We start from the raw sequence: 54,727 nt of genomic DNA on the forward strand, positions 1-54,727 counted from the left end.
AAGCTGCGCCACGGGCTGGATATTACCGCCGTCCCCTATCGCGGCACGCCGCCGGCACAGCTCGACGTGGTGTCGGGGCGGGTGCCGATCATGGTGGACTCGGTGGGCGCCGGCATCGGCCACATCACCGCCGGCCGGATGCGCCCCCTGGCGGTGACCGGCCGCAACCGCTCCGCCATGCTGCCGGACGTGCCGACGGTGATCGAGCTGGGGCTGGAGGACCGCGACTACGTCGCCTGGTACGCCTTCGCCGCGCCGAAGGCGACGCCGCCCGCGGTGGTGCGGCGGCTGAACGAGGCGATCAACGCCATCATGGCCGACCCCGACGTGGACGCCCGCTTCCGCGGCCTGGGCGCGGAGCCGCGCCGCCTGTCGCCGGAGGAGCAGCACGCCTTCATGGTGGCGGAACGGGCGAAGTGGCGGCAGATCGCCCGCGCGGCGAAGGTGGAGGCGGATTACTGATCCGGTCCCGGCGATCGCAAGCCGCGCGCCGCAACGGAAGGGCTGGCGGCCTGAAGAGGCCGCGGACGCGGCCGGGGAAGACGGCCGGGGGACGCGGTCGGGCGACCTCAGGGGGAAACACCCTGCCCGGCATCTCCGCCTCGGGTTTCTCCCGATCGCGCCAGCCGCCTCGACGCTGCGCCCCTCGACGCTGCGCTCATGGGAAGCGCCTTCCACCCCCTTGAGGACGGGCTCGTCCGGCCGCCCGATGGGCAACACGCCACGAGGCCGGGCGCGACCTGTCCATCCCCAGCGGGGCCTGCCGCGGCGGCGGCGCCTCCATTCCGCCCGGGGCTACGGAGCCCCGGGGCCGACGATGCATGCCGCCGCCCGATCGCCATCCATCCTGTCGGGGACGGATCGCGCGGCGGCATTTCCGGCGTGCGGGCCTGTCGGGCGGAGGCGGGGTCGCGTCCCCGCCCTCCCCCCTCGATCAGCCATGCAGCTTCGCGGTGATCTCCGCGACGTGCTTCCCCTGGAAGCGGGCCATGCTCAGCTCGTTCTCGCTGGGCTGGCGGGAGCCGTCGCCGGCCGCGATGGTGGTGGCGCCGTAGGGGGAGCCGCCGCTGACCTGGTCGAGCACCGTCAGCCCCGGATGCGCGTAGGGCAGGCCGACCAGCACCATGCCGTGGTGGAACAGCATGGTGTGGATGCCCATCAGCGTCGTCTCCTGCCCGCCATGCTGGCTGGCGGTGGAGGTGAAGGCGCTGCCGACCTTGCCCACCAGCGCGCCCTTCGCCCAGAGACCACCGGTCTGGTCCCAGAACTGCGCCATCTGCGCGGGCAGGCGGCCGTAGCGGGTCGGGGCGCCGACGATGATCGCGTCGTACTGCGCCAGTTCCTGCGGGTCGGCGAGCGGGGCGGCCTGGTCGAGCTTCGCGTGGGCGCGCTCGAGCACCTCGCGCGGGGCGAGCTCGGCCACGCGCTTGACCGTGACCTCGGCGCCCGCCTCGCGGGCACCGGCGGCGACGGCCTCGGCCATCGTCTCGATGTGGCCGTACATGGAGTAGTAGAGGACGAGGATCTTCGGCATCGGGACCTCCTGCGTTCTTCGGTGGGGACGCCGTTCACGCCCCCGGGTTGCCGGGGAAGCTAGGCCCGGACGACCCGCCGCGCTCATTTCGAGCCGTGATGACCACCATGGGCGCGCGCGGCCAGGCGTGCGACCGGGGGCGCGGCGGGTGAAGCGGGCTCGCGGCCGGGCGCGACCGCCGCATTCCGTTTCGAATTCGCATCTCATGGCGGGGACGTCACCGTGCTGCCCTGTCCGTCGTACGGACGGATGTGCTTGGGTGGCGCGGCCAACCTCCCGGAAGCCCGCCCGGCGCGGCGTGGCAGCGCCCCGGAAGCCGGAATGAGCCTGGGATGAACCTGGACAGTCGCGTCGCCGTCATCCGCTTCGGCTATGGTCCCCGGCTCGACCAGCCCCTGCCGGCCGACCCGCTGGCCTGGCTGGACGCGCAGCTCGGCCCGGCGCCGGCGCTGCCGGGTCCGGGCCTGGACGAGTGCTTCACCGCCTGGCGCGAGGACCGCGAGGAGCGCCGCCGCCTCGCCTCGGGCGCCGATGCCATGGCCCGCTCGGCCGGGGCGGCGCCGGAAGGCGGCGGGAGCCCCGGCGGGGGTGGCGGGATGGCCGGCGGCATGGCCAACGCCACGCCCGGCGCCCCTGCGGGCGCCCCCTCCGGCACGCCCACCGGTACGTCCACCGGTACGTCCCCTGGCGCCCCGCCCCCGGCCGGGCCGCCGACCCGCGTGGCGCAATTGTTCAACGCCGAGGCGCGGGGCTGGCTGGCGCGCCGCATCGCCGGCGAGGCGCCGTTCCGCGACCGGCTGGTGGATTTCTGGGCCAACCACCTCACGGTCAGCCGGCGCAACGGCGAGGTGGCGCCGGTGCTCGGCCACTACCTGCGCGAGGCGGTGGCGCCGCATGTCACCGGCCGCTTCGCCGACCTGCTGCTGGCCGTGGCGCACCACCCGGCCATGCTGCTCTACCTCGACAACCACGTCTCGGTCGGGCCCGACAGCCTGGCCGGCCTGCGGCAGCGCCGGGGGCTGAACGAGAACTACGCCCGCGAGCTGCTGGAACTGCACACCGTGACCCCGGCCGCCGGCTACACCCAGGCCGACGTGACCCAGCTCGCCGCCGTGCTCACCGGCTGGTCGGTGCAGCGCGACCGCGCGCCCACCGGCTTCGTGTTCCGCGACGAGGCGCACCAGGCCGGCGAGAAGCGGGTGCTCGGCCGGCGCTTCGAGACCGGCTGGCGCGGCGGCGAGGCGGAGGGCGAGGCGGCGCTGCGCTTCCTGGCCACCCATCCGGCGACCTACCGGGCCCTGGCCACGGCGCTGGTGCGCCATTTCGTGGCCGATGGTCCGCCGCCGGCCGCCGTGGCACGGATCGAGGCGGTGCTGCGCGACACGGGCGGCGACCTCGGCGCCGCGTCGCGGGCGCTGGTGCGGCTGCCCGAGGCCTGGGCGCCGCCCCTCTCCAAGCTGCGCGGGCCGCAGGACTACGTGGTGTCGGCGCTGCGCGCCTGCGGGGCGGACGCGTCGATGGCGGGCATGGCGCAGGGCGCCGCGGGCGCGCTGGGGCAGCCGATGTGGACGGCGCCGGGGCCGAACGGCTGGCCGGACAGCGCCGCGGACTGGGCGGCGCCGGAAGCGGTGCTGCGCCGGGCCGAGTGGGCGAACGGGCTGGCGGGACGGGTGGCCGCCCGGCTGGACCCGCTCGCCGTGGCCGAGCAGTCGCTGGGGACGCTGGCGAGCGCCGCCACGGTATCGGCGGTGGCGCGGGCGGGCTCGCGGCGCGAGGCGCTGGTGCTGCTGCTGGCGAGCCCCGAGTTCAACCGGCGATGAGGCCGGCGACGGGGGATGACGGCATGGCGGGGCGCGGAACGCCGGCACGGGGCATGGCCGGCCACGATGGCGGGGCGGGGCACGGGCCAGCGGGCCGCTGCCCGGAACGTGGCGGCAGGCCGGTGGGCGGACCAGCGGACGGGCCAGTGGGCGGACCAGCGGGCGGGCCAGTGGGCGGACCAGCGGGCGGGCCAGCGGGCGGACCGGGGCGGCGCGGCGTGCTGCTCGGCCTCGGCGCCGGGCTGGCGCTGGGGCGTTCGCGTCTGGCGCTGGCGGCGGGGCCGGCAGGCGAGGCGCGGCTGGTGGTGGTGATCCTGCGCGGCGCGCTGGACGGGCTGGCGGCGGTGCCGGCCTATGGCGACCCCGCCTTCGCCGGGCTGCGCGGCGACCTGGCCCAGCCGGAGCCGGGGCGCGAGGAGGGCGTGCTCGACCTGGGCGGCCATTTCGGCCTGCACCCGCGCCTCGCCGCGCTGCACGGCATGTACCGCCGGGGCGAGGCGCTGGTGCTGCACGCGGTCGCCGGCCCCACCCGCTCGCGCAGCCACTTCGAGGCGCAGGACTGCCTGGAGAGCGGCGCCGACCAGCGCCTGGCCAGCGGCTGGCTGAACCGGGCGCTGGCGGCGCTGCCGGCCCGGCCCGGGGCGGCGCGCAACGGCCTCGCCGTGGGCGTGGAGGAGCCGCTGCTGCTGCGCGGGCCGGCGCCGATCGGCGCGTGGGCGCCGCAGGGCGCCGGCGGCCCGGGGGCGGCGCTGCTGGCGCAGGTCGCGGCGCTGAACGCCGCCGACCCGGTGCTGGGGCCGGCCTTCGCCGAGGGCATGCGGGCGCGCGGCTTCGCGGGGCTCGCCGGCGAGATCGCGGCGCGCGACCGCAACGCCTTCCCGGCGCTGGCGGGCGGGGCCGGCCGGCTGCTGGCGGCGCCGGACGGGCCACGCGTGGCGGCGCTGGAGCTGGGCGGCTGGGACACGCATGCGGGGCAGCGCGGGCGGCTGAACGGGCCGCTCGGGCAGCTCGATGCCGGGCTGGCGGCGCTGCGCGAGGGGCTCGGCCCGGCCTGGCGGCAGACGGCGGTGCTGGTGGCGACGGAGTTCGGCCGCACGGTGCGGGTGAACGGCACCGGCGGCACCGATCACGGCACGGCCGGCGCGGCCTTCCTGCTGGGCGGCGCCGTTGCCGGCGGGCGGGTGGTGGCGGACTGGCCGGGCCTGGGCGAGGGGCGGCTGCACGAGAATCGCGATCTTGCGCCGACCATGGACCTGCGTGCCGTCACCAAGGCGCTGCTCGCCGGGCATCTCGGCCTGCCGCCGGCGGCGGTGGCGCGGGCCTTCCCGGGCAGCGAAGGCGTGGCGCCGCTGGGCGGGCTGCTGCGGGCGTAGACGGGCCGACGACGAGCCGCATTCCGGTGTCCCGGGCGCGGGGTTCGTCCGATCGCGGGGATGATCGCGCGGGAGCGGCGATGGGTGGCCCGCGGTCGCGATCGGGCCCGCCATCCACGATCCCGACGGCAGGCCGGTCGTGGATCGGCCGGAGTGCAGCCCGCCCAACGGCGCCCTGCCGAACGTGACCCAAGAGCATTTTCAAGCTGGGTGTACTCACCCAGCGACCCGGAAAATGCGAAAGACCGAAAGGCTGGAGCCGTTTCAGCCTGATACAGCCTGGCCGGAACGGCTCTAGAACATTTTCAAGCTGAGCGTCCTCGCTCAGCGGCTCGGAAAATGCGAAAAATCAAAAGGCTAGAGCCGTTCCAGCCTGATACAGTCAGGCTGGATCGGCTCTAACGGGTGCGCACCGCGCCGTGCGGCAGGCCGGATGCGGGAACGGCCGGCCGGCACCGCCGTCATCGGCATCATGGCGTCGGTTTCATCCTCGCTCGCGTCCCGCTTCCATCCCGCCGGCGCATCATTCCACCTGCCGGCGCCCCGGATCGATCCCCGATCCGCCGCCCGACGCCAGAAGGTCCGGTGTCATGCGCAAGATGCTTCTCCCCGCCCTCGCTGCCGCCCTGATGCTGGGCGCCGCCGCCGCGCCCGCCATGGCGCAGGGCTACTACGTCGGCCCCGCCGCCCCCTACGCCGCCTGGAACGACCACGCCTGGGCCGGCTACGACCGCGCCAACGCCCGCTTCGCCAACCAGCAGGCGCGCGCCGACTTCCAGGCCGGGCGCATGAACGCGGCGGTGGGCAACTACGGCGCCGCGGCGGCCGACTTCCAGGCCGGCCGCGCCGCCAACTGGCAGGCGGCCAACGAGCGGGCCGACGCCCGCTGGAACGATGCCCGCGCCGCCTGGGCGAACCGCCCGGTGATGCGCTGGGGCTGGTAGGGGGCGGTTCGGCCAGCGGTGCCCTGCCGGTGGCCCCCTGGCGGCCCCCTGCCAGCGGCTCCCTGCCAGCGGCTCCCTGATGGAGGAGTGCGACGCCATGGGATTGCGAAGCACGGTCGGCACGGCCTGCCGGAAGGCGCTGCGGGGCTTCGGGCGGAGCCTGCTCGACAGCTACGGCGGGTATGGACGGTGCAACTGGCCGTTCCTCTGATCCGGCGCCGCCCAGGGCTCGACCCTCGATCCGGCGCATCCTCCGAGGCGCCGGGCGGGCACGCCCAGCCCGGGAATGCCCTGTCCGACGAGTGGCGGCACCGGCGGGCGAGGCGGTGAGCCGAGGGGTTTGGGGCAACCCGATGCTTCGCGATCCCTGACGGATGGTCTCGGCCTGCCGTTCGGGTGCGCGGATCGTCAGTCCGGCGTGATGTTGTTCCGGCGAACGACCTCGCCCCACTTCGCGACCTCGCTGCCGATGAAGGCGCCGAACTCCTCCGGGGGATTGCCGCCGGGGATGGCGCCCTGCTCGTGCAGTAGCCGCCGCACCTCGGCGTCCGCCAACGCGGCGAGGGCGGCGCGGCGGATGGCGTCCAGCGGGCCCGGCTCCATCCGCGCCGGGGCGACCAGCCCGTGCCAGTTGCTCGCGTCCACCGTGGGCAGGCCGGATTCGCGGAAGGTCGGCACGTCGGGGATCCAGCTCAGTCGGTCCGGCGTGCCGACGGCGAGCGCACGCATCGTCCCGGCCTGGATGTTGGGCAGCAGCACCGGCAGGTCGGCGAAGCCGAGCTGCACCTCGTTGCGCAGGATGGCCGTCGCGAGCTGGCCGCCGGAGTTGTAGGCGATCTGGACGATCTCGATGCCCGCCGCCGCGCGGAACTGCTCCGCCGCGAGGTGCGGCATGGAGCCGTTGCCGGTGGTGCCGAAGTTGAGGGAGCCGGGCCGGGCCTTCGCCCCGGCGATCAGGTCCTGGAGCGTCCGGAAGGGCGAGGCGGCGGGCACCACGAGCGGTTCCGGCACGAGGGCGCCCATGGTGATCGGGGCGAGGTCGCGGACGGGATTGTAGGGCGTGCCGCGGCCGAGACCCGGCGAGATGGCGAGCGCGCCGGCGCTGCCGATGCCGAAGGTGTAGCCGTCGGGCGGCGCCTTCGCGATGAGGTCCACGCCGGTCATGCCGCCCGCGCCGGCGCGGTTGTCGATGATGACGGGCTGCCCGAGGGTCGCCGACATGCGCGGGGCGATGATGCGGGCGATGATGTCGCTCGGCCCGCCGGCCGCGAAGGGCACGATGAAGCGGATGGGCCGCGTGGGATAGGCAGGCTGGGCGCGCGCCGGCAGGGCGGCGAGCGCGCCCGCCGCGAGGACGGCGCGTCGGTTCACGATCATGGGCGTTTCCTCTCTTGTCACGCTTCCCGGAGGTCGAAGCCTGGCAGGCCGTAGAAGCGGGCGGCGGAGCGCCAGAACAGGTCGGCCTTCTCCGCCGCACTGGCGCCGGAGGCGACGCGCTTCATGGCGTTCCAGCCGACCGCGTAGCTGTAGCTTCCCTTGTCCACGGGGAAGTTGCTCTCGAACATGCAGCGCGAGGCGCCGAAGGCCTCGATGCAGCCTTCCATCCAGGGGCGCCACGCCTCGGCGAGGTCCTGCGACGACGGCGCCCGCTCCCGCGCCTCGAAGCCGAAGCCGGGCAGGCGCATGCCGAGACCTCCCACCTTGACCATCACGTTCGGGCAGGCGGCAAGGTCGCGCATGCTGGCGGACCACTGCGCGAACACCTCGTCCCGCCGGCCGGCGTAGCGGCCGATGCCGAGGATGCCGCCGCAGTGGTTCAGCACGATCGGCGTGCCCGGGAAGGCGCGGGCCAGGGCGGCGAGGCGCGGGATCTGGTGGAAGTAGAGCCAGGCGTCGTAGCGGAGGCCGAGCGGCGCGAGCTGGGCGAAGCCCGCGCGGAAGGCGGGGCTGTCCAGCATGTCCTCGGCGGGCCGGTAGGACGGGTTCAGCATCGCGGGGTCCGGGTCCCAGGTCGCGATGTGGCGGATGCCGCGGAAGCGGTCTCCCCCGGCCCTGGCATGCGCCTCCAGCACCGGGCGCACGGCGTCGCCGAGGCGCAGGTCGGCCGCCCCGACGATGCCGGCGCAGGCGCGCACCGGGCCGTACCGGCCGCTGCCGCACATGGCGGCGACGCCGTTGGCGAACTCCGTCTCGCCCACCGCCCGCATCGCCTCCGGCCCCTCGGCGCGGAGCATGGAGCGCGAGGACTGGACGTAGACGGTGGCGCGCACGTCGTGCCCGGTGTCGAGGTCGGCAAGCAGCTCGTCCAGGAGGTAGCGCCAGCCCGGCTGGTCCCAGAGGTGATGGTGCGGGTCCACGATCACCTGACCGGGGTCGAGCGCCTCCTCCTGCCGAGTCGCGAGCCAGTCCTCGCGCACGGGGATCTGGTGCTGCTGCGTCGCGGCGCTCATGCGCCGGCCTCCGCGGACGGGAAGTCGGGGTCCTCCAGCTCCGGCGCGAGGCTGCCGGGCAGCCCGAGCTCGAAGGCGTTCAGGGTGAGCGCGACGAGGCAGTAGTAGCCGAGGATGCCGACCAGCTCGACGAGGCCGCGCTCGCCCAGCGCCGCGACGGCGCGGGCGTAGAGCGGCGCCGGGAGGCGGGCGGTCGAGAGGAGGGTGGCGGACACGTCGTGGACCGCCTGCGCGCGCTCGTCCTCCAGCCTCGGCGCGCGGCGGGCGGCGATGTCCGCGACCACCGCCGGGTCGATGCCGGCCTTCAGCCCCTCGCGCTTGTGCGCCGTCCACTCGTGGTGCGAGGTCCAGTGCCGGCCGCAGACGAGGATGGCGAGCTCGGAGAGATGCGGCTCCAGCGTCGTCTGGTAGCGGAGCAGCTCGCCCAGCTTCTGCCCGCGACGGGCGAGCTCGGGATTCCGCAGCCACGCGATCATCGGCGCGGGCACGCGGCCGCGAATGCCGGCGACCGCCTCGTCGCGGGCGGCCCGCTGCTCCGGGGTCATCGTCTCCTCGGGCGGCAGGTCCAGGCGGGGCATGGGGCGGGGCATGGGGCGGGGCATGGGTGTTTCCTCCGGGTCAGGCGAGTGCCGCGACCGGCGCGGGATCGCCGCCGAGCGCGCGGGTCAGGGCCAGCGCCTCGCGCAGCACGATCGGGACGCAGAGCGCCTCGGCCTCGGCGTCGAAGCGGTAGATCGGCATGGTGATCCCGACCGAGCCGGCGACGCGCCCGCGCGCGTCCAGCACGGGCGCGGCGATGGCGGCGACCTCCGGCAGGCGCTCGCCGCGGCTGACGACCGGCAGGCGGGGGCGCGGGGCGGCCTCCAGCGCGACCAGCGCCCGGCCATGCGCCCCGATGCCGAGCGGCGCCACCTCCCCCACGCGGGCGACGGTGCGCACGGCCTGCGGGCCGTCCAGGCGGAACAGGCAGCGGCGGGCATCGCCCTCCCGCGCGAAGAAGGCGGCGCTCTCCCGACTCTCCGCGCGCATCCGGTCGAGGGCGGGCATCACCGCGTCCTCCAGCCGCAGGCCGCGCCGGAAGCGCTCGCCGAGGACCAGGAGCTGCGGTCCGAGGGCGTAGCCGCCCGCGGGGAGGCGACGGACGAAGTCGTGGCCCTCCAGCGTGCCGAGCAGCCGGAGGGCGGTCGTCAGGTGCAGGCCGGTGCGTCGTGCCACCTCCACCAGGGGCAGCGGGCCGTCCTCGTCCTCGAAGGCGGCGAGGATGGCGAGTGCCCGGTCCACGGCGCGCACGCCGCCCTCGGAATCCCCCGTCTCGCGGGCCGTCGGTGCCGGCGGGGGATTGATGGTCCGCGTCTTCGTCACGGCAGGCCTCCTAGAGCGGATCGCCGTCGGGCGGACACGCCTGGCGGCGTGAATCCGCGCCGAGAACAACGAGCTACGGCGAACCGCAGGCCCAACCGGACTGCGGTCCGCCGTAGCATCGGCTTTCACAGAATGGAAGTTACTTGCATCGGATGGAATAGGTGATTTAAGCAGGGCGCACCGTACCGGGGAGGAACGCCGTGGACCGATGGACGCGCCGCCACATGCTGGCCGCCGCGGCCGGGCTCGGCCTCGCGGCATCCGCGCTGGCCCAGCCCGTGCCGGCCCAGCCCGTGCTGCCCCAGCCCGCCTGGCCCGCCCGGCCGGTGACGCTCCTCGTCCCCTTCGCGCCCGGCGGCGCCTCCGACATCGCGGCCCGGGCCTTCGCCGCCCGGCTGGCCGAGCGGCGGGGGCAGCCGGTGGTCGTGGACAACCGCCCCGGCGCGAACGGGCAGCTCGCGGCGCGGATGCTCGCGCGGGCGGCGCCGGACGGGCACACGCTGCTGGTCGGCTCCATCGGCGTCTTCGCGCTGAACGCCGTGCTGTACCGGAACCCCGGCTACGATCCGCTGACGGACCTCGCGCCCGTGACCCTCGCGGTGACGACGCCGAACGTCCTCGTCGTGAACCCGCGCGTCGCGCCGGTGGCGACGCTGCCGGAGCTTGTCGCCTGGATGAAGGCGCGTCCGGGCGGGGTGAACCACGCGACCTCCGGCATCGGCTCCTCGCCGCACCTGACGATGGAACTCTTCACGCAGCTCACCGGGACGCAGGCGACGCATGTTCCGTCGCGGGGCGGCGCGACGGCGGTGATGGACCTGCTCGCCGGGACGGTGGAGATCTCCTTCCAGGGCCTCGGCTCCATCATCGGACCGGTGCGCGAGGGGCGGCTGCGCGCCCTGCTCGTCACGTCCGACCGCCGCGCGCCGCTCCTGCCCGATGTCCCCACCGCGGCGGAGGCCGGGCTGCCCGGCTTCGAGGTCGGCTCCTGGCAGGCGGTGATGGCCCCGGCCGGGACGCCGCCCGCGCTATGCGAGCGGATCGCCGCCGACATCACCGACATCCTGCGCGAGCCCGCGGTGGCGGAGCCGCTGGCGGCCGCCGGCTACGCCGTGGTGGGCGGCACGCCCGCCGAATACGGCGCCTTCCAGCGCGCCGAGATCGCGCGCTGGCGCCGCGTGGCCCAGGCCGCGCACATCGTCCTGGATTGAGGGGAACCGCCATGCGCCGCCGCAGCCTGCTGTCCGCCGCCGGCGCCGCCCGGCGTTCCCGCCGCGCCGACGCCGGCCAGTCCGGGCTTCCGGACGACGAGGCGGCGATCCGGTGGGGCGGCCCTGCCCGGCGCGGCATCCCCGCCGCGGTGCGCGAGCGGCCGAACGCCGCCGTGCGGGCCGCCGTGACGGAGGCGCGCCTCGCCCCGGCGCTCGCGGCGGAAGGGGCCGTTCCCGGCGTCTTCCCACCGGCCCAGGCAGACCGATACGTCCCCGCCGACCTCGCGCGCCGGCGCGAGGCGGCGGCGGCGGCCAACACCCGGGTGGAGTGAGCCAGATGTCGAGGCGTTTCGAGAACAAGGTCGCGATCGTCACCGGCGCCGGCTGCGTCGGGCCGGGCTGGGGCAACGGGCGGGCCATCGCCCATGGCCTGGCGACGGAAGGGGCCGTCGTGATCGGGGTGGACCGGAACCCGGACGCCATGACCGAGACGGCCGAGCGCATCGCCTCGGAAGGCGGGCGCTTCGAGGCGGCGACGCTCGACGTGCGGGACGGGGCGGCGATCGAACGGCTCGTCGCGGAGGTGGTGGCCCGGCACGGCCGCGTGGACGTGCTGGTGAACAATGTCGGCGGCTCCGCGGCCGGCGGGCCGGTGGAGATGGCGGAGGAGGTCTGGGACCTCCAGATCGACGTGAACCTCAAGAGCGTGTTCCTGACCCTCAAGCACGTCCTGCCGGTGATGGAGCGGCAGGGGGGCGGGGCGGTGGTGAACCTGGCCTCGACCTCCGGCATCCGCTGGACCGGGGCGGCGCAGGTCGCCTACGCGGCGTCCAAGGCGGGGGTGATCCAGCTCTCGCGCGTCGTCGCGGTGCAGTACGCGCCCAGGGGCATCCGGGTGAACACGGTGGTGCCGGGGCAGATGCACACGCCGATGGTCGAGGCGAGGCTCGCGGGGCAGCGCGCGGGCGGGGACGTGGAGGCGATCGTGAGGCAGCGCCTCGCCCGCATCCCGCTCGGCTTCGCAGGCGACGGGCGGGACACGGCGAGCGCCGTCCTCTACCTCGCCTCGGACGAGGCCCGCTTCGTCACCGGCACCGAGATCATCGTGGACGGCGGCATGTCCGTCCGCTGCGGCTGACGGCGGCGCGCGATCGAGGCCGTCGCGTCCACGCCGTCCCCGTTCGTCACGCGGGAGATGTCGTCAGGGCGAGGGCTTGCCCCGGACCGGTGCCCGGGGAAGCCCGATCCGACACCTCCGTGTCCGGCGCGACCGCCATCGGCGCATCCGCGGCGAAGCGTCCGTGGCCTTCCTCCGGCACCAGCACCGGCTTGATCTTCACCGCCGCCGTCGCTTCCCGCCGGGGCGGCGTTCGGCGCCGGCGCGCATCAGGCCGGCTGGCATGCGGCCGCCAGATCCTCCTCCTCCCGCAGCATGCGCAGATCCTGCGCCACGACCCGGAGGCCATCGCGCCGCGCCGCGGCGGCCAGCATGGCCTCACGCTCTCCCGGCATCACGATCCGCGGCACGCCGTCCGCCGGTTCGGAGGCCCTGGCCCGTTCGATCAGGGCCGCGAAGCGTGCGCGGTAGTCGCCGATGGACAGGGCGCCGTCCGGCCGGAAGGCGATGAAGGCGTGGCCGACGTTCTGCGGCGCCGTGAAGTCGGAATTCTGGTTGCGCACCTGGCCGCCGAAGGCCGCGCCCGACATGACGCCGGCGACGATCTCCATCATCAGGCCGAGGCCCGATCCCTTGGGGCCGGCCATCGGCAGGACCACGCCGCGGATCGCCGCCGCCGGATCGGTGGTCGGGCGGCCATGCTCGTCGAGCGCCCAGTCGGCCGGGATCGGCTGGCCCAGCCGGGCCGCGCGGCGGATCCGGCCGAAGGCGACGGTGGAGGTGGCCATGTCGAGCAGGAAGGGCGTCTCGCCGGGGGCCGCGAAGCCGAACGGGCTGGTGCCGAGGAAGGGCGAGCGTCCGCCCCAGACCGGCATCAGCGGCGGCGCGTTGGTGAAGGCCAGCGCGCAGAGGCCGGCGTCGAGCGCCTGCTGCAGATAGGTCGCCGCCATGCCGAAATGGTTGCTGTTGGCGGCGAGCACCAGGCCGATCCCGTGCTCGCGGGCCAGCCCGATCGCGTGCGTCATCGCCGTGCGCGCCACCACGTAGCCCATGCCGTTGTCGCCATCGACATGGCCGACCGCGCCGCTCCCGCTCACCGCGAGCCGCGGGCGCGGGTTGACGAGACCGAGGCGCAGCCGCTTCGTGTAGACCGGGATGCGGCCGATGCCGTGCGAGGCGATGCCGCGCGCATCGGCCTCGACCAGGCAGCCCGCGACGAAGGCCGCATCGGCCGTGTCGAGATGGGCCGCGAAGATCCGCTCGACGCGCCGCAGCAGCGTCTCGTAGGGAACCACCTCGTCGGCGTCGCTCATGGCCTCTTCCTTGAACCGTCCGGAGGGCTTCGCCCCTCGGCGGTGGTTTGGCGGCCGCGGTCGCGCAGGTCCAATCGATAGTTTTCGGCAATTCATGAACGCGGGGAATGAAACCGCCTTGCCGGCGCGGCGCCGCGTGGAAGGATGCCGGCCCGGGGCGCAATGCCGGGCATGATCGTCCCGGGCGGGGACGGGGCGGGATGGACTTCCGGGATCTGGCGTATTTCGAGGCGGCGGCGGAGCTCGGGCATCTCGGCCGCGCGGCCGTCCGGATGGGCCGGACCCAGTCCGCCCTGTCCAAGAGCATCCGGCGGCTGGAGGAGGAGCTGGGCCTCGCGCTGTTCGCGCGGCAGGGGCGCGGCATCGTGCTGACCGCGGCCGGCGAGATGCTGCTCGACCGCGCCAGGGTGCTGCGTCAGGGCATGGAGCTGGCCCGGCGGCAGATGCGCGACTTCTCGCGCGGCATCACCGGCCATGTCCGACTCGGCGCCTCCAGCACCATGGCGGCACTGCTGCTACCGGGGCTGAGCGCGCGCTTCCTCGCGGGCGCGCCCGACGTGACGGTGCAGCTGACCATCGGCCTGAACGACGTGCTGCGCGACAGCCTCCAGGCCGGGCGGATCGACCTGATGCTGGGGCCGCTGGAGGAGTCGGAGCCCCTCTTCTCGGCGCATCCGCTCCTGGACGACGAGGTGGTGATCGTCGCCGGGCCCGACCATCCCATCCTCTCCGGCCGCCGGCGCGGCGGCGCGCCGCTGGAATGCGCCGCGCTGGCCGGCTGCCGCTGGGTCCTGCCGTCGCGTCAGGTCGCCACGCGCCGCTGGCTGGAGGCGCGGCTGCGCGAGGCGGGCGTGCCGCTCGGGCCGGTGCAGCTGGAGACGAATTCGATCCTCGTCCTCTCGCAGGTGATCGCGCGCAACCGGATGCTCAGCCTGCTGTCGCGCCGCAATCTCGGCGCGGGACGGCCGGGCCATCCGCTGCGCGAGGTGCCCGTGGCCGGCATGGTGATGCGTCGCCGCTTCGGCGTGCTGTACCGCGCCGAGGCCACCATGACGCCGGCCACCGCCTGCCTGCTCGCGCTGGTCAAGCAGGCGGACGGGACCGACCCATGAAGCGCGGGAAAGGGTGGGGGAGAATTAGGCGCTGGTGCCCGGCCCGCCGGCCTTCCAACCTCCGCCCGCGTGCGGGGCCTGCCCGACGGCGCGCGAGGAGGGAACGAACCCGATGCAGACGATCAGACCGGCCATCCATCGTGCCGACACCCCGCCGGCCGCCGACCGCGCGACGGCTGCCGCGCCGGGCGCCCCGCCTGCCGCCCCGCCGGCCGCCCCGCCTTCCGTCCCGCCGCCCCTCGCCTCGCGCCGTGGCCTGCTCGCGGCCGCCTGCCTCCTGCCCCAGCCCCTTCTGTCCCTGCCGGCCCGGGCCGGCGCGCCGGCCTCGCCCGCACCCGCCGCCGGCCCCATGGGGATCGCGGATCGGCGCGACGCGGTCGCGGCACCGGGCAGGGTGACCTTCTACGTCGCGGTCGGGCCGCGCCTGGCCGCCTACGAGCCGGACCCGGCGGCCCTGACGCTGGCGCCGCTGGCGGGGGCGGAAGCCGTGCTGCCCGCCGCCATCCAGTATGTCTGGCCGCACCCCACCCTGCCGCTGCTCTATGTCGCCTACAGCGACCGGGCCGGCGACGCCTTCGGCGAGGTGCACGGCGTGCAGGCGGTGCGGATGGACGCGGCGGGCGCGCCGACCCTGGCCGGGCCGCCGCTGCGGCTCGACAACCGCCCGATCCACCTGACGCTGGACGGCGCCGGGCAGCACCTGTTCGTCGCCTTCAACGCGCCGAGCGAGCTGCGCGTGTTCCGGCTCGGCGAGGACGGCGCCATCGGCGCCCCGGTGGCGCAGCGCGAGACGCCCGATGGCGGCATCTACGCCCATCAGGTCCGCGTCTCGCCCGACGGCCGCACGGTGATCCTGGTCACGCGCGGCAACGACGCGCGGCCGGGCCGGCCGGAGGATCCCGGCGCGCTCAAGGTGTTCGACCTGGAGGCCGGGCAGCTCCGCCTGCGGCGCGCCGTCGCGCCCGGCGGCGGCTACGGCTTCGGGCCCCGCCACCTCGAATTCGGCCCCGGCCAAGCCTTCCTCTACGTCTCGCTGGAGCGCGAGAACCGGCTGGACACCTTCGCGATGGGCGCGGACGGGCCGGCCACCCTGCCGGCCTTCAGCACCGGCACGCTGGGCGGCCCGGCCAGGGCGGGGCTGCGGCAGCTCGCGGGGGCGATCCATCTCTCGCCCCGGGGCGATGTCGTCTACGTGGCGAACCGGGCCGACAGCCGGGAGCGCACCGAGGCCGGCCCGGCCTTCGCCGGCGGCGAGAACACGATGGCGGTGTTCCGCATCGACCCGGCGAGCGGCGAGCCGCGGCTGGTGCAGACGATCGAGACGGAGCGCTTCCACCCGCGTTGCTTCTCCCTGCACCCGGATGGCGGGATGCTGGTCACGGCGGCGATCAAGCCGATGCCGGTGCGCGACGGCGGCCGGATCCGGACCGTGCCGGCGGGCCTGACCGTGTTCGGCGTCGGGCCCGACGGGCTGCTGCGGCGTCACGCCCATCTGGACCTGGCGACGCCCGACGGCGACGTGTTCTGGTGCGGCATGGTGCGCCGCCCGGGCTGAGGCGGCGCCCACTCCGGCGCGCCCCTCCGGCGCCCCTCCGGCGCCGCGCCGCTCAGCCCGGCGCGGCCTCGGCCGCATCCTCCTCCGGCACCGCCGTCTTCAGCAGTCGCAGCAGGTGCTGCGCCGCCGGCGGCAGGTAGCCGTCGCGCCGGTGCACCACGCCGAACTGCCGCAGCATGGTGGTCTCCGCCAGCCGCACCTCGCGCAGGGCCATGCCGGCGCCGCCCGGCCCCAGGTTGCGGCGCGACATGAAGCTCAGCAACTGCGTCGAGGCGATCAGCCGCGGCAGCGCCGAGATCGAGTTGGTGACGATCTGGATGCGCGGCGGCGGCAGCCCCGCGGCGGCGAACACCGCGACGAGCCAGCGATGCGTGTCCACCCGGGGCGAGGCCAGCACCCAGGCATGGCCGGCGAGCCGGGCGAGGCTCGGCGGCTGCGCGAACAGCGGATGGTCCCGGCTGGCGGTGACCACCACCTCGTCGGCGGTCAGCAGGTGCCGGGCGAACTCCGCCTCGTCGTCCGGCACCAGCGGGCCGAGGACGAGGTCGAGCTCGCCGTCGCGCAGCTTCGTGCGCAGGACGTCGTTCATCCCGACGAAGATCTCGAAGGTGATGCCCGGGTGCCGGCCCAGCAATTCGCGGCACACGCCGGGCAGCAGGCATTCGGCGGTGGTCGCCCCGGTGCCGATCCGCAGATGCCCCACCGCGCCCTCGGCGAAGTCGCGCACCTCCCGCCGGTACTCCTCGGCGCTGGCGCCCAGCCGGCGCGCCCGGGCCAGCAGCAGCCCCCCGGCCGGCGTCAGCCGGATGCCGCGCCCCTCGCGCCGGAACAGCGTGGCGCCGAGCGAGGCCTCCAGCCGCCGCAGGCACTTGGTCAGGGCCGGTTGCGACAGGTGCAGCCGCTCCGCCGCGCGGCCGAGATGCTCGAGCTCCGCGATGACCGTGAAGTAGCTGAGATCGCGCAGGTCCATTCATAACCGCAGGGAATGGTTTCCGAACATTTTACCATTGGACGTTGGCCGATCAACGGCCCAGCTTCGTGCCTGCCGGCGGCCCGACGCCGCGGAGCGTGGCACCGCCGGACGCTGGAACGAATGGGAGGGAGTGGAACGATGCGACGACGCGCATTGCTGGGTGCCGCCTCGGCCGGGCTGGCCGCGCTGACCGCGGGGCGCCCCCTGGGACTCCGGGCGCTGGCCCAGGAATCCTGGCCGGACCGCCCGATCCGCCTGATCGTTCCCTATCCCCCGGGCGGCGGCACCGACATGGTCGGGCGCGCCGTGGCGAGCGGCATCACGAAGTCGACCGGCTGGAACATCGTGATCGACAACCGGCCCGGGGCCGGCGGCAATCTCGGCCTCGACGCCCTCGCGAAGTCGGCCGCCGACGGCTACACGATCGCCGTCGGCCAGACCTCGAACCTGGCCATCAACCCCTCCCTCTATCCGCTCATGCCCTACGAGCCGCTGCGGGACCTGACCTTCGTCTCGCTGCTGGCGCGCCAGCCCGTGGTGCTGGTGGTGCGCAGGGATTCGCCGTTCCGCTCGCTCGCCGACGTGCTGGCGGCGGCGAAGGCGAAGCCCGGCGAGCTGACGGCCGGCCATCCCGGCAGCGGCACGGTGGGGCACCTGGTCGGCGAGATGCTGGCGCACCGGACCGGCGTGCAATGGACCGAGGTGCCCTATCGCGGCGCCGCGCAGGTGGCGACCGACCTGCTGGCGGGCCGGGTGGACCTCTACTTCGCCAACCCGCCCTCCGTGCGCGGCTTCCTCGATTCCGGCGACCTGCGCGCGCTCGCCGTCACCTCCGCCGAGCGCATGCCGGTGCTGCCCGCGGTGCCGACCATCGCGGAATCCGGCTTCCCCGGCTTCGAGGCGCTGAACTGGACCGGTCTGGTCGCGCCGGCGCGGCTGCCGGCGCCGATCCTCGACCGGCTCAACGCCGAGGCGCGCAAGGCGCTGCAGCTCGACGAGGTGCGGTCGCAATTCGCGGGCGAGGGCATGACGCCGCTCGGCAGCAGCCCGGAGGAGTTCCGCCGCTACGTGGCCGACGAGATCCCGAAGTGGCGGGAGATCGTCCAGGCCGCGCAGGTCCAGGTGGATTGAGCCGCCCCCTCCCGCATCCGACGGAACCGCACGCATGGATCCCTTCTCGCAACCCGTGACGCTGGAGGCGGGCATCCACGCCCGCATGCCGGCGTCGCTCCGCCGCCCCGTGGTCACGGAATGGTCGCGCGCCAACAAGCGCGGCGCCGCCGTGGACTGCTTCCTGGAAGGCCCCTGCTTCGGCGCCGACGGGGCGCTGCACGTCACCGACATCCCGCATGGCCGCATCTTCCGGCTGGATCCGGACGGGCGCGAATGGCAGCTCCTCGCCGAGTACGACGGCGAGCCGAACGGGCTGGCGCTGAACCGGCGCGACGGGCGCCTCTACATCGCCGACTACAAGCAGGGCATCCTGGCGCTCGATCCGCGCAGCGGCCGCGTCGAGCCCGTGCTGACGCGGCGCAACAGCGAGCGCTTCAAGGGGCCGAACGACCTGGTCTTCGCCCGCAACGGCGACCTGTACTTCACCGACCAGGGCCAGACCGGCCTCAGCGACCCGACCGGGCGCGTCTACCGCCTGACGCCGGAGGGCCGGCTCGACTGCCTGCTCGCCAACGGGCCGAGCCCGAACGGCCTCGCCCTGTCGCCGGAGGAGGACGCGCTCTACGTCGCCATGACGCGCGACAACGCGGTCTGGCGCCTGCCGCTGCAGCCGGACGGCTCGACCTCCAAGGTCGGGCGCTTCTGCTCCTTCCACGGCACCAGCGGGCCGGACGGCATGGCGATGGACCGGGCGGGCAACCTGCTGGTGGCGCATGCCTCGCTCGGCTGCGTCTTCGTGCTGTCGCCGCAGGGCGAGGCGCTGGCGCGCATCCGCTCGCCCGCCGGCCGCACCACCACCAACCTCGCTTTCCATCCCGAGGATGACCGGCTGTTCGTCACGGAATCCGAGACCGGGACGGTGCTCTCGGCGCGCTGGCCGGATGCCGCGAATTCCAGCGGAAAGGACCGATGATGGCGGACAGGACGGCACCGGACGGCGCCGCGGGCCGCACCGTGCTGGTGACGGTGCCGCGCCTGGCCTCGGCCGGACTCGCGCTGCTCCGCGCGGCGGGGTGCGAGGTGGTGTTCACCAGCCGCGAGGGCGGTGTCGCCGAGATGCTGCGGCATCTGCGCGAATTGCCGGTGGCGGCGGTGATCTCGCGCACCCTGCCCTTCCGCGAGGAGGCCTTCGCCGCCTGCCCGACTCTGCGCGTCGTCTCGCGGCACGGCGTCGGCTACGACAGCGTCGACGTCGCGGCGGCGACGCGGCGCGGCATCCCGGTGCTGATCGCCCCCGCCGCCAACGGCCAGTCCGTGGCCGAGCTGGCCGTCGGGCTGATGCTGGCCGCCGCGCGCGGCATCCCGCGCCAGGACGCGGCGATCCGCGCCGGGCAATGGGACCGCGCCGGCAGCGGGTTGCAGCTTTCCGGGCGCACGCTGGGGCTGGTCGGCTTCGGCGGCATCGGCCGCGCCGTGGCGCGGGCGGCGCTCGGCCTCGGCATGACGGTGCTTGCCTTCGATCCGATGGCGCGGCCGGACCCGGCATTGCCGGTCGAGCTGGTGGCGGATCTCGACACGCTGCTGCGGCGCAGCCACGTCGTCTCGCTGCACTGCCCGCTGGACGCGCGGACGCGCGGGCTGATCGGCGCGGCGCAGCTCGCGCTGATGCCGCCCGGCGGGCTGCTGATCAACACGGCGCGCGGCGGGCTGGTGGACGAGGCGGCGCTGCTCGCGGCGCTGGAGAGCGGCCGCCTCGCCGGCGCCGGTCTCGACACCTTCGCCGCCGAGCCGCCCGCCGCCGGGAACGGGCTGCGCGCCCATCCGGCCGTGGTGATGACGCCGCACATGGGCGGCTCCACCGACGCGGCGCTGGACGCGACGGCGAGCGCCGCCGCCCGGCACGCGCTCGCGGTCCTGCGCGGCGAGCCGGTGGACCCGGCGGTCTGCGTCAACCCGATCACCCTGAAGGAATCCGTGGCATGAGCGAGTCGAGCAAGGCGTGGCCCCCGGGCTACAGGGTCAACCCGCGCGCGGAGAGTCTGCCGGCCGGCCTGTTCGAGGCCTTCCGCGGCGTGCCGACGGCGCATGCCGGCGACAGCATGGGCCGCTGCATCGGCGCGGTGGGGCTGCGCGCCTATCACGACGACCTGTCGCTGACGGTGGCGGGCCCGGCGCTGACGGTGCGCGTGCGCCCCGGCGACAACCTGATGATCCACCAGGCGATCGCCATGGCGGCGCCGGGCGACGTGATCCTCGTCGATGGCGGCGGTGATGTCGGCCAGGCGCTGATCGGCGGGCTGATGCGGACCTCGGCGCTGCGGCGCGGCATCGCGGGCTTCGTCATCGACGGCGCGGTGCGCGACATCGCGGAATGGGCCGAGGGCGGCATCGCCTGCTACGCGCGCGGCCACACGCATCGCGGCCCGAGCAAGGACGGGCCGGGCGAGGTGAATGTGCCGATCGCCTGCGCCGGCATGGCGGTCTGCCCGGGCGACCTGGTGCTGGCCGACGCGGACGGCGTGATCGTCATCCCCGCCGCCGAGGCCGAGGCGCTGCTGCCCCGGGCGAAGGCGCATGCCGCGCGGGAGGAGAAGATCCGCGTCGCCAACGCCGCCGGCACCACCGACCAGGAGCGCTTCAACGCGCTGCTGCGCTCGAAGGGCTGCCCGGTCTGATACGAAGGGCGGGGCGGCGCCCCGGAGGGGTCGGCCGGCGCCGCGGCGTGCATGAGGTTGCGCCGGGCCGGATGCCGGGACCGGGACGATGCGAGAGAGGGAACGAACCAGGATGTCGAGGCCCATCCCCTTCGGTGCCGTGCCGGGGACACGGCTCTCGCGGCGCGCCATGCTGGCGGCCGCGCTCTGCGGCGCCGCCGTGGCGCCGGCCCGGGCGCAGCAGGGCTACCCGTCGCGCCCGGTCCGGATCCTCGTGCCCTGGGCGCCGGGGGGCGCGGTGGACACGCTGGCGCGGCTCTTCGCCCGCAGCCTGTCGGAGGAGCTGCGGCAGAGCTTCGTCGTCGAGAACCGCCCCGGCGCGACCGGCACGATCGGCGCCGCCGAGGTGGCGCGGTCGGCGCCGGACGGGCAGACGTTGCTGGCGATCGACAACACCTACCCGACCCTGCCGATCCTGTTCCGCAACCTGCCTTTCGACCACGCGAACGCCTTCGCCCCGATCACCGCCTTCGCCATCTCCCCCGTGCTGATCGCCGTGGGCGCGCACACGCCCTACCGCACGCTCGGCGAACTGATCGCGGCGGCCCGCAAGGACCCGGAGACGATCACCTATGGCTCCGGCGGCGTCGGCAGCGCGCTGCATTTCTCCGTCGAGGCGTTCCAGCAGGCCGCCGGCATCCGCCTCTACCATGTCCCCTACAAGGGCGGTGGCGAGGCGGTGACGGCCGCCATGGCGGGCCAGGTCGATGTCGTCATGCCCTCGCTCGGCTCCGGCCTGGGCGGCATCCGCAGCGGCATGCTGCGGCCGCTGGCGCTGAGCGGCCGGGGGCATCCGGTCTCGGTGCCGGACCTGCCCAGCTTCGACGAGGCCGGCCTGCCCGGCTTCAACGTCATCAACTGGTCCGGCCTCGCCGCGCCGCGCGGCACGCCGGCCCCCATCGTTGGCCGGCTGCGCGAGGCGGTGGTGGCGGCCCTCGCGAAGCCGGACGTGGCGGAGTTCCTGCGGACCCTCGCGGCGGAGCCGGGCGGCATGGCGCCGGCCGAGTTCGCCGGCCTGATGCAGGAGGAGGAGCAGCGCTGGCGCCGCATCGCCGAGCAGGTGGGCATCAGCCCTTGATGGCGGCCATGGCGTGGGGCCGACGACGCCCTTCGCCATGCGGCCGCTGGCCCGTGGGGCGATGCGGAGGCTCGCTGCCGGCTCGCCGGTCCGCATCGATGCCGGGCGGCAGGACTCCCAGGGTGAGGCGATAGCGCAGCCGCCACAGCACCACCAGCGCGATGATGTCGCTCGGGTACTGTGTCCGGTTCAGCAGACCGCCGCTGCGCTCGTTGAACTGCCGCCCGCAGTCGCGGCAGCGGAAACGCCGGTAGCCCTGCGCCGTGCGCTCCCGACCCTCGGTCACCGCCGTCGAGCCGCAGTCCAGGCATTCCATGCCCGAAACCCAGCCCCATTCCGCCGGTCCGAAATCTACCCCTGCCTGCCCCTGGCGGCCAACTCAGGTAGTGGCCGGCGCGAGCCCCGACAGAACCCCGCCGCCTGAGCCGCCACGCCCGGCCTGCGGGGCGATCCGGCGCTGCCGGCGGCGGGCCGCCGCCTCGCGGCCACCGGCCGGGCACGACGACGGCCTGGCGCGGAAAGCGCGCTGACGCCGGGCCGGATTCGGCCCGGGCCCACCCTGCCGCCCGACGGTCGTTCCCGGCCGGCTCCCTCCCCTACCCGGCGGTGCCGGCCCCGCCCCGCAGCGCGAAGGCCGTGGCGTAGGCGGTGGCCTCCGCCGGCTCGCCGCCGAGGTCCCTGACGGCCGCGGCGTGCCGGGCGAGCGCCCGCCGCAGCGCGTCCGCGTCCGTGGCCTCGATCAGCAGCAGGCCGGGGAAGCTGCCGTCGCCACCGCGCAGCGCCTTCTCCCGCGTCGAGACCTCGGTCCTCGCCGCGTCCACCGCGATGAGCCGGGCGGCGCAGATCCGGTCCTCGGCCACGATCGCCTGCAGCGGCCCGGCCTCGCCCGCCGGGGCCCGGTCCAGGCGCAGGGCGAGGAGGCTGCCGCCCTGCCCGGCGCCGGCCTCCGCCACCACCCGGCCGCCGCCGCGCGCGAAGTTGCGCAGGATCGGCATGACGCGCGACGACCACGGCGTCGGCGCGTTCAGCCGGGCCAGGTAGTCCGCCCCGGCCAGCACCGAGGGATCCGCCAGCTCGTAGAGAATGAGATAGCGGCACGTCCCGGGCAGCTCCGCCCGCAGGACGCGGGCGGCCTCGAAGCCCGGCACGCCGACGCGCTCGGCGGCGTGTTCCCGGGTCAGCCAGTGCAGGTAGTCCGTCTCCTGCTCCGGGCCGACATCGCTCCAGATCGCGAGCATCCCCCGTGCCGTTCCCCGTGCCGTTCCCCCGGGCATCCCCTCGAACCTCCCGCCGGACATGGCCGCCTCCTATTCCATCCTGATCCCGCGCTTGCGGATCAGCGCGCCCCAGCGCCGCCCCTCCTCCGCCTGGTAGGCGGGAAAGGCCTCCGGCGTGCCGGCGTAGATGTCGATGGAGGCGGCGTCGAGCTTGGCCTTCACCTCCGGCATCGCCAGGATCCGGCGCGTCGCGTCCGACAGCGTCGCGATGATCGCGGGCGGGGTGCCGGCGGGCGCGAAGAAGCCGAAATCGTTGGTGGCGCGGTACCCTTCCAGCCCGCACTCCGCCAGGGTCGGCACCTCCGGCGCCTGGGGGCTGCGCTGCGCGCTCGTCACCGCCAGGGCGCGCAGGTCGCCCGACTTCATGTAGGGGATGGCCGTCACCGTATCGACGAAGGCCATGCTCGTCTCCTTCGCGAGCAGCGCCTGCACCTGCAGCCCGCCGGAGCGGTAGGCGACGTGCAGCATCTCCGTCCCGGACATGTCGAGCATCATCTCGGGCGCGAGCTGGCTGATCGTCCCGGCCCCCGCCGAACCGTAGGTCAGCTTGCCCGGCTGGGCCTTCGCCGCCGCGATCAGGTCCGCATAGGTGCGGATGTCGCTGGTGGCGTGGACGCAGACGAACATCGCGTTGCCCGCCAGGAGGCTGATCGGCGCGAAGCCCCGGTCGCTGTCGTAGGGCAGCCGCTCGAACAGGAAGGGCGCGAGGGCGAAGGTGCCGGTGGGCGAGACGCCGAGGGTGTAGCCGTCGGGCCGCGCGCGGGCGACGGCGCCGTGGCCCACCGTGCCGCTGCCGCCGGCGCGGTTGTCCACCACGAAGTTGCCATGCAGCACGGTGGACAGGTGCTGGGCCAGCAGCCGCGCGACGAAATCGGTCGATCCGCCCGGGGCGAAGGGCACGATGATCGTGACCGGCCGGCTCGGATAGCCCTGCGCCGCGTTCTGCCCCTCGGCACGGGCGCCGCCGCTCCCGGCGGCCGGCAGCGCCGCGAGGCCGCCCAGCCCGGACAGCACCGCGCGCCGGCGCCACAGGGCCGTCCCTGCTTCTTCCCGCATCGTCATTCCTCCTTACCGCGTCTTCTTCTTCGCCCGCACGGCCCGTGGACCGCTCAGCCCAGCATCTCCCGCAGCGAGCGGATCGCCGTGGCATAGCCGCGAGCTCCCAGCCCCGCGATGACGGCGGTGGCCACGCCCGAGACGAGGGAGCGGTGATAGATCGGCTCGCGCCGGTGGATGTTGGTGATGTGCAGCTCGATGATCGGGCGATCGAACATCTTCAGCGCGTCCAGCACGGGGATCGAAGTGAAGGTCAGCCCAGCCGGGTTGATGACGATGCCGGCGGCCTCGCCATCCGTCGCCTCGTGGATCCAGTCCACGAGCTGCCCCTCCCAGTTCGTCTGCCGGAAGACGACGGGCATGTCCCCGGCGGCCTCGCGGCACATCGCCTCGACCTCGGCGAGCGTCGTGGCACCGTAGATCTCCGGCTCCCGCCTGCCGAGGCGGTTCAGGTTCGGCCCGTTCAGGACGTGGATCGACCTGCTCATGCCGGCCGACCGGCATCCCGGCGACCTGGCGCCCCCATCGTCCATCGATCCATCGACGCCGTGCCTCCGCTTGGGCACCCGCCCGGGTGCCGTCGGGAGACAGGTTATGATCGTTCGAAACGGCAATCAACAGACGATATGCATAACATCATACGAAATCCGGAGAAGGAATGGGGCTGGGCTTTCGCCGAGGATCGGGGCAACCTCGCGGCAGGGAGAGCCCGCTTGCGATCAGACCTGCCATCAGACCCGGCCGAGGAGACGATCGGCGAGGCGGCCTATCGCCGGATCCGCGCCGACATCGTCTTCGGCCGCCTCCTCCCCGGCCAGAAGCTCGGCCTCGACCGGATGCGGGAGACCTACGGCGCGAGCGTCAGCACGCTGCGCGAATTGCTGAGCCGCCTGGCGTCGGAGGGGCTGATCATCGCGGAGGGGCAGCGCGGCTTCGAGGTGGCGCCCGTCTCGGCCGAGGATTTCCGCGAGGTCACCGAGCTGCGCCTGCTCCTCGAGAGCCACGCCATGGCGGCCTCCTTCGCCGCGGGCGGGCTGGACTGGGAGGGCGAGGTCGTCGCCGCGCACCACAAGCTTGCCGCCCTGGAGCAGAGGCTGCTCGCCGGGCAGCCGGCCGAGGTCGAGACCTGGAAGCGGTACGACTGGGAGTTCCACCGCGCGCTGATCGCCGCCTGCGGCTCGCGGCTGCTGCTCCAGTCCCATGCCGCGATGTACGACCGCTACCTGCGCTACCAGATGGTCGCCGTGGTGTTTCGGGGGGAGGCCGCCGCGTCGGAGCACCGGCGACTGCTGGACAGCGCCCTCGCCCGCGACAGCGCCGCGGGGCGGGCCATCCTGGCCGAGCACCTGGATGCCTGCGTGCGGCATGTCCTGGAGCAGAACGCCCTGGCGCCGTTCGACCCCGGGTCGCGGAACGACGCGTCCGGCCGGTCCGCCCGCGGGGCCGGGCGGTCCGCCCGCGGCGACGGCGAGGCGGGCGGCCACGCCGCCGAGCCACGCGCCGCGCCCCCCGTCCGTGGCTTCCCGGTCGTCCCTCGGCCGGCGAGGAGCCTGGCCGCGCCTGTCCCGGACGACCATCCCAGGCGCCGCCGGCGGGAGGGCTGACGGACCCTCCCCGCAGCGGTCCCGCCAGACGCCGCGACAGGAGGTGCGACGACGCTGCAGCCGCTCCAGCCTTCTGACTTGGCGCGGTTTCCGAGCCGCCGAGCGCCTACGCTCGGCGTGAAACGCTCCAGAGCCGATCCAGCCTGACTGTATCAGGCCGGAACGGCTCTAGCCTTTTGATTTTTCGCATTTTCCGAGCCGCTGAGCGAGGACGCTCAGCTTGAAAATGCTCTAGCCTTTGATCCGGCGCATTTTCCGAGCCGCTGAGCGAGGACGCTCAGCTTGAAAATGCTCTAAGTCGCCGGTATCGGCGGCGGACACCGGCGCTGCGCGAACGGCACCAGCCATTCCGCCATGTTGGCACGGGTGATGATCGCGCCGGGGAGCAGCACCTCGCGCGGGACGTTCTCGCCCCGCAGGTGCCGGATGGCGAGGTTCGCGGCGACGCAGCCGATCCTGAAGCCGTTGAACTCCGCGATGGCGAGGATGCGCCCGTCGCGCACCGCCTCCACGGCCTCCGGCACGCCGTTGATGGAGACCACGGGAACGTTCGCCCGGCCCGCGGCGGCCAGCGCCTCCACGGCGCCCAGCGCCATGGCGTCGGCCGCCGCGATCACGCCGTCGATCCGCGGGTAGCGCTGCATGATGTTCTCCATCGCCTGCAGGGCCGGCAGGCGCTGGAAGTTCGCCGGCTGGCTGGCCAGGATGCGGATGCCCGGCCGCTCCCGCGCGGCCGCCTCGAAGCCGCGGCGGCGGTCGTCGCCGGTGGTGGAGCCGCGCACCCCCTCCAGGATCACCACCCCGCCCCGCCCGCCCAGATGGTCGAACAGGTGCAGCGCGATGGCCTTCCCCAGCGCGAAGTCGTCCTGCCCGACATAGGAGACGAAGGGCGCGTCGCCGGCGCGGTCGTTGTAGTTGACCACCGGCACGCCCGACGCGATCAGGCGCTGCACGCCGGGAAGCTGGGCCCGCGCGTCCACCGCCATGAAGAGCGCGGCGGCGGGATGGGCCGCGACGACGTCCTCGAGCTGGCTCGTCGCCTCGGCGATGTTGTTGGGCCGCGTGGGCACGTAGTGGCGCACGGTCGCCCCGAGGGCGGCCGCGGCCTGGTCCACGCCGATCCGCAGCCCCTCGAAGTGGGGATCGACCTGGTTCTTGGAGAAGGCGGCGATCGTCTCGTCCGCCGCGCGGGCGGTGGGCGGGGCGGCCAGCATCGTGGCCAGGACGAGGGCGGCGGTCACGCGTCGCATCCGGTACTCCCCTTTTCGGCTTCACGCGCCACGCCGGGCCAGGAGCGCGTCGGCGCCCAGGGCGGCGAGGATGATCGTCCCGGTGACGAAGGGGTGCCACGCGGCCCCCACGTCCAGCAGGTTGAGGCCGTTGGTCACGGTGGTGAGGATCAGCGCGCCCACCAGCGTGCCGGCCAGCCCGCCGGCGCCGCCGAAGAGGGAGGTGCCGCCGATGAGCACGGCCGCGACGGCCGGCAGCAGGAGCGGGTCGCCCAGCCCGGCCTCGGCGGCATTCACCCGGCCGAGGTAGACCAGCGCCGCCACCCCGCACATCAGGCCGCTGAGGCCGTAGACGAGGATGCGCCGCCGGCGGACCGGGATGCCCGACAGCCGCGCGGCCTCCTCGTTCGCGCCGGTGAAGAACACCTCGCGTCCGGCCGCGGAGAGGAACAGGAAGGCGCCGCCCGCGACGGCGACCGCCAGCATGATCCAGACCGGCGTCGGGACGCCCAGGACGAAGCCCGTGCCCAGGCCGCGCAGCGCCGGCGGGAAGCCGTAGACCACCCGCCCCGCCATGAGCCAGTAGGCGGCGCCGGAGGCGATCCAGAGCGTGCCGTAGGTGGCGAGGAAGGCCGGCACCCGCACCACCGCGACCAGCAGGCCGTTCAGCAGCCCGACCGCGAGGCCGCATCCCAGCGCCGTCGCCACCGCCGCCGCGACCGAGCCGGTGGCCTTGAAGGCCAGGGCGGCGGTGCAGGCCGAGAGGGTGAGGTTGGCCGCGACCGAGAGGTCGAGCCCGCCGCCGATGATGACGAGGGTGAGGCCCGAGGCCACCAGGAAGAGCAGGCTCGCCTGGCGCAGGACGTTGAGCAGGTTCGTGGCCGTCGCGAAGCCCTCCGTCGCCAGCGAGAGGGCGAGGGCGAGAAGGAGGAGGGCGCCGATGCGGGCCGGCAGGGCGTTCACGTGCGCGCCCTCCCGCCCCGCCGGTTGCCGGCCACCAGCGCGAGGATGGCGAGCAGGCCGACCGCGACCACCTGCAGCGAGGGATCCACCGCCAGCACGTTCAGCCCGTTCCGCAGCACGCCGATCGCCGCCGCGCCGAGCACCGTGCCGAACAGCCAGCCCTGCCCGCGCTCGAAGGAGGTGCCGCCGAGGACGACGGCCACGATGGCGTCGAACTCGACGCCGAGCGCCACCGTGGGGTGGGCGGCGTTGGTCCGCCCGACCAGCAGGAACGCCGCCAGGGCGGCGCAGCTCGCCGAAAGGACGTAGACGGCCGCGTGCACCGCCCGGCCGCGGATGCCCGCCAGCCGCAGCGCCTCCCGGTTGCCGCCGACGGCGACGACATGCGCGCCGAAGGGCGTGCGGTAGAGCAGCAGGTGCAGCAGGGCATAGAGCGCCGCCGCCACCGCCACCGGCAGCGGGACCGGCCCGATCATGGCCTGCCAGGCGAGGCGGGGCGCGTCGCCGAAGCCGGAGACGGGCTCGCCATCCGTGACGGCGAGCGCCAGCCCTTCCGCCAGGCCCATGGTGCCCAGCGTCACCACGAAGGCGGGCATGCCGCCCCAGGCGATCAGCGCGCCGTTCACCGCCCCGAGGACGAGCCCCGTGCCGAGCGCCGCCAGCAGCGCCCCGGGCACGCCCCAGCCGCCCAGCATGGCCGTCGCGGCGACCACGCCGGCCAGGCCCATCAGCGCGCCCACCGACAGGTCCAGCCCTTCCGTCAGCACGACGAAGGTCATCGGCAGCGCGACCAGCAGGAGCAGTGCGACCTGGCTGGACAGGGAGACGAGATTGCCCACGGACAGGAAGCGGCCGCCCGAGCTCGCGGCGAAGATCGCCACCAGGACGACCAGCGCCACCGCCGCGCCGGGCGCGCGACGGAACGGGGCGGGCAAGGCCCGTTCAGCCATGGGCATGGGCCTGCGCCTCCTGCGCGACGGCGAGGCGCAGCACCGCCGCCTCGGTGAGCGCCGCACCCGCCAGCTCGCCGACGATCCGGCCGTCGCGCAGCACGTAGGCCCGGTCGCAGAGATGGATCAGCTCGGGCAGCTCCGAGGAGACCAGCAGCACGGCGCAGCCGGATCCCGCCCGGGCGCGGATGGTGGCGTGGATCTCGGCCTTGGCGGCGACATCGACGCCGCGCGTCGGCTCGTCGAGCAGCAGGATGCGCGCCTCGGCGGAGAGCCAGCGCCCGAAGACGCATTTCTGCTGGTTGCCGCCGGAGAGCGTGCCGACGCGGACCCCCGTTCCGGCCGTCCGGATCGAGAGCCGCGACACCAGGGACCGCGCCTCCCGCTCCAGCCGCGCGGGCCAGGCCACGCCCCGCCGCGCCAGACGGCGGAAGGAGGCGGAGAGCAGGTTGTCGCGCACGGGCCGGCCGAGCGCGAGGCCCTGGCGCTTGCGGTCCTCCGGGACCAGGCCCAGACCCGCCGCGGCCGCGCGGACCGGGTCGGCCGGCAGGGGCCGGCCGCCGAGGCGGACGGCGCCCGCGCCCCGCTCCGCCCCGAACAGCGCGCGCAGCAGCTCCGTGCGCCCGGAACCGACGAGACCCGCGAGGCCGACCACCTCCCCCGCCCGCAGCCGGATCGACGCGTCCGCGATGCCGGGGGCGGACAGGCCCTCGGCCTCCAGCAGCACCGCGCCGGGCGTCTGGGCCGGCGGGCGGGACAACGCCACGGCGCGCCCGACCATCATCGCCACCAGGGCGTCCGCGCCCGCCTCGCCGCGCCGGAGCAGGGCCACGCGGCGGCCGTCGCGCATGACGGTGATGCGGTCCCCCAGCGCCTTCACCTCCGGCATGCGGTGCGAGATGTAGACGATGCCGTGCCCTTCGCCGCGCAGGCGGCGGATGATGGCGAAGAGGCGCTCCGCCTCCGGCACGGAGAGCGACGCGGTCGGCTCGTCCATGACGAGCACGCGCGAATCCTGCGACAGGGCCTTGGCGATCTCCAGCAGCTGCTGCCCCGCCACGTCCAGGGCGGCGGCCTCCGTCCGGACGTCGGCCCGCAGGCCCACCGCGTCCAGCGCGCGCCGGGCCGCCGCGCGCATCGCGCCGAGGTCGAGCAGCCCGAGGCGGTTGCGGAAGGCCGCCTCCCGCCCCAGGAAGATGTTGCGCGCCAGATCGAGATGCGGAACGGCGGTCAGCTCCTGGTGGATGACCGCGACGCCCATCCGGGCGGCCATGGCGGGGCTCGCGAAGGCCACGCGGCGCCCGTCGGCCTCCACATGGCCCTCGTCGGGCCGGCAGGCGCCGCCGAGGATCCGGATGAGGGTCGATTTCCCCGCCCCGTTCTGGCCGAGGATCACGTGCACCTCGCCGGCGAAGACCTCCAGATCCACCCCGTCCAGGGCCCGCACGCCGGGGAAGCTCTTGCCGACCCCGCGCAACGCCATGAGCGGGGCCGGGCCGTTCATGGCGCGGGCCAGGGAGTGGCCCAGCCGACCAGGGCCGCGAGGACCAGCAGCACGACGGGGTATTCGAGCCGCATCCACGCCGCGTCGCGCGCCAGCGACGCGACGACGCCGAGCAGCACGAGGGCGGCGAGCACGGCGCCCGCACCGCGCCAGGACGGCAGCAGCAGCAGGATCGCGGCCAGCCATTCCAGGCCGCCGACGGCGTGGCGCGCCCAGGCCGGGAAGCCGAGGCGCGCGAATTCCTCGCGCACGAAGGCCGGGCCGCGCAGGTTCAGGGCGCCGGCCAGGAGCAGGACCGCCGCGAGCAGCCAGGCCAGGGGCGTGACCGGGACCAAGGCCTCAGCCTTTCGGGTAGACGGCGATGAGGTCGACCTCCACCCGCGCGCCGGGGGTGGAAAGCGCGTTCACGCAGATGGTCGTGCTGGTGGGCTTCCAGTCGCCCATGTAGCGGCCCATCACGGCGTTCAGGCCGTCCTGGTCCCGCATGTCCGTCAGGTACTTGGTGACCCGCACCACGTCGGTCCAGGCGAGCCCCTGGTGCCGGAGGATGCCGGTCAGCGTGTCGAAGACGCGCGTCGCCTGCGCCTCGATCGAGTTCGGATGGTCGTGCTCGTGCAGCTCGTGCGGGTGCCGGTGATACAGCGGCGAGGGCGTGGCGCCGGACACGAAGAGCAGGTCGCCCGGACTTTCCACGCGGATCGCCGGCGCGTAGGGCATGTCCCCCTGGCGCGCCGGCTCGGTCTGGATCTCGCCGATGGCCGGGTTCGTCGGGGAGGTGCGGAAGGCGGGCTGGCGGGTCATACCGGAATCCTGCGCTTTCCGATATGGTCATCCGGAAAATATCTTTCCGTCAAGAAGTTTCGTGGCGAGGCAAAGTGTGCGGGATCAGGACATACTCGACGAGCTCATCCGCTCCTGGGGGCTGGCACGGCCGGACCTGGATGCGGGGCACCTCGCCACGATCGGCCGCATCTCGCGGATCGACGAATTGCTGAAGCAAAGGGTGGACCACTGGCTGGCGCCGTTCGGGCTGAGCTGGGACATGTTCGACGTGGTCGCGACGCTGCGCCGGCAGCCCCCGCCGCACGAGATGCGCGCGGGCGCGCTGGCGGGCTGGTGCCTGCTCTCGACCGGCGCCATGACGAAGCGCATCGACCGGGTCGAGAAGGCGGGGCTGGCGTCGCGCCATGCCGATCCGTCGGACCGGCGCGCCCAGATCGTCCGCCTGACGGAGCGGGGCATCGCCGTCGCGGATCAGGCGATCACGGCGCATTTCGCGAATGCGCGCGGGCTGACGGGATCGCTGACCGGGCGCGAGCTCCACACCCTTGCCGGGCTGTTGCGGAAGCTGCTGCTCGGCATGGAGGCGGATGCCTCGCCGCGCGGCTGATGCGCAACGGATGGCGCCAGAGGGCCGGCCGGGGGGGGCGGGGCCGAGGCCCGATCCCGTCCCGGAAGCCATCCGTGGCGCAGGCCGCGTAGGCCTGCTCAGTCGAGCGCCCCGAAGACCAGCCGGCCCCCGACGAGGGTCGCGACCGGCCGGATCAGGAAGATCTCCCCGGCGGGCACCGTGAGGTAGTCCCGGTCCAGCACCACCAGGTCGGCGAGCATGCCGGGCTGGATGGCGCCGAGCGCGTTCTCCCGGAAGAGCATGAAGGCGTTCCCGCGCGTATGGGCGATGAGGGCCTGCTCGCGCGTGACCGGCGCGTCGTTCGTCGGCTGGCCGCCGGGCATCCGCCCCGTCACCGCCCAGCCGAGCGTGATGAACGGGTTGGTCTGCCTCACGACCGTCGCGTCCGTCCCCAGGCCCCAGTCCGGCCGGCCCGGCGGCCCTGGCCCAGGTCACCCGGGTCCAGGCTACGCGGGCCCAGGGCGCCGATCCGCTGCCTTCCTGGCGGGGCGGGCCGTCGAAGGCCGCGATCCTCGACTTCGTGCGCGCCGTCGCCACGGAGGGCTCGCCCGACTTCGTGCCCGTGCCGGAGCGCGTCGCCGTCTTCGACAATGACGGCACGCTGTGGTGCGAGATCCCCACGGTGCAGCTGGTCTTCGCGCTGGACCGCGTGAAGGCGCTGGCGCCGCAGCACCCAGACTGGCGGACGCGCCAGCCCTTCAAGGCGGCGCTGGACGGCGACATGGCGGGCATCGGCGCGGCTGGCCAGCGCGGCCTCGTCGAGCTGGTGATGGCGACCCATGCCGGGATGAGCACGGAGGCCTTCGCGCGCCTCGTCGCCGACTGGATCGGCACCGCCCGCCATCCGAAGTTCCAGCGGCCCTACACGCGCACGGTCTACCAGCCGATGCTGGAGGTACTGGCCCTGCTGCGTGGCCACGGCTTCCGGTCCTTCATCGTCTCGGGCGGCGGCGTCGAGTTCATGCGGGTCTTCGCCGAGCCGGTCTACGGCGTCCCGCCCGAGCAGGTGATCGGTTCCACCATCCGCACCGAGTTCCATATCCCGCAGGGTAGCCGGCCCGAGCTGCTCCGGCTGCCCGAGATGGACTTCGTCGACGACGGGCCGGGCAAGCCGGTCGCCATCAACAGGTTCATCGGGCGCCGGCCCATTGCGGCCTTCGGCAACTCCGACGGGGACATGCAGATGCTGCAATACGTCACCGGCGCTGGCGGCAGGCGCCTCGGGCTGCTCGTGCACCACGACGACGCGGCGCGCGAGGTCGCCTACGATCGGCAGAGCCCCTTCGGTCGGCTGGACAGGGCGCTCGACGCCGCGCCGGCCGCGGGCTGGTCCGTCGTCTCTATCCAGCGGGAATGGCAGCGGGTGTTTCCCGACGACTGATCCGGAATTCCGTGCCGGTTGCTGATCTTCCGGGTGGCGTCCCGCCGGCGAACCTTCCCCGGCTTCGAGGCCTTCGGACGCCCACTTCGCTGGGTGATCGACGGCTCCGCCTCCACCTATCTCGGCGACCAACGCGTCGCGCTGGGCTTCAACTGGTCGGCGAAGATCGGCGGCGGCATCGAGTTCGATGTCGGCCGGTACGAGATCGGCGCCATGGGCCTCAACCTCAGCCGAGTCCGCGTGCTGGGCAGGTACTTCTTCGCCGACCGGAACGTGACCGGATTTTCGCTCGGGATCGGGATGAGCTTTTAGACGAGGCTCTTTTCGGCATCCAGGGTGAAGCGATAGCCAGGGCAGGTCGCGGGGTCGCACGTCATCCGGCGAGCCTCGCCCAGCCAAATCATTTCGGAATAGGATCTTCAACGGACAATGCCTGCGCTCGGCATCCTGCAATTCGCATAGATCAACTACGCTCCCCCAATGCCCCATATCCCCTTTGGCGCGAGTGCTGAACAGCCACCCCCACACTCGCTTCCCGCCTGGCCCGTCACGCCACGCCGCGGGATCGCCGCTCCAGGCGGTTCCGCAGCCAGTTGATGGCGCCACCCGAGAGCAGCAGCTCGATCTGGCGGGAGGAGAGATCGTGGAGCAGGGGCACGCCGGAGCCGTCGCCCAGCCGCGCCGGCACGTCCCGGCCCGCACGCAGCCAGCCCCGCAGGCCGGTGATCCGCAGGGTCTGCCCCTGGCCGATCCGGTCATAGTCGGCCGCATTGGCGAAGGTCAGCGGCAGAACTCCGAAATTCACGAGGTTCTGCCAATGGATGCGCGCGAACCCACGGGCGACGACACACCGGAGACCGAGGTAGCGTGGCGCCAGCGCCGCATTCTCCCGGCTCGATCCCTGGCCGTAATTGCTGCCCGCCAGTATGGCATGCCCCGTTCCCTCGCGCGTCGCGATGGCCCGGTGGACGTACGCGTCGTCGAGCGGCTCGAAGGTGAATTCGCTGGTGCGGGGGATGTGGCTCCACCACGGCATCACCCGGGCGCCGGCCGGCATGATGTCATCGGTGGTGACGTCGTCGCCCAGCTTCAGCAACACATGCACCTCGAATTCGTCCGGCAGGGGCGACAGATCGGGCAGCGCGTCGATGCCCGCCGGCTTCTCCAGCCGCAGTCCCCGTGCCGCCTCTGCCGCGAGCGGCGGCACGAACACAGCCGTGTTGATCGCGCTCCGCCGCGGCGGCTGCACCCGCGGGAACGGGATGCCGATGTCGCGCGGATCCGTGATGGTGCCCGTCAGCGCCGAGGCGATGGCGGTCTCCGGGCTGCACAGGAACACGCTGTCCTCCCGCGTGCCGGATCGTCCGGGGAAGTTGCGCGGCACGGTACGCAGGCTGTTGCGGCCGGCAGCCGGCGCCTGGCCCATGCCGATGCAGCCGTTGCAGCCGGCCTGATGCAGCCGGGCACCGGCATGGATCAGGTCGCCCAGCAACCCCTCACGCATCAGCGCCTCCAGCACCTGCCGCGAGGCGGGGTTGATGTCGAGGGATACCCGGTCGTGCACCTGGCGGCCGCGCATGACATGCGCGGCGATGGCGTAGTCCCGGTATCCCGGGTTGGCCGAGGAACCGATATAGGCCTGGACGATCTCCGCGCCGGCCACCTCCCGTACCGGCACGACGTTGCCGGGGCTGGAGGGCTTCGCGATCAGCGGTACCAGGGCAGAGAGATCCAGCTCCTCCTCGATGTCGTAGGTGGCGCCGGGGTCGGCGAGAAGCTCGATCCAATCCTCCTCCCGTCCCTCGTCGCGCAGGAAGCGGCGCGTGGCGGCGTCCGAGGGAAAGACAGAGGTGGTGGCGCCCATCTCGGCACCCATGTTGGCGATGACGAGCCGGTCCATCACGCCCAGGCAGTCCAGGCCCGGGCCGTGATACTCGATCGCCCGGCCCTGGCCGCCCTCGACGCCATGGCGGCGCAGCATCTCCAGGATCACGTCCTTCGCGCTCACCCAGTCGGGCAGGCGGCCGGTCAGGCGCACGCCCCAGACCCGCGGCATGCGCAGGTGCAGCGGCTCACCGGCCATGGCCAGAGCCACGTCCACGCCGCCGGCGCCGCAGGCCAGCATCCCCAGCGCCCCCGCCGACGGGGTGTGGCTGTCGGATCCCACCAGGCTTTCTCCCGGCCTGCCGAAGCGCGCCAGGTGAACCGGATGGCTGATGCCGTTGCCGGGGCGGCTGTACCACACCCCGAAGCGTCTGCAGGCGTCGCGCAGGAAGAGGTGCTCGTCCTGGTTCATGTTGTCGTTCTGGACCAGGTTGTGGTCCACGTACTGCACGGCGAGCGGGATCCTGATTTGATCGATGCCCATCGCCTCCAGTTCCAGCATCACCAGCGTGCCGAGCACGTCCTGCAGCAGCGCCTGGTCCATCCGGAGGGCGATCTCGCCGCCGGGCACCATCTCCCCTTCGAGCAGGTGCGACCGGACGAGCTTCTGCGTGACGTTCAGCGCCATGGGGCGGATCTCCTGTGCACGACGGCAATCTTCCTGATCCAGCGGAAAGGGGGCGGGGGGCGAAGGCGGGTGCCCAGGTCCGGCCGCGCCTGCACCGCCTGCCCCAAAGGCTCCTGGCCCGGCGGGCGCTGTGGCCATCCGCCCCGCGCCGTTCAGACCGTCCGTTGCAGTGCCGGGGCGGCCGCGGCGGCGGCGTCCTGCCGGCGGGCGGAGCCGGCCAGGACCGCGACGGCCGCGCACATGGCGGGCACGGTGCCCGCCAGGAAGATGCCCTGCAGCGACCAGTTCAGTGACAGCATCAGCCCGCCGAGCAGCGGCGCGACGATCGAGCCGATGCGGCCGATGCCGAGTGCCCAGCCGATCCCGGTCGAGCGGATCGGCGTCGGGTAGTATGCGGCGACCAGCGCGTTCAGCCCGGACTGCGCGCCCTGCACGACGAAACCGAGCAGCGTCGCGATGGCGAGGATGAGCCACAGGAGCGGCGGCATGAAGGCCAGGGTGCCGATCAGCACCGTCGCCGCGCAGAACTCGGCCAGGACGACGGGGCGCACCCTGGCCGTCTTGAGCAGATGCCCGGTGGCCAGGCAGCCGAGCGCCCCGCCGATGCTGAACAGCGTTATGGCCGTGACGCCCGCCGAGAGCGGGAAGTGCGCCTGCCGCAGCACCGCCGGCAGCCAGCTCACGACGAAGTAGATCATCAGCAGGTTCATGAAGTACGGCACCCACAGAAGGATGGTCCCCAGGGCCCGGCCCTCGGTGAAGAGGTGCCGCACCGGCATCCCGCGCTTGGCCTCCACCCTGGAGACGAAGCGGTCCGAGGCGCCGATCCGCAGGCCCGGCGCCACCCGGCGCATGAGGGTCGCGATGCGCTCCGGCGCCGCCCCGCGCACGATCAGGAAGCGCGCAGATTCGGGCAGCCTGGCGATCAGCAGGACGGCGGTGACCAGCGGCAGGATGCCCCCGACGTGGAAGACCGCCTGCCATCCCAGGGTCGGCAGCAGGGCGGCGCTGACCAGTCCGCCGCAGACGGCGCCGATCGGAATGCCGGCGAACATCCAGGCGACGATCATGGCCTGCAACCGCTTCGGCGTGTACTCCGTCGCGAGGGCCACGAGATTCGGCATCGCGCCGCCGAGGCCGAGACCGGTCAGGAAGCGGAACAGCGCCAGCTCGTCCAGGGACGAGGCGCTCGGTGTCAGGACCGTGAACAGGCCGAACACCAGCGTCGCCACGATGACCGTCCACCGCCGTCCGACCCTGTCGGCGATCGGGCCGAGCGTCAGCGCGCCCAGCATCAGTCCGAACAGGCCGGCGGAGAAGACCATTCCGAACGAGGACAGGGGTGCGCCGAACGTCTCGGCGATCGCCGGGGCCACGAGGCCGATGGCCTGCGTGTCGAAGCCGTCGAGGACGACGACGAAGCCGCACAGCGCGACCGTCATCATCTGGAAGCGGCTCATGGGCTCCCCGTCGATCACCTCGCCGACGTCCAGGCTGCGGGTTTCTGCACTCATGAACGATTTCCCTTCCCCATGCTTGGCGGTGCGCCATCGGGCCGCCCGCTTCTGGCCGCGGCACGTCGGCACCGATTGGGCGATACCAGCAGCGCGAGGCCGATGGAAACTTTTTTCTCGACTATAGAGAAAATTTTCCATATCAACCGGGCCATCGAACGTCGCCGCATGCCGTGGCCGCTCCAGCCTCCCGCAGTGGAGGCCCGCAGGAGCGGCCAGTGGTGAAGGCCTTGGAGGAGGGAGGAGTCGACATGCCTGACGGCACCACGGGTGATCTGCCCCGGTTCCACCAGCAGCTCGCGAAGGAGAATCTCGCGCCGCTCTGGGAGGTGATGCGTGACCTGGTTCCGCCCGAGCCGCGCCCGGTCGCCCTGCCGGCGATCTGGAAGGCCGACCGCCTGCGCGAGCACGCGCTGACGGCCGGCCGGCTGATCACCGCCGAGAAGGCAGAGCGCCGCGTCGTCGTGCTGGAGAACCCCGGCCTCAGGGGCCAGTCGCAGATCACGACGTCGCTCTATGCCGGCGTGCAACTCATCCTCCCCGGGGAGGTCGCGCCCACCCACCGGCACACGGCATCGGCGCTGCGGCTGATCATGGAGGGCGCAGGGGCCTACACGATCGTCGATGGCGAGCGGGTGGAGATGCACGCCGGCGACTTCATCATCACGCCGACCTGGAGCCTGCACGACCACGGCAGCGACGGCAGCGCGCCGGTGATCTGGCTCGATGGCCTCGACGTTCCCATCGTCAAGCTGCTGAACGCGGGCTTCTCGGAGCACGTGGGCAACGGCAAGCAGGCCGTCACGAAGGCGGAAGGCGATTCACTGGCACGCTACGGCAGTGGCCTGGTGCCGGTGAACCACGTCTCCAGGAACGCCGTGAGCCCGGTCTTCTGGTATCCCTACAGCCGGACCCGCCAGGCGCTGGAGCAGATGCGCCGCGCCGGTGAATGGGACGCCGCGGAGGGACTGCGCCTCGCCTACACCGACCCGACCACCGGCAGGTCGCCGATCCGGACCATGGGCGCGTTCATGCAGCTGCTGCCGCAGGGCTTCGAAGGCACGGAGATCCGCTCGACCGACGGCGCGGTCTACAGCGTCGTCGAGGGGCGCGGCACCGTGCAGGTCGGGGACGAGCGCTGGGAGGTGGGCCCCCGCGACGTGTTCGTCGTGCCGGGTTGGGCCTGGCACGCCTTCTCCGCGAGCGAGGACCTGACCCTGTTCAGCTTCTCCGACCGTCCGCTCCAGGAAGCGCTCGGCTTCTGGCGCGAGCAGCGCCGGTAGGCCGCACGCCCGCCCACGACCGCCCCGCCCCCGCCGATCGGGCGGGACACACCGTCCGCAACGTCCGACAACCATCCGAGAAAGCCATGCGACTCTGCTTCTTCAACGAAGGCCGCCTTGGCCTCGTGCGCGGTGACGTGGTGCACGACGTCAGCGATGCGCTCGACGTCCTGCCGGCGGCACGCTACCCGTTCCCCCGCCACGATCTCCTGATCGAGCGCCTGCCCGAACTGCGCCAGCGCATCGATGCCGTCGCCGGCACGCGGACGGTTCCCGTCGCTGCCGCGCGCTTCCAGAGCCCGGTCGCCAACCCCGGCAAGATCGTGGCGGCGCCGGTGAACTACCGCAAGCACCTGGAGGAGGCCATCGCCGAGCCCGAGACCTTCTCGCGCGCGCATGTGCGCCAGATCCAGGAGACCGGTCTCTTCCTGAAGGCGACCAGCTCCCTGATCGGCGCCTCGGAGCCGGTGCGGATCCGCCATGCTGACCGGCGGACCGACCACGAGGTGGAACTCGCCGTCATCATCGGCCAGCGCTGCAAAGGCGTGAGCCGGACCGCGGCGCTCGACTACGTCGCTGGCTACTGCATCGGTCTCGACATCACCGTGCGCGGCCCCGAGGAGCGGTCGCTGCGCAAGTCCCTCGACAGCTACACCGTGCTTGGCCCCTGCCTGGTGACCGCCGACGAGCTGGGAGAGCCTGCGGGCCTGGATCTGGCCCTCACGGTGAACGGCGAAAGCCGGCAGATGGCGAACACGCGGGACCTGATCCTGGACGTTCCCGCGCTCATCGAGTTCGCCTCCTCCTTCTACACGCTCGAGCCGGGCGACGTGCTGCTGACCGGCACGCCGGAGGGCGTGGGGCCGATCCGGCCCGGCGACGAGATGCATGCGCGCATCGACCGCCTGGGCGAGATGCGCGTGCGGGTGGAACTCGAAGCCGAGGGAGGCGCGGCATGACCGGGTCGATGAAGCCGCCCATGCTGATCGCCGGGGCCGGCATCGGCGGTCTCGCCGCCGCGCTGGCGCTCGTGCGGCAGGGATACGAGGTCGACGTGCTCGAGCAGGCGACCGAGATCCGCGAGATCGGCGCCGGCATCCAGTTCGGCCCCAACGGCTTCAAGATGATGGAGCGGCTGGGCCTGCGCGACGCGGCGGACCACCTCGCCGTCTTTCCCGACGACCTGATCCTGATGGATAGCGTGACCTCGGAGGAGGTGACGCGCATTCCCGTGGACCAGCCCTTCCGCGACCGGTTCGGCTACCCCTACGCACTGATCCACCGCGCCGATCTGCACAAGGTGCTGCTGGACGCGTGCCGGGATACCGGCAGGGTGCGCTTCCACGGCGGCTGCAAGGTCGAGAGCTTCGAGGATGACGGCGACGAGGTTCGTGTCGTCACCAGCAGGGGCGACAGGTTCAGGGGCGCGGCCTTCATCGGTGCCGACGGCCTCTGGTCGAGGACCCGCGAGGCGATCGTCGGCGACGGGCGGCCGCGCATCTCGGGCCACATCGCCTACCGGGCGGTGCTGCCGATCGCCGACGTGCCGGAGGAATACCGGCGGAACGCGATGATCCTCTGGGCGGGCCCCAAGAACCATCTCGTGCAGTACCCGCTGCGCGGTGGCGAGCTCTTCAACCTCGTCGCCGTTTTCCACAGCAACCGCTACGAGGAGGGCTGGAACACCGAGGGCGATCCGCAGGAGCTGCGGGAGCGCTTCGCGGGGACGTGCGAGACCGTGCAGACGCTGCTGGGCAAGATCCAGACCTGGCGCATGTGGGTGCTCTGCGACCGCGACCCGATCAGGGACTGGAGCCGCGGCCGCGTCACGCTGCTGGGCGACGCCGCCCATCCCATGCTGCAATACCTGGCGCAGGGGGCGTGCATGGCGATCGAGGATGCCGTGGTCCTGGCCGAGACGTTGCAGGCGCACGGCGGGGATGTCGCCGCGGCGTTCCAGGAATACCAGAAGGTACGCTACCTGCGGACCGGCAAGTGCCAGATGATGGCCCGCCTCTATGGCGAGTTCTACCACGCGGACGGCGTCAAGCGGGACCTGCGCAACCAGATGCTCGCATCCCGCACGCCGGCGCAGGCCTATGAGGGCCTGGCCTGGCTGTACGACGGCGTATGACCGGCGGCCGCAGGGGATCAGCGGCGGCTGGACGCGCTCGGCCGCCGCGGTTTCTCCTGCCCGGCGGCGGGCCGTTCCGATCGGCGTCCCGGCACCGGGGTTGCCGGGACGGGTGCGGGAACGCGCCCGCCGGCTACCGTCTCTTGCGCCGACTGGAGCCCGGCGAGCACCTCCAGGGCGCTGCCGATCGTCCGTCCCGCGGTCTGCAGCCTGTCCGACAGGGCGGGCACCGCCTGCGATCGGCCGTCCGGATCGGGCAGGACGAAGCCGAGGCTGCCGACGACGCCGCCATCAGGGGCGAACAGGGGGACGGCGATGCCGGTCACGCCGGGATCGAGTTCGGCATGGGTGACGGTGGCGTCGGCGGTCCGCAGCCGCCGCAGGCTCTGCTTCACCTCGTTCCAGTCCCTGCCCAGGGAAACCGCCTGCATGTCGTCGGCGTGGTCCCGATGGAATGCCCGTACGAAGCGGGCGGGCATGTGGGCCAGGATGGCCTTGGAGGCTGCGCCGCGATGCAGCGGCATCAACCGCCCTCGTTCATAGCTGATCACGCGGTCCAGGTTCCCGCTGTATTCCTGGTGCACGCACATGACCTGGTCGCGGTACAGGCGGCACAGGAGCAGCACGCCGGGCACCTCGATTTCGGACGCCAGCCTCTGCATGATGGGGCGTGCCGTCTTGATCAGGGGATCGAGCAGGCGGATCTGGCGATCGAGCTGGACGATCGCCGGGCCGAGTACGTAGCGGCCGGCAGTGAATGCCACGATGAGACCGGATGCGCTGAGGCTGCGGAAGAACCGGTATGTCGTGCTCACGCCAAGGCCCATGTGCTTGGCTGCCGCCTCGACTGTCCATTCAGGGGTCTCGATCGTGAAAAGACCGAGGATGGACAGCAGCTTGTCAGACGTGTTCATCTGACGGCAAGCCTAGTACGCCGGTTCCGGCTTGGCCAGTGCGGCAGGCGCGGTCTGTCGGGTGGTGTCGAAGGTGGCTGGAAATGACGGCGTGCGCCTTCGACGTGGTGACGGTATCGGGTCAGGCGGCGAGGTCAATGCTGCTCCTGGCGGGTGGCTGGTCGAGGGTCCGCCATCCGTCGACCTTGCGCATGCCGATCTGGCCCGAGGCGAGCAGGGCCCGGAACAGCATGGCTGCGGTTTCGGCCGAGGGCAAAACGGTCTGGGTCTTGATGCGCCGCTTGGGCATTGTCACGCCGGCGATCGATTTCCGCAACGATCGGGCTGGGCCAGGCTCACCGGATGACGAGCGGCCCCGCCACTTACCCCGGCTACCGCTTCCCGGCTGAGATCATCAGCCACGCGGTGTGGCTGTATCATGTGTTCAGCCTCAGCTCGCGGGACGTCGAGTTGCTTCTGGCCGAGCGGGGCATCGTCGTCACCCACGAGACCATCCGGCGCTGGTTCCTCCGCTCCGGCGCCGACCTCGCCTGCAAGCGGCGTCGACGGCGACCCGGGCCGGGCGATGTCTGGCACCTCGACGAGATCTTCCTGAGGATCAACGGCGAGCTGCACTACCTCTGGCGTGCCGTGGACCAGCATGGCGTGGTGCTCGACATCCTGGTACAGAGCCGGCGCGACGCCAGTGCCGCCAAGCACTTCTTCAGGCACCTGCTGAAGGAGCTCCAATACAAGCCGCGACGCCTGGTCACCGATGGCCTGCGCAGCCACGGCGTGGCGCAGCGTGAGGTCCTGCCTGACGTGCGGCACCGGAGCAGCCGCTACCCGAACAACCGCGCCGAGAACTCCCATCGCCCAACCCGGCGCCGGGAACGGCAGATGCCACGCTTCCAGTCAGCCAATCAGGCGCAGCGATTCCTCTCCGCACAGGCGATGATCCATGGCCACTTCCGGCCACGTCGGCACCTGATGTCAGCCGACCAGTACCGTCGTGCTCGCGCCAAACCCTTCCGGGTGTGGCAGCAGGAGACGTGTGTCCAGACGGCACCGCAAGCTGCCAATCCTGCTCCACTCCGCCCAACCCCGGCATCGACTTCAACAAGTTGACGATGCCGGTCGATTTCCTCGATGTTCGGTCGGCACTCGGCTCAGCCTGACCTCGTGCTCATCGAAGAAGGGCACCACCTGGTCATTCAGCAGATCGGCCGCGGTGATCCGATGATCTGCCGCGGCCTGGGACACGCTGCGCCCTGCAGACACCACATCCTGTGCTTTGATCGACCCGCGCACAGGCCTCACGAGAGCGTCTCTCGGACCCGCTGCCGAGCGCGATCCAGCCTCTGGTCTTACCTGTTCCGCGGAGGGGTCTGCTTCCGTTCAGGAACTGCCAGCGGACAAAGCCGAGGACCGGAAGGGGCGCTCGGCGGATGGGGGCGCGGTGTCCTCCGCCAGCAGCCTCCGGATGATCGCCGTGCCATCGGACGGTGGGATCGCGGAGCGCCAGGCGATGAAGCCGTCAGGGCGGACGATCAGGTGCCTTCCCCCCAGCCGGGCGGCGACCGCCGGCGAAACGTGCACGATCCTGACGATCGTGCCGCGCGCCTCGAACGCGCGTACCAGCGCCGCCGCCCCGGCCGGCTCGCTGGTGATGACCGAGAACCAGTCGCCGCAACGGTCGTGGAGCGTGCCGCCCTGCTCGTCCCAGACGAGCGGCAGCCGCCCCCCCGGCTTGCAGGACGGCTCGTAGACCTCCGCGTCCCAGCGTGGCGCCGGCGTTCCGTCGTCGATCACGATGGACGACGCATCGTAGCGGTCGCCGAGATAGAGGCCCATGGCGTCGAAATGCTTGCCATGCCCCGCCCTCGATCGCGCGATCGCGTCGAGCGCCTCCGCCCGCCCGGCCGGCTCCTCGTCCAGCCTCTGGCCGGCCAGCAGCACGCCGCGGATGTAGCGGCGGTTGTCCGTCGCCTCCGCCGCGCTGCGCTCGACGATCGGCCGCCGCTCCGGGCCATAGGTGTCGAGGAGTTCCGGGGGCGCCCAGCCCCGGACGACCGCGGCGAGCTTCCAGGCAAGGTTCACCGCGTCACCCAGGCCGGTGTTCAGCCCGTAGCCGCCGGTGGGGGACATGAGGTGAGCCGCGTCGCCGGCCAGCAGGGCGCGTCCGACGCGGTAGCTTCCCGCCACCAGCTCCCGGGGCGTCCAGGGCCACCAGCTGACGATCTCGAAGGGGATGTCGCACCCGATCGCCCGGCCGACCATCGCCGCCGGGTCGTGCGTCCCTTCCGTCTCGTCCGGCATGAGATGGCGCGAGAACACCCATTCGTCGCGGCCGTCGATCGCGAGGATGGCGCCGTTGGCGCCCTTCCGCATGATCCAGAACAGCATGGCGGATTCCCGGCCGGCGGCACGGAGCAGGCCGGGGCAGCGGAAGAAGACGTTGACCGAGGCACCGACGCTGCCGGTCCCGCCCATCCGCACGCCCATCGCGCGGCGCACCGCGCTCCGCCCGCCGTCGCACCCGACGAGGTAGCGCGCCGCGATCCTCCTTTCCGCTCCCGACATGTCCCGCACGACGGCGACGATGCCGTCCGCCGTCTCGGCATGGCCGACGAATTCGTGGCCCGGGCGGTGGGACACGGAGGGCTGCGCGACGGCGAAAGCGTGCAGCACCGGCTCCAGCCGATGCTGCCCGACCACCACCTTGGCGTAGCGGGACCAGTGGAGCTGCGGAAATTCGCGCAGGATGGCGGCGTCGCGCCGCCGCATCTCGGCGATGGTCGGGTAGCGGAGGCGCAGCACCTCCTCGCCGGCCAGATCGTCGACGAAGGACACGTCCATGCGGAAGTCTTCGGGAACCGCCGCGTCCAGGACCCGGTCGACGATTCCCCAGGAGCGGAATATCTCCATCGAGCGAGGGCCGAGGCAGGTCGCCCGCGGGTGCTCGTGGAAGCCCGTCTTGGCGTCGATCACGACGCAGCCGACGCCGCGGCGGCCGAGGTCGCCGGCAAGCGCCAGGCCGACGGGCCCGCCGCCGACGACGAGGACGTCGCAGGATTCGATGCTCATGCCGCGACCCTCCGAGGGAAGCTGGCGGAACGATCGGGACGATGCAAGGCGCTGTTCCTTCCAAGCGAACCTCTCGAGGTTCGCGCATGGACGAATGGCTGAGCAGGCCTGCGCAGCCTGCCTCCGCCGAAATCCAGCCGTGGCGCAGGCCGCGAAGCCTGCTCAGTCCAGGCGGATCTCGTACCGTCTGATGACCGCCCCCCAGCGCTCGGCCTCGCTCCGGACGAAAGGGGCGAACGCTTCCGGTCCCATCGGGGTCATCACGAAGCCCTGCTCCTCGAAGCGCCCGACCAGCGCGGGCATCCGCAGGGCCTCGGCGATCGGGCGGTACACCTCCTCCACGACCGACGCGGGGGTGCCGCTGCGCGCCGCCAGGCCGAACCAGACGCTCATGCGCAGCTGTTCCAGCCCGGCCTCCGCGGTCGTCGGGATATCCGGCAGCAGCGGCAGGCGCTCGGGCGTCGCGACGGCGAGGACCCTGAGCTTCCCCGCGGCGAGGTAGGGCAGCCCGGCGCCGATGCCGTCGAACAGCAGGTCCACCCGGCCGCCGATCAGGTCCGTCATGGCGGGGGCGGAGCCGCGATAGGGCACGTGGGTCAGCCGCATCCCCGTCGCGCCGCGCAGCATCTCGCCGAGGATGTGGCCGGGGGAGCCCGTGCTCTGCGAGGCGTAGGCGAGATCGCGCTGCCGCCCGGCCTCGACGAGTTGCCCGAGGGACCGCGCCGGGCTGTCCGCCGGGACGAACAGGGCGACCGGCATGGCCATGCAGCCCGCGACGGGCGCGAGGTCCGTCAGCGGATCGTAGGAGAGGTTCCGGAACAGGGCGCCGTTGTAGGCGAGGTGGCCCATGTCCCCGATGAGGAGGGTGCGCCCGTTGGCCGGGGCGTGGAGCAGGGCCGTCGCGGCGATCTGGCCGCCGGCGCCGGGCCGATTGTCGACCACGACCGTCCGCCCCGAGACGCCCGCCACGCCGCTGCCGATCGCGCGCGCCATCTGGTCGGCCGGTCCGCCGGCGGCGAAGGGCACGAGGATGACGAGCGGCGCGCGGTCCGGCTGCGCCAGGGCCGGCCGGGAGAAGGGCGTGGCCAGGCCCGCCCCAGCGGCCAGGGCCGCGTGGATGATCCGTCGGCGGCTCGTCATGTCATGTCTTCTCCGTTCTCCCGGATGGCCTGTGCGACGCCGGCGCGCGGGGGGCTCAGGACGGCACCAGGCCGGCCGCGCGCATCAGCCGCCCCTGGCTCACCAGGTCCGCGGCGAGGCGCGCCCGCATGGCCGACGGGCCGGGATCGAGCACGATGAAGGCGTTGCGCTCGGCGAAGTCCCGGAACGGTGCGGCGTTCGTCACCGCGGCCATCGCCGAGGAGAGAGCGGCCACCCACTCTTCGGGCAGGCCGGGCGGGGCGGCGAGGCTGTACCAGCCGCCGGGGGCGAAGTCGCGGATGCCCAGCTCCTCGAAGGTCGGCACGCCGGGCAGGAGCGGCGAGCGCTGCGGCAGGGCGACCGCCAGGGGACGGATCCGGCCTTCCTCCAGCAGCGGCTTCGCGGCGGCGACGGGCGCGAACATGAGGTCGAGGCGCCCGGCCATGAGGTCGCTCAGCACGGGGGCCGCGCCCGAATAGGGCACGTGGGTGAATTCCGCGCCGCAACGGATCGACAGGTCGACCATGGGCAGGTGGCCGGTCGTGCCGATGCCCTGGCTGCCGTAGCTCACCCGGCCCGGCGCCGCGCGCGCGGCCTCCAGCACCTGGGAGAGGCTTTCCCAACGGGGGGACGCCACGAGTCCGTAGACGGAGTCGACGATCAGGGTGACGTGGGTGAAGTCGGCGACCGGGTCGTAGCCGGGATGCCGGAAGGCGTGTGGCGCGTTCGCGAAGGTCGCGACCGTCCCGAGCAGCAGCGTCCGGCCATCCGGCCGCGCGCGCGCGACCTGGCGGGCGGCGAGGGTGGTGGAGGCGCCCGGCCGGTTCTCGACGACGAGGACGTTCCCGAGCCGCTCCGCGAGGCCGGCCGCGAGGATCCGTCCCAGGGCGTCGGCCGGCCCGCCGGGCTGGTAGGGCACCACGAGGGCGGTGGTGAGCCCGCGCGGCCATTCCGCGACCGGCTGGGCCAGGGCGGGGGCGGCCGCCCCCGCCGCGGCGAGGGCCGCGAGTACCGCACGGCGTCCGACCTGCGACATCGCTGCTTCCTCCCCGCGCCGCGCCGGCCGGCTCAGCCGGCCGCCCATGCCGCCAGGTGGTCCTCCAGCGTGACGCGTCCCGGCACGGGGCCGGCGGGCGTCGGCGGGACGCCCGCGAACACCGTCGCCTCCTCGAACCAGCGGCGCGGGGCGGGATACCCCCAGTCCATCGTTCCCTTGCGCTTCTCGGCGTCCCAGCGTACCGGCACCTGCTCCAGGTCCGTCATGTTGTGCGGCGCCTCCAGCACCAGCTCCACGCGGTGGCCGTCGGGATCCCGGAAGTACACGTACTGGACGTGCCCCTGGCCGTGCCGGCCCGGGCCGCGCTCCACCGAGCTGCCGTAGCCGTGCAGCCCGGCGGCGTCGCAGGCGCGCATCATGTCGTTCAGGCTCGGCGTGACGTAGGCGAAGTGGTGCAGGCGGGGACCGGGCCCGGGAAGGAAGACGAGGTCCCAGGGGATGTCCTTGCGGTGCATGAAGGCGCCCGTCATCGCGTCCTCCGGCCCGGCCACGACGTAGTCCGAGGTGCGGAAGCCGAGCGCGGTGTAGAAGCGGCAGGCCGCGGCGACGTCGGTCACGTGGATCTGCTTGTGGTCGAAGCGGAGCGCCGCGCCGCCTGGGTGGTGGTCGGTCTGGAACAGGCGGCGCGGCGCGAGGTCCATCCTGGCGACGAACTCGAGCGGCATGCCGAACGGGTCGCTGACGTGCAGCGTCCGGCCCTGGTGGGGCGCTTCCGCCCAGCTCGCCGGCAGGCCGAGCCCGGCGAAGTGCCGCGCCGCCTTGTCCAGCTCCTCCTCGGTCAGGACGCGCAGGCCGACGCGCTCGCAGGCGGGCACGCCGTCCGATCGCCGCAGCACGAGGCTGTGGTGCGCCACCTCCTCGATGCCGCGCAGGTAGAGGGTATCCGCGTCCTCCTCCGTCACGACGAGGCCGATGACGCGCGTGTAGAAGTCGCGGCTGGCCGCGAGGTCGCGCACCGTCAGCACCGCGTGGCTTGCGCGCGTGATGTTGAAGGGCGGGTAGAAGACGGGATCGGGGAAGCGCATGGGGGCCTCTCGACGACGGGCTGGGTCAGACGCGGCGGAACCAGGGCTCGTTCGCGATGCGCAGGGGACCGTTGATGCGCGCGACGGCGTTGTACCAGGCCACCGCCATGACGAGGTCCATCGCCTCGCGAACGGTGAATGCGTCGGTCAGGCCGGACCAGGTCGCGTCCGTTACCTCGATCGCGCTGGTGGCCTCGGCGGCGTATCGCAGCACGGCGCGCTCGCGCACGTCGAAGAGCGGCGAGGTCTCGAAGTGGTCGAGCGCCTCGAGCTGCTCGCGCCGCACGCCGGCGCGGACAGCATGGTTCCAGTGGTGCTCGAACTCGTAGGCGGATCGCGCGACGTGTGCCGTCATCATGATGCCGAGCTCGCGGTAGCGCGCGTCGAGCACGGCGCCGTGCCGCATCTCCCGCGTGAAGGTGAGGAGGGCGTCGAGCAGGTTCGGCATGTTCGCGAGGGCAAGGAAGACGTGCGGCGTCGGGTCGCCGCGCTCGCGCACCATGCGGTCGTAGGCGTCGCGGTGGGACTCGGGGAACTCGTCGCGGGTCGGCAGGGGCACGCGGGCCATCGGGGGTCTCCGGCTGGACGGGATCTGGCGGGCCAGGCAGGGCCGGCGGTCACTGGACGACGATGTCGCGGTCCCGAATGACGCGCCCCCACTCCTCCCACTCCCGCGCCACCTTCTCCCGCAGGGCGGGCAGGGTGATGGCGGGCGGGAGCATGGAGGCCTCGGCCACCCGCGCGCGGCTGGCGGGCAGGGCCATGGCGGCCGTGACCTCCGCATGGAGCCGCTCGACGAGCGCCGGCGGCGTGGCGGCCGGGGCGAAGAGGCCGAGCCAGTAATCCATGTTGACGGAGGAAGCGACCGTCTCGGAGACGAGTGGCACGTCCGGGAAGAGGGGCGAGCGCCGCTCCCCCACCTGCGCCAGGACACGTCCCCGGCCCTGGGCCAGGAGCGGCCGGGCGGTCATGACGTCGAGGAGCGCGACCTGCACGTCGCCGGCGAGAAGGGCCGAACCGAGCGGGCCGCCGCCGTTGTAGGGGATGTGCGTCAGCACCGTGCGTGTCTCCGCCATGAACATCTCCATGGCGACGTGGCTGAAGGAGCCGACGCCGTGGCTGCCGAGGTTGAGGCGACCGGGCCGGGCGCGCAGCGTCGCCACGAAGTCCTCGATCGTGGCGGCCTCGACCGCGTCGCCGACGACGATGACGGAGGGGCCGCTGAGCGTGAGGGCCACGGGAGTCAGGTCGCGCGGTGTCACGTAGGGCGGCGGGCGGCGGAGCTGGGGCGCGATCGCCGTGCCGCTGTTGGAGTTGTAGACGAGGGTGTGGCCGTCCGGCGCCGCGCGCACGGTCGCGAGGGTGCCGAGGATGCCGCTCGCGCCCGGCCGGTTCTCCACGACCACCGGGCGCCCGAGGGACCGGCCCAGCGGCTCGGCCAGCACGCGGGAGAAGATGTCGGTCTGGCTGCCCGGGGCGGAGGGGGCGATGAGGGTGATCGCGCGGTTGGGAAAGCCCGGCTGTGCCCGGGCGGCGGCGCCGGCGAGAAGGCACGCACCGCCGAGGAGCAGGGCACGTCTGTCCGCCATGGGCTTCCTCCGTGTGCGTTCTGCGGCGGGGTGGTGGCCTGCGCCGAGCGATCTGGACGTCGGGCTGAGCATTGGTCCGCGGCGAGGATAGCGTCAAGCGAATATCGACATTTTTGATCGAAAGTCTGGAGCGACCACCCCGACCGCCGCGCACCAGGCGGGAGAATGCCCCTGCCTACCTCCGATCGCGGGCGGCCATCCTCAGCCCATCACCATCCCCGACAGGTCGCCCACGACTTCGCCGCCTCGGATCGGCACGCAGTCCGGCGGGAAGTCCTGGCGGAAGCGTGCCCCCGCCGCGGCCGCTGCGTCGAGGAAGCGGTCGAGATGCGCCATGGCGCCGGTAGGCAGATCGTGGAGCACGAGCAGGGTCCAAGGCCTTTCCGCGATCTGGCGCAGGGCCGTCTCACACCAGCCTTCCGGGTCGGCCCAGTCGCGCGGCACGGCGTTCCACAGCACGCAGGTGAAGCCGCCTGCCCGGAGCGTCCGCACCGCCTCGGCGTTCAGCAGGCGCCGGTCCAGGTGGCCGCCGCCGCCGAAGGGACGGAACAGCCGCAGCGGGTGTGCGAGTTCGCCGATGGCCGCCTGGGTGTCCAGGATCTCGCCCGATGAATGGCCGGTCTCGGCAAGTTCGCCCAGGGGCGTTCCGTGCGACCAGGTATGGTTGCCGATCCAGTGGCCTTCCTCATAGGCCTGCCGCGCGAGCGCCGCACCCGCCGGCACGGCAAGCTTGCGCCCGATCGTGAAAAAGGTGGAACGGAGGCCGCGAGCCCTCAGGCTGTCCAGCACCTGCGGTGTGACCGTCGGTTCCGGGCCGTTGTCGAAGCTGAGCGTCAGGTCGAACACGCCATCTCCTCCGGACGGGGCGACACGGGATCGCTGTCCAGGGTGTCGGGCCATCCGTGCTCCCGGCAGGAGCGCACGATATCGTCCGCCGTGCGTTGCAGATGGGCCGCCATCAGCGCTGAGGCGGCATCAGCGTCGCCGGCCAGGACCGCGTTCCGGATCGCCAGGTGTTCGGCCTGGACGTCCCGCGGCTTGGCGCGGATCAGGGGTGCCAGCCGCCGGTACCGCTCCGTTCGCTCGTAGAGGACGGCGCGGAACCGGAGGAGATTGTCGAGGCCGCAGACACCGACGAGTGCGCTGTGGAACCGCGCGTGCCTGGTCGACCAGGTTTCATGCTCGCTCTCGCTCATCTCGGTGGCGGGGCGGCCCGCCGCGTCGAGAGACTGCCAGGTCTCATCCACGAACGACCGCCAGGCATCGTTCCCCCGGGCCATGGATCGGCGCAGGGCGAGGCCTTCGATCTCGACGCGCGTCTGGGTGAGGTCGCGCAGGTCGGCCAGTGAGAGGGGGCTCGCCCGGAATCCGCGCTGGTCCTCCGCCACGACAAGTCCGTCGGCCATCAGCCGGGACAGCGCCTCGCGGACGAGGGCGTAGCTGACCTGGAAGCGCTTGCTGAGCGTCGCGATGGCGAGTTTCTCGCCCGGGCGGAAGCGGCAGGCAATGATCTCCGCCCGCAATCTCGCCTGAACGGCCGAGGTCAGGCTGCGCGCCTCCTGCGCCCCATCCTCTCTCCCCACGAACAGACCGAACGCGACCGGCGTGTTGAGCGGGTTCATCCGCGGTACGTCCGACATCCGCGGCACTTTGCCCTCAAGGCCTCGAGCTTTCAACGAAAATCGCAAATCTACGAGTGAGAGGGTATTTGGCAATTTCATGTCGCGCTGATCGGCCGGCTCGGCGAGCCGATCGGCCCCCATCTCCGGACAACACCCGGGCCGGCGCTGCCCTGGCAGGCTGGACGGCCGAGGCGCGCGACAGTGCGTTGGTCAGCTTCGCCCGGGGCATCGGGCGCGACATCGCCGCCGTGGTCGCCGCCATGACCACGCCGTGGTCCACCAGCCCGGTCGAGGGACACATCAACCGCCTCAAGACGATCAAGCGATCCATGTACGGCCGCGCCGGGTTCGGTCTCCTGCGCTCCCGTGTCCTGCAGGCCGCATGATCATGACAAGCAGCATGCTTTCCGCGGGAGAACCCGGAATCACCGGCCGCTTTGCGTCGGATTACGCAGGCGCGGCTCGCGGCCGGCTGCGAGAACGCCATGACGCTGCGGCGCGCGTTGCGGGAACGGGGCTTCCGCGGAACGGCGAGGCGGGTCCACCGCTGGCTTGGCCCGCGACGCACGTCACCACCTTCGCCTGGCTGCTGCAGGACGGCGCGGCGGTGAAGGCCGCGCTCACCACGCCGTGGAGCAGCGGGCAGACGGAGGGACAGGTGGGCAAGCCGAAGCGGCTCAGGCGCCAGACCTTCGGGCGCGCCAGCTTCGACCGCCTCCGGCGCCGCGTGCTCCTCGCCGCCTGAACCACGCTTCCCGCGGAAGAGCCCATCGGGGCAATCTCAGTCGCGCGTCATCGAGCGAGCTTGGCCCAGACAGATCGTTTCGGCAATGCCTCGTCAGCGTGACAATGCCCTATGCTCGGTCGCAGATCATAGACGGTGCCGTAGAGGCCCCACCGGTTGTCGCATCGTCGTGGCCGCCCGCGCGACGGCCGCGACCAGGGCATCGATCGGTGCGTCGCTACGTCGCCCGACATGCCATACCGCGCCGATGGTCCGGCTCGGCACCTCGCCATCCAGCAGCCTGACCGCCAGCCCGGCCAGACCGGCGATGGCGGTGGCAGGCAGCAGGCTTGGCCCCAGCCCGGCCCGGACCAGCGCCAGGATGGCGCCGATCCCCTCCAGCTCCGCCGTCACCCGTGGAGCAAGGCCGATGGCCGCGAAGGCAATGTCGACGGCATCGCGCAGGCCAAAGCCCGGCGGCGGCAGCACCAACCCCTCCTCGGTCAGCGCCGCCAGTGGCAGCGTTCCGGTCCGGTGCGCGAGCGGGTGGCTAGGCGGCAGCACCACGACGAAGGGATCCTCGATCAGGTCTTGCCAGACGAGTCGTGGATCGCTGGGGCGTACCCCGATGAAGCCGAGATGCTGCCGGCCGTCGATCACCTCGGCCATGATCTGGCTGGAGCGGAAGCCCGTCACCCGCAGCGGCACCTGCGGCCAGTCCCGCCGCCATCCGGGCAGCGCAGCGGCGAAGACGCCTTCCAGCATCGATTGCAGCACCCCGACGCAGAGCGTCGGATCCCTGCCGCCATCGAGCCGCTGCACCTCCTGCCGCAGGAAGGCCGCCTCGGCCAGAAGCCGTCCAGCCTGTTGCGCCAGGAAGCGGCCGGCCTCGGTCAGGGCGAGGGGCTGGCGGTCGCGGTGGATCAGCCGGGCGCCGATCTCCGCCTCCAGCACCTGGATCTGCCGCGTCAGCGCCGGCTGCGAGAGGTCGAGCTGCTGCGCCGCGCGGCGGAAGCCGCCTGCCTCGCTGACGGTCAGGAAGGCGCGCAGGCGCCGCAGGTTCATCATGGCCGTGCCCAGACCCTGGCCGGGGTGACGCGGATCGAGGCAGGGCGGCAGGGCCGGCACCGCCCCGATGCGGATTCCTGATCACCCGATGCCGACTTTCCCGTTGATGGCATCGGCCGGGGCGGACGACAACCGGGCTCGATCCGGCCTCCGGGTCATTGGCCCAGGAGTGCCGCCATGTCCTTCTCCTTCTCCCGTGCCGACACAGACCTGCTGCAGGGCGTGATCGACATGCACCTGCACACCATGCCCTGCCTGTTCGACCGGCCGCTCGACGATCTGGAGGCGGCCGAGCAGGCGCGGGCGGCGGGGTATCGCGGCCTGGTGCTCAAGAGCATCTACGTGCCGAATGCCGATCGGGTCGAACTGGTGCGCCGCGTGGTGCCGGGCATCGAACTGTTCGGTTCCATCGTGCTCAACCACAGCGTCGGCGGCCTGAACCCGGAGGCGGTGCGCACCGCCATCGGCTTCGGCGCCAGGGTGATGTGGCTGCCCACCGTGCATGCCCAGCATCATTTCGATCATTTCGGCATGCCGACCTACCCCTGGCTTGGCCAGCGCGCCGGCGCGCTGCCGCAAGTGCCCGTGGCGGGCATCCGCCTGGTCGACGAGTCCGGCGGGCTGAAGCCCGAGGTGACCGAGATCCTGGCGCTGGCCAAGGCCGCCGACCTGGTGACCGGCACCGGCCATGTCGCGCTCGACGAGGTCTATGCGGTGGCACGGGAGGCGCGGCGCATCGGCTACGAGAGGCTGGTGCAGACCCATGTCGGCTGGCACGCCACCGACTGGCCGATCGAGGATCTGAAGGCCCTGGCGGATCTCGGCCTCCGGTTCGAGTTCTGCATCAACCCGACCATGCCGAACCGGCAGCAGCAGAGCCCGCGCAAGCTGACCGACACGATCAAGGCGCTGGGCGTGGAGCGCTGTTTCGTCGCCACCGACCTGGGCCAGCACGACAACGCGCACCCCATCGAGGGCATGCGGATGTGGCTCCGCATCCTGGCGCTGCACGGCTTCTCCGCCGGTGAGATCGATCATCTGGCGCGCCGGCATCCGGCCACGCTACTCGGCCTCGACCCAGCGCCAGTGGCGCTTGCCCTGGCGGCGCAGTAGCGCCGGGATGCTGCTGCTGAAGCCGGAACGGCTGCTGGACGGCGACGGTCGCGCACTGCCGCCGGGCAGTGCCCTGCTGCTCGACGGCGCCCGGATCGCCGCCCTGCTGCCGCCCGGGGCGCCGGCGCCCGCCCGGGCCCGTCCCCTGGATCTGCCGCCCGGCTGCACCCTGATGCCTGGGCTGATCGACCTGCATGACTACCTCTCGGTGGATCCCGATCAGCCCGACCCGATGCAGCAGATGTTCGGCGCCGACACGGTATTGCGTTGCCGCGTCGCCGCGCGCCACCTGCGGCGCGACCTGCTGTCCGGCGTCACCACCCAGCGGATCATGGGCGAGGGCGGCGGGCTGGATGCCGCGCTTGCCGCCGAACAGCGGGCTGGCCACCTCGTCGGCCCGGCGTTGATCACGTCGGGTGCGCCCATTGCACCGACCGGCAGCCACCAGCAGCGTCCGGAGGGCGGGCTGGACGACGCGGCGGCGCTGAGCCGGGCCATCGAGGAAGCGGCGGCGGCCGGGCACGGCTGGATCAAGCTGGTCGCCACCGGCGGCATCAACGGCCGCGGCCTCGGCCCTGCCGAAGCTGCCTACGCGCCAGAATTGCTGCGCCACGCGGTGCGGGCGGCGCGGGCGGCCGGATTGCGCGTCGCCGTCGCGGCACAGGGCGGCCCGGCGGCGATCGCGGCGGCCGAGGCCGGGGCCGACACGCTGGAGCACGGGGCGCTGCTGGAGGCCGAGGGCATCGCGGCACTGGCCGCCAGCGGCACGGCCTGGGTGCTGACGCCGGGTCGCTTCCTGCGCCCGGATGGCATCCCGCTCGCGGCCGCGCGGGACCCGGCCGTTGCCGCCCGCCTCGCCAGGGTCGCCGGGGCCTTGCGCGCGGCGGTGCCGCTGGCGGTCGCGCGCGGGGTGCGGCTCGGC

56 protein-coding genes and 2 pseudogenes (2 of these 58 cut by a window edge) are annotated in these 54,727 nt (G+C 73.2%); 26 read left to right on the forward strand and 32 right to left on the reverse strand.

The annotated features are described in order from the left end of the window. Nucleotides 1-462, forward strand: the 3' end of a protein-coding gene (locus M0638_RS16845) for a Bug family tripartite tricarboxylate transporter substrate binding protein (protein ID WP_248668164.1). It extends 582 nt beyond the left edge of the window; only the last 462 of its 1,044 coding nucleotides appear in the window; its start codon lies beyond the left edge, outside the window; it ends in the stop codon at nucleotides 460-462. 472 nt (nucleotides 463-934) lie between these two features. On the opposite strand, the gene wrbA is transcribed toward M0638_RS16845, so the two are convergent. Then, nucleotides 935-1,534, reverse strand: coding sequence for an NAD(P)H:quinone oxidoreductase (gene wrbA, locus M0638_RS16850; protein ID WP_248668165.1), 600 nt, complete (start codon nucleotides 1,532-1,534; stop codon nucleotides 935-937). Between the two features lie 332 nt (nucleotides 1,535-1,866). Here wrbA and M0638_RS16855 point away from each other — a divergent pair, with 332 nt between their 5' ends. The 3 genes from M0638_RS16855 to M0638_RS16865 all read left to right on the forward strand — a co-directional run bounded on the left by M0638_RS16855 (nucleotide 1,867) and on the right by M0638_RS16865 (nucleotide 5,671). Further along, complete coding sequence (locus M0638_RS16855; protein ID WP_248668166.1) at nucleotides 1,867-3,354, forward strand: DUF1800 domain-containing protein; 1,488 nt, start codon at nucleotides 1,867-1,869, stop codon at nucleotides 3,352-3,354. 218 nt (nucleotides 3,355-3,572) lie between these two features. Beyond that, the gene (locus tag M0638_RS16860; RefSeq protein WP_248668167.1) at nucleotides 3,573-4,727 is read left to right on the forward strand and encodes a DUF1501 domain-containing protein; all 1,155 of its coding nucleotides are present in this window, start codon (nucleotides 3,573-3,575) and stop codon (nucleotides 4,725-4,727) included. Nucleotides 4,728-5,317: 590 nt separating this feature from the next. Beyond that, nucleotides 5,318-5,671 (forward strand): hypothetical protein, encoded by a 354-nt coding sequence (locus tag M0638_RS16865; RefSeq protein WP_248668168.1) that lies wholly within the window; start codon nucleotides 5,318-5,320, stop codon nucleotides 5,669-5,671. A 408-nt stretch (nucleotides 5,672-6,079) separates the two neighbouring features. Here M0638_RS16865 and M0638_RS16870 read toward each other — a convergent pair whose 3' ends face one another. Genes M0638_RS16870 through M0638_RS28880 form a run of 4 tightly spaced genes read right to left on the reverse strand, consistent with a single transcriptional unit; the run spans nucleotide 6,080 to nucleotide 9,483 of the window. Beyond that, on the reverse strand, nucleotides 6,080-7,048 hold the full coding sequence (locus tag M0638_RS16870; protein WP_248668169.1) for a Bug family tripartite tricarboxylate transporter substrate binding protein: 969 nt from the start codon (nucleotides 7,046-7,048) through the stop codon (nucleotides 6,080-6,082). A gap of 17 nt (nucleotides 7,049-7,065) precedes the next feature. Then, nucleotides 7,066-8,121 (reverse strand): amidohydrolase family protein, encoded by a 1,056-nt coding sequence (locus tag M0638_RS16875; RefSeq protein WP_248668170.1) that lies wholly within the window; start codon nucleotides 8,119-8,121, stop codon nucleotides 7,066-7,068. Next, on the reverse strand, nucleotides 8,118-8,723 hold the full coding sequence (locus tag M0638_RS16880; protein WP_248668171.1) for a carboxymuconolactone decarboxylase family protein: 606 nt from the start codon (nucleotides 8,721-8,723) through the stop codon (nucleotides 8,118-8,120). Before M0638_RS16880 ends, M0638_RS16875 begins: the two co-directional genes overlap by 4 nt. Before the next feature lie 16 nt (nucleotides 8,724-8,739). After that, nucleotides 8,740-9,483, reverse strand: coding sequence for an IclR family transcriptional regulator (locus M0638_RS28880; RefSeq protein WP_345893040.1), 744 nt, complete (start codon nucleotides 9,481-9,483; stop codon nucleotides 8,740-8,742). Nucleotides 9,484-9,683: 200 nt separating this feature from the next. Between M0638_RS28880 and M0638_RS16895 the strand changes: the two genes are divergently transcribed. From M0638_RS16895 to M0638_RS16905, 3 genes are read left to right on the forward strand one after another with little or no spacing between them, the layout of a single operon-like run. Then, nucleotides 9,684-10,694 (forward strand): Bug family tripartite tricarboxylate transporter substrate binding protein, encoded by a 1,011-nt coding sequence (locus tag M0638_RS16895; RefSeq protein ID WP_248668172.1) that lies wholly within the window; start codon nucleotides 9,684-9,686, stop codon nucleotides 10,692-10,694. Nucleotides 10,695-10,705: 11 nt separating this feature from the next. After that, nucleotides 10,706-11,026, forward strand: coding sequence for a type 2 periplasmic-binding domain-containing protein (locus M0638_RS16900; protein ID WP_248668173.1), 321 nt, complete (start codon nucleotides 10,706-10,708; stop codon nucleotides 11,024-11,026). 5 nt (nucleotides 11,027-11,031) lie between these two features. Next, nucleotides 11,032-11,832: an SDR family NAD(P)-dependent oxidoreductase gene (locus tag M0638_RS16905; protein ID WP_248668174.1), complete on the forward strand. Its 801-nt coding sequence runs from the start codon at nucleotides 11,032-11,034 to the stop codon at nucleotides 11,830-11,832. Nucleotides 11,833-11,878: 46 nt separating this feature from the next. Here M0638_RS16905 and M0638_RS16910 read toward each other — a convergent pair whose 3' ends face one another. Together M0638_RS16910 and M0638_RS16915 are read right to left on the reverse strand one after the other, a co-directional pair. Beyond that, entirely contained in the window at nucleotides 11,879-12,034 is a 156-nt protein-coding gene (locus M0638_RS16910; RefSeq protein WP_248668175.1) for a hypothetical protein, read from the reverse strand. A gap of 46 nt (nucleotides 12,035-12,080) precedes the next feature. Further along, nucleotides 12,081-13,124, reverse strand: coding sequence for an Ldh family oxidoreductase (locus tag M0638_RS16915; RefSeq protein ID WP_248668176.1), 1,044 nt, complete (start codon nucleotides 13,122-13,124; stop codon nucleotides 12,081-12,083). 200 nt (nucleotides 13,125-13,324) lie between these two features. Here M0638_RS16915 and M0638_RS16920 point away from each other — a divergent pair, with 200 nt between their 5' ends. Beyond that, a complete protein-coding gene (locus M0638_RS16920; protein WP_248668177.1) occupies nucleotides 13,325-14,236 on the forward strand; it encodes a LysR family transcriptional regulator in 912 nt (303 codons plus the stop codon). A 112-nt stretch (nucleotides 14,237-14,348) separates the two neighbouring features. Next, nucleotides 14,349-15,791 (forward strand): lactonase family protein, encoded by a 1,443-nt coding sequence (locus M0638_RS16925; RefSeq protein ID WP_248668178.1) that lies wholly within the window; start codon nucleotides 14,349-14,351, stop codon nucleotides 15,789-15,791. A gap of 52 nt (nucleotides 15,792-15,843) precedes the next feature. On the opposite strand, the gene M0638_RS16930 is transcribed toward M0638_RS16925, so the two are convergent. After that, nucleotides 15,844-16,761 carry a LysR family transcriptional regulator gene (locus M0638_RS16930; RefSeq protein ID WP_248668179.1) on the reverse strand — a complete coding sequence of 306 codons (918 nt, stop codon included), beginning with the start codon at nucleotides 16,759-16,761 and terminating at the stop codon, nucleotides 15,844-15,846. A 141-nt stretch (nucleotides 16,762-16,902) separates the two neighbouring features. Between M0638_RS16930 and M0638_RS16935 the strand changes: the two genes are divergently transcribed. The 5 genes from M0638_RS16935 (at nucleotide 16,903) to M0638_RS16955 (ending at nucleotide 21,669) form a co-directional block, all read left to right on the forward strand. Continuing rightward, nucleotides 16,903-17,895, forward strand: a complete 993-nt coding sequence (locus tag M0638_RS16935; protein WP_248668180.1) for a Bug family tripartite tricarboxylate transporter substrate binding protein — start codon at nucleotides 16,903-16,905, stop codon at nucleotides 17,893-17,895. Nucleotides 17,896-17,929: 34 nt separating this feature from the next. Then, complete coding sequence (locus M0638_RS16940; RefSeq protein ID WP_248668181.1) at nucleotides 17,930-18,850, forward strand: SMP-30/gluconolactonase/LRE family protein; 921 nt, start codon at nucleotides 17,930-17,932, stop codon at nucleotides 18,848-18,850. Further along, nucleotides 18,850-19,860 (forward strand): phosphoglycerate dehydrogenase, encoded by a 1,011-nt coding sequence (locus M0638_RS16945; protein WP_248668182.1) that lies wholly within the window; start codon nucleotides 18,850-18,852, stop codon nucleotides 19,858-19,860. Before M0638_RS16940 ends, M0638_RS16945 begins: the two co-directional genes overlap by 1 nt. After that, a complete protein-coding gene (locus M0638_RS16950; protein ID WP_248668183.1) occupies nucleotides 19,857-20,552 on the forward strand; it encodes an RraA family protein in 696 nt (231 codons plus the stop codon). Before M0638_RS16945 ends, M0638_RS16950 begins: the two co-directional genes overlap by 4 nt. Nucleotides 20,553-20,664: 112 nt before the next feature. Next, nucleotides 20,665-21,669: a Bug family tripartite tricarboxylate transporter substrate binding protein gene (locus M0638_RS16955; protein WP_248668184.1), complete on the forward strand. Its 1,005-nt coding sequence runs from the start codon at nucleotides 20,665-20,667 to the stop codon at nucleotides 21,667-21,669. Here the strand turns inward: M0638_RS16955 and M0638_RS16960 are convergent. The 4 genes from M0638_RS16960 to M0638_RS16975 form a co-directional block, all read right to left on the reverse strand. Further along, nucleotides 21,659-21,985, reverse strand: a complete 327-nt coding sequence (locus M0638_RS16960) for a hypothetical protein (RefSeq protein WP_248668185.1) — start codon at nucleotides 21,983-21,985, stop codon at nucleotides 21,659-21,661. The genes M0638_RS16955 and M0638_RS16960 overlap by 11 nt on opposite strands. 280 nt (nucleotides 21,986-22,265) lie before the next feature. Beyond that, on the reverse strand, nucleotides 22,266-22,907 hold the full coding sequence (locus tag M0638_RS16965) for a DUF4286 family protein (RefSeq protein ID WP_248668186.1): 642 nt from the start codon (nucleotides 22,905-22,907) through the stop codon (nucleotides 22,266-22,268). Between the two features lie 69 nt (nucleotides 22,908-22,976). Beyond that, nucleotides 22,977-24,002, reverse strand: a complete 1,026-nt coding sequence (locus tag M0638_RS16970; RefSeq protein ID WP_248668187.1) for a Bug family tripartite tricarboxylate transporter substrate binding protein — start codon at nucleotides 24,000-24,002, stop codon at nucleotides 22,977-22,979. Between the two features lie 53 nt (nucleotides 24,003-24,055). Continuing rightward, entirely contained in the window at nucleotides 24,056-24,490 is a 435-nt protein-coding gene (locus M0638_RS16975; RefSeq protein WP_248668188.1) for a type II 3-dehydroquinate dehydratase, read from the reverse strand. A 225-nt stretch (nucleotides 24,491-24,715) separates the two neighbouring features. Here M0638_RS16975 and M0638_RS16980 point away from each other — a divergent pair, with 225 nt between their 5' ends. Continuing rightward, nucleotides 24,716-25,606: a GntR family transcriptional regulator gene (locus M0638_RS16980; RefSeq protein WP_248668189.1), complete on the forward strand. Its 891-nt coding sequence runs from the start codon at nucleotides 24,716-24,718 to the stop codon at nucleotides 25,604-25,606. A gap of 293 nt (nucleotides 25,607-25,899) precedes the next feature. Here M0638_RS16980 and M0638_RS16985 read toward each other — a convergent pair whose 3' ends face one another. From M0638_RS16985 to M0638_RS17010, 6 genes are read right to left on the reverse strand one after another with little or no spacing between them, the layout of a single operon-like run. Then, a complete protein-coding gene (locus M0638_RS16985) occupies nucleotides 25,900-26,856 on the reverse strand; it encodes a sugar ABC transporter substrate-binding protein (RefSeq protein WP_248668190.1) in 957 nt (318 codons plus the stop codon). 21 nt (nucleotides 26,857-26,877) lie between these two features. Beyond that, nucleotides 26,878-27,798: an ABC transporter permease gene (locus M0638_RS16990; protein WP_248668191.1), complete on the reverse strand. Its 921-nt coding sequence runs from the start codon at nucleotides 27,796-27,798 to the stop codon at nucleotides 26,878-26,880. Then, nucleotides 27,795-28,754: an ABC transporter permease gene (locus tag M0638_RS16995; RefSeq protein ID WP_248668192.1), complete on the reverse strand. Its 960-nt coding sequence runs from the start codon at nucleotides 28,752-28,754 to the stop codon at nucleotides 27,795-27,797. Before M0638_RS16995 ends, M0638_RS16990 begins: the two co-directional genes overlap by 4 nt. Then, entirely contained in the window at nucleotides 28,741-30,252 is a 1,512-nt protein-coding gene (locus M0638_RS17000) for a sugar ABC transporter ATP-binding protein (RefSeq protein ID WP_248668193.1), read from the reverse strand. Before M0638_RS17000 ends, M0638_RS16995 begins: the two co-directional genes overlap by 14 nt. Then, nucleotides 30,249-30,587, reverse strand: coding sequence for a DoxX family protein (locus tag M0638_RS17005; RefSeq protein WP_248668194.1), 339 nt, complete (start codon nucleotides 30,585-30,587; stop codon nucleotides 30,249-30,251). The genes M0638_RS17000 and M0638_RS17005 overlap by 4 nt, the downstream gene beginning before the upstream one ends. Nucleotides 30,588-30,591: 4 nt before the next feature. Next, nucleotides 30,592-31,053, reverse strand: a complete 462-nt coding sequence (locus tag M0638_RS17010) for a RidA family protein (RefSeq protein WP_248668195.1) — start codon at nucleotides 31,051-31,053, stop codon at nucleotides 30,592-30,594. 61 nt (nucleotides 31,054-31,114) lie between these two features. Between M0638_RS17010 and M0638_RS17015 the strand changes: the two genes are divergently transcribed. Further along, a complete protein-coding gene (locus M0638_RS17015) occupies nucleotides 31,115-31,642 on the forward strand; it encodes a MarR family winged helix-turn-helix transcriptional regulator (protein WP_248668196.1) in 528 nt (175 codons plus the stop codon). Nucleotides 31,643-31,740: 98 nt separating this feature from the next. Here the strand turns inward: M0638_RS17015 and M0638_RS17020 are convergent, their stop codons facing one another. Next, nucleotides 31,741-32,058, reverse strand: coding sequence for an amidohydrolase family protein (locus M0638_RS17020; RefSeq protein ID WP_282572102.1), 318 nt, complete (start codon nucleotides 32,056-32,058; stop codon nucleotides 31,741-31,743). Nucleotides 32,059-32,183: 125 nt separating this feature from the next. Between M0638_RS17020 and M0638_RS17025 the strand changes: the two genes are divergently transcribed. Both M0638_RS17025 and M0638_RS17030 read left to right on the forward strand, forming a co-directional pair. Further along, nucleotides 32,184-33,044 carry an HAD family hydrolase gene (locus M0638_RS17025; RefSeq protein ID WP_248668198.1) on the forward strand — a complete coding sequence of 287 codons (861 nt, stop codon included), beginning with the start codon at nucleotides 32,184-32,186 and terminating at the stop codon, nucleotides 33,042-33,044. A gap of 18 nt (nucleotides 33,045-33,062) precedes the next feature. Then, on the forward strand, nucleotides 33,063-33,356 hold the full coding sequence (locus tag M0638_RS17030; RefSeq protein WP_248668199.1) for a hypothetical protein: 294 nt from the start codon (nucleotides 33,063-33,065) through the stop codon (nucleotides 33,354-33,356). Between the two features lie 235 nt (nucleotides 33,357-33,591). On the opposite strand, the gene M0638_RS17035 is transcribed toward M0638_RS17030, so the two are convergent. Together M0638_RS17035 and M0638_RS17040 are read right to left on the reverse strand one after the other, a co-directional pair. Next, entirely contained in the window at nucleotides 33,592-35,556 is a 1,965-nt protein-coding gene (locus tag M0638_RS17035) for an aconitate hydratase (RefSeq protein ID WP_248668200.1), read from the reverse strand. A 152-nt stretch (nucleotides 35,557-35,708) separates the two neighbouring features. After that, entirely contained in the window at nucleotides 35,709-37,070 is a 1,362-nt protein-coding gene (locus M0638_RS17040; protein ID WP_248668201.1) for an MFS transporter, read from the reverse strand. A 251-nt stretch (nucleotides 37,071-37,321) separates the two neighbouring features. On the opposite strand from M0638_RS17040, the gene gtdA reads away from it, so the two are divergent. From gtdA to M0638_RS17055, 3 genes are all read left to right on the forward strand, one after another. Beyond that, nucleotides 37,322-38,353, forward strand: a complete 1,032-nt coding sequence (gene gtdA / locus M0638_RS17045) for a gentisate 1,2-dioxygenase (protein WP_248668202.1) — start codon at nucleotides 37,322-37,324, stop codon at nucleotides 38,351-38,353. A gap of 86 nt (nucleotides 38,354-38,439) precedes the next feature. After that, nucleotides 38,440-39,312 carry a fumarylacetoacetate hydrolase family protein gene (locus M0638_RS17050; RefSeq protein ID WP_248668203.1) on the forward strand — a complete coding sequence of 291 codons (873 nt, stop codon included), beginning with the start codon at nucleotides 38,440-38,442 and terminating at the stop codon, nucleotides 39,310-39,312. Beyond that, a complete protein-coding gene (locus M0638_RS17055; protein WP_248668204.1) occupies nucleotides 39,309-40,487 on the forward strand; it encodes a 3-hydroxybenzoate 6-monooxygenase in 1,179 nt (392 codons plus the stop codon). The genes M0638_RS17050 and M0638_RS17055 overlap by 4 nt, the downstream gene beginning before the upstream one ends. Before the next feature lie 17 nt (nucleotides 40,488-40,504). Here the strand turns inward: M0638_RS17055 and M0638_RS17060 are convergent, their stop codons facing one another. Together M0638_RS17060 and M0638_RS17065 are read right to left on the reverse strand one after the other, a co-directional pair. Further along, a complete protein-coding gene (locus M0638_RS17060; RefSeq protein ID WP_248668205.1) occupies nucleotides 40,505-41,401 on the reverse strand; it encodes an IclR family transcriptional regulator in 897 nt (298 codons plus the stop codon). A gap of 121 nt (nucleotides 41,402-41,522) precedes the next feature. Then, nucleotides 41,523-41,684 (reverse strand): annotated as a pseudogene (locus tag M0638_RS17065) (IS256 family transposase); the annotation flags it as partial. A 59-nt stretch (nucleotides 41,685-41,743) separates the two neighbouring features. Between M0638_RS17065 and M0638_RS17070 the strand changes: the two are divergent. Continuing rightward, nucleotides 41,744-42,508 (forward strand): IS6 family transposase, encoded by a 765-nt coding sequence (locus M0638_RS17070; protein ID WP_248668206.1) that lies wholly within the window; start codon nucleotides 41,744-41,746, stop codon nucleotides 42,506-42,508. A 270-nt stretch (nucleotides 42,509-42,778) separates the two neighbouring features. Here M0638_RS17070 and M0638_RS17075 read toward each other — a convergent pair whose 3' ends face one another. The 8 genes from M0638_RS17075 to M0638_RS17110 form a co-directional block, all read right to left on the reverse strand. Continuing rightward, nucleotides 42,779-44,467 (reverse strand): FAD-dependent monooxygenase, encoded by a 1,689-nt coding sequence (locus tag M0638_RS17075; protein WP_248668207.1) that lies wholly within the window; start codon nucleotides 44,465-44,467, stop codon nucleotides 42,779-42,781. A 162-nt stretch (nucleotides 44,468-44,629) separates the two neighbouring features. Next, entirely contained in the window at nucleotides 44,630-45,607 is a 978-nt protein-coding gene (locus M0638_RS17080) for a Bug family tripartite tricarboxylate transporter substrate binding protein (RefSeq protein ID WP_248668208.1), read from the reverse strand. 55 nt (nucleotides 45,608-45,662) lie between these two features. Further along, nucleotides 45,663-46,643: a tripartite tricarboxylate transporter substrate binding protein gene (locus M0638_RS17085; protein WP_248668209.1), complete on the reverse strand. Its 981-nt coding sequence runs from the start codon at nucleotides 46,641-46,643 to the stop codon at nucleotides 45,663-45,665. Between the two features lie 32 nt (nucleotides 46,644-46,675). Next, complete coding sequence (locus M0638_RS17090) at nucleotides 46,676-47,689, reverse strand: VOC family protein (RefSeq protein WP_248668210.1); 1,014 nt, start codon at nucleotides 47,687-47,689, stop codon at nucleotides 46,676-46,678. Between the two features lie 25 nt (nucleotides 47,690-47,714). After that, nucleotides 47,715-48,257 (reverse strand): carboxymuconolactone decarboxylase family protein, encoded by a 543-nt coding sequence (locus M0638_RS17095; protein WP_248668211.1) that lies wholly within the window; start codon nucleotides 48,255-48,257, stop codon nucleotides 47,715-47,717. 49 nt (nucleotides 48,258-48,306) lie between these two features. After that, the gene (locus M0638_RS17100; protein ID WP_248668212.1) at nucleotides 48,307-49,278 is read right to left on the reverse strand and encodes a Bug family tripartite tricarboxylate transporter substrate binding protein; all 972 of its coding nucleotides are present in this window, start codon (nucleotides 49,276-49,278) and stop codon (nucleotides 48,307-48,309) included. Between the two features lie 201 nt (nucleotides 49,279-49,479). Beyond that, nucleotides 49,480-50,124, reverse strand: a complete 645-nt coding sequence (locus M0638_RS17105; protein ID WP_248668213.1) for a polysaccharide deacetylase family protein — start codon at nucleotides 50,122-50,124, stop codon at nucleotides 49,480-49,482. Beyond that, nucleotides 50,112-50,900, reverse strand: a complete 789-nt coding sequence (locus M0638_RS17110) for a GntR family transcriptional regulator (RefSeq protein ID WP_248668214.1) — start codon at nucleotides 50,898-50,900, stop codon at nucleotides 50,112-50,114. The genes M0638_RS17105 and M0638_RS17110 overlap by 13 nt, the downstream gene beginning before the upstream one ends. Nucleotides 50,901-50,974: 74 nt before the next feature. On the opposite strand from M0638_RS17110, the gene M0638_RS28885 reads away from it, so the two are divergent. Next, nucleotides 50,975-51,286 (forward strand): transposase, encoded by a 312-nt coding sequence (locus tag M0638_RS28885; protein WP_345893041.1) that lies wholly within the window; start codon nucleotides 50,975-50,977, stop codon nucleotides 51,284-51,286. Nucleotides 51,287-51,486: 200 nt separating this feature from the next. Then, nucleotides 51,487-51,645: pseudogene (locus M0638_RS29330) on the forward strand (ISL3-like element ISMdi2 family transposase); the annotation flags it as partial. Nucleotides 51,646-51,771: 126 nt separating this feature from the next. Here M0638_RS29330 and M0638_RS17125 read toward each other — a convergent pair. Then, a complete protein-coding gene (locus tag M0638_RS17125) occupies nucleotides 51,772-52,752 on the reverse strand; it encodes a LysR family transcriptional regulator (protein WP_248668215.1) in 981 nt (326 codons plus the stop codon). Between the two features lie 117 nt (nucleotides 52,753-52,869). Between M0638_RS17125 and M0638_RS17130 the strand changes: the two genes are divergently transcribed. Beyond that, entirely contained in the window at nucleotides 52,870-53,805 is a 936-nt protein-coding gene (locus M0638_RS17130; protein WP_248668216.1) for a DUF6282 family protein, read from the forward strand. A gap of 7 nt (nucleotides 53,806-53,812) precedes the next feature. Next, nucleotides 53,813-54,727, forward strand: the 5' portion of a protein-coding gene (locus M0638_RS17135) for an amidohydrolase family protein (protein ID WP_248668217.1). The gene runs 267 nt beyond the window's last position; 915 of the gene's 1,182 nt are visible here — the first part of the coding sequence; the start codon lies at nucleotides 53,813-53,815; its stop codon lies beyond the right edge, outside the window.

It is taken from the genome of Roseomonas acroporae (assembly GCF_023223525.1).
GTDB classification, from domain to species: Bacteria; Pseudomonadota; Alphaproteobacteria; order Acetobacterales; family Acetobacteraceae; genus Roseomonas_E; species Roseomonas_E acroporae.

Bases quoted from the DNA above. Each gene is read 5' to 3' on its own strand.
- M0638_RS17100 (WP_248668212.1), bottom strand. From the start codon at position 49,278: ATGGCGGACAGACGTGCCCTGCTCCTCGGCGGTGCGTGCCTTCTCGCC.
- M0638_RS17080 (WP_248668208.1), bottom strand. From the start codon at position 45,607: ATGACGAGCCGCCGACGGATCATCCACGCGGCCCTGGCCGCTGGGGCG.
- M0638_RS16960 (WP_248668185.1), bottom strand. From the start codon at position 21,985: ATGGAATGCCTGGACTGCGGCTCGACGGCGGTGACCGAGGGTCGGGAG.
- M0638_RS16945 (WP_248668182.1), top strand. From the start codon at position 18,850: ATGGCGGACAGGACGGCACCGGACGGCGCCGCGGGCCGCACCGTGCTG.
- M0638_RS17000 (WP_248668193.1), bottom strand. From the start codon at position 30,252: ATGAACGGCCCGGCCCCGCTCATGGCGTTGCGCGGGGTCGGCAAGAGC.
- M0638_RS16865 (WP_248668168.1), top strand. From the start codon at position 5,318: ATGCGCAAGATGCTTCTCCCCGCCCTCGCTGCCGCCCTGATGCTGGGC.
- M0638_RS17050 (WP_248668203.1), top strand. From the start codon at position 38,440: ATGCGACTCTGCTTCTTCAACGAAGGCCGCCTTGGCCTCGTGCGCGGT.
- M0638_RS17095 (WP_248668211.1), bottom strand. From the start codon at position 48,257: ATGGCCCGCGTGCCCCTGCCGACCCGCGACGAGTTCCCCGAGTCCCAC.
- gtdA (WP_248668202.1), top strand. From the start codon at position 37,322: ATGCCTGACGGCACCACGGGTGATCTGCCCCGGTTCCACCAGCAGCTC.
- M0638_RS16925 (WP_248668178.1), top strand. From the start codon at position 14,349: ATGCAGACGATCAGACCGGCCATCCATCGTGCCGACACCCCGCCGGCC.
- M0638_RS16950 (WP_248668183.1), top strand. From the start codon at position 19,857: ATGAGCGAGTCGAGCAAGGCGTGGCCCCCGGGCTACAGGGTCAACCCG.
- M0638_RS17110 (WP_248668214.1), bottom strand. From the start codon at position 50,900: ATGAACCCGCTCAACACGCCGGTCGCGTTCGGTCTGTTCGTGGGGAGA.
- M0638_RS16875 (WP_248668170.1), bottom strand. From the start codon at position 8,121: ATGAGCGCCGCGACGCAGCAGCACCAGATCCCCGTGCGCGAGGACTGG.
- M0638_RS17060 (WP_248668205.1), bottom strand. From the start codon at position 41,401: ATGAACACGTCTGACAAGCTGCTGTCCATCCTCGGTCTTTTCACGATC.
- M0638_RS17070 (WP_248668206.1), top strand. From the start codon at position 41,744: ATGACGAGCGGCCCCGCCACTTACCCCGGCTACCGCTTCCCGGCTGAG.
- M0638_RS16935 (WP_248668180.1), top strand. From the start codon at position 16,903: ATGCGACGACGCGCATTGCTGGGTGCCGCCTCGGCCGGGCTGGCCGCG.
- M0638_RS17040 (WP_248668201.1), bottom strand. From the start codon at position 37,070: ATGAGTGCAGAAACCCGCAGCCTGGACGTCGGCGAGGTGATCGACGGG.
- wrbA (WP_248668165.1), bottom strand. From the start codon at position 1,534: ATGCCGAAGATCCTCGTCCTCTACTACTCCATGTACGGCCACATCGAG.
- M0638_RS16975 (WP_248668188.1), bottom strand. From the start codon at position 24,490: ATGAGCAGGTCGATCCACGTCCTGAACGGGCCGAACCTGAACCGCCTC.
- M0638_RS17055 (WP_248668204.1), top strand. From the start codon at position 39,309: ATGACCGGGTCGATGAAGCCGCCCATGCTGATCGCCGGGGCCGGCATC.
- M0638_RS16940 (WP_248668181.1), top strand. From the start codon at position 17,930: ATGGATCCCTTCTCGCAACCCGTGACGCTGGAGGCGGGCATCCACGCC.
- M0638_RS16930 (WP_248668179.1), bottom strand. From the start codon at position 16,761: ATGGACCTGCGCGATCTCAGCTACTTCACGGTCATCGCGGAGCTCGAG.
- M0638_RS16985 (WP_248668190.1), bottom strand. From the start codon at position 26,856: ATGCGACGCGTGACCGCCGCCCTCGTCCTGGCCACGATGCTGGCCGCC.
- M0638_RS16970 (WP_248668187.1), bottom strand. From the start codon at position 24,002: ATGCGGGAAGAAGCAGGGACGGCCCTGTGGCGCCGGCGCGCGGTGCTG.
- M0638_RS17085 (WP_248668209.1), bottom strand. From the start codon at position 46,643: ATGTCGCAGGTCGGACGCCGTGCGGTACTCGCGGCCCTCGCCGCGGCG.
- M0638_RS16880 (WP_248668171.1), bottom strand. From the start codon at position 8,723: ATGCCCCGCCCCATGCCCCGCCCCATGCCCCGCCTGGACCTGCCGCCC.
- M0638_RS17075 (WP_248668207.1), bottom strand. From the start codon at position 44,467: ATGAGCATCGAATCCTGCGACGTCCTCGTCGTCGGCGGCGGGCCCGTC.
- M0638_RS17010 (WP_248668195.1), bottom strand. From the start codon at position 31,053: ATGACCCGCCAGCCCGCCTTCCGCACCTCCCCGACGAACCCGGCCATC.
- M0638_RS16915 (WP_248668176.1), bottom strand. From the start codon at position 13,124: ATGAGCGACGCCGACGAGGTGGTTCCCTACGAGACGCTGCTGCGGCGC.
- M0638_RS17035 (WP_248668200.1), bottom strand. From the start codon at position 35,556: ATGGCGCTGAACGTCACGCAGAAGCTCGTCCGGTCGCACCTGCTCGAA.
- M0638_RS16955 (WP_248668184.1), top strand. From the start codon at position 20,665: ATGTCGAGGCCCATCCCCTTCGGTGCCGTGCCGGGGACACGGCTCTCG.
- M0638_RS16855 (WP_248668166.1), top strand. From the start codon at position 1,867: ATGAACCTGGACAGTCGCGTCGCCGTCATCCGCTTCGGCTATGGTCCC.
- M0638_RS16900 (WP_248668173.1), top strand. From the start codon at position 10,706: ATGCGCCGCCGCAGCCTGCTGTCCGCCGCCGGCGCCGCCCGGCGTTCC.
- M0638_RS17090 (WP_248668210.1), bottom strand. From the start codon at position 47,689: ATGCGCTTCCCCGATCCCGTCTTCTACCCGCCCTTCAACATCACGCGC.
- M0638_RS16920 (WP_248668177.1), top strand. From the start codon at position 13,325: ATGGACTTCCGGGATCTGGCGTATTTCGAGGCGGCGGCGGAGCTCGGG.
- M0638_RS16965 (WP_248668186.1), bottom strand. From the start codon at position 22,907: ATGCTCGCGATCTGGAGCGATGTCGGCCCGGAGCAGGAGACGGACTAC.
- M0638_RS17130 (WP_248668216.1), top strand. From the start codon at position 52,870: ATGTCCTTCTCCTTCTCCCGTGCCGACACAGACCTGCTGCAGGGCGTG.
- M0638_RS16905 (WP_248668174.1), top strand. From the start codon at position 11,032: ATGTCGAGGCGTTTCGAGAACAAGGTCGCGATCGTCACCGGCGCCGGC.
- M0638_RS16995 (WP_248668192.1), bottom strand. From the start codon at position 28,754: ATGCCCATGGCTGAACGGGCCTTGCCCGCCCCGTTCCGTCGCGCGCCC.
- M0638_RS16870 (WP_248668169.1), bottom strand. From the start codon at position 7,048: ATGATCGTGAACCGACGCGCCGTCCTCGCGGCGGGCGCGCTCGCCGCC.